Annotated in this window: 51 protein-coding genes and 2 pseudogenes; 29 read left to right on the top strand and 24 right to left on the bottom strand. The window is 72.6% G+C overall.

Features of this window, described 5'->3' with window-relative positions:
• The first annotated feature begins 231 nt into the window (after nucleotides 1–231).
• The gene (locus IT780_RS42165; protein WP_233413621.1) at nucleotides 232–759 is read left to right on the top strand and encodes a hypothetical protein; all 528 of its coding nucleotides are present in this window, start codon (nucleotides 232–234) and stop codon (nucleotides 757–759) included.
• Between the two features lie 25 nt (nucleotides 760–784).
• Here IT780_RS42165 and IT780_RS27570 read toward each other — a convergent pair whose 3' ends face one another.
• Together IT780_RS27570 and IT780_RS27565 are read right to left on the bottom strand one after the other, a co-directional pair.
• Complete coding sequence (locus IT780_RS27570) at nucleotides 785–1,561, bottom strand: SAM-dependent methyltransferase (protein WP_199514696.1); 777 nt, start codon at nucleotides 1,559–1,561, stop codon at nucleotides 785–787.
• A 90-nt stretch (nucleotides 1,562–1,651) separates the two neighbouring features.
• A complete protein-coding gene (locus tag IT780_RS27565; RefSeq protein ID WP_199514695.1) occupies nucleotides 1,652–2,341 on the bottom strand; it encodes a DUF4232 domain-containing protein in 690 nt (229 codons plus the stop codon).
• 112 nt (nucleotides 2,342–2,453) lie between these two features.
• Between IT780_RS27565 and IT780_RS27560 the strand changes: the two genes are divergently transcribed.
• The 3 genes and pseudogenes from IT780_RS27560 (at nucleotide 2,454) to IT780_RS43240 (ending at nucleotide 4,029) form a co-directional block, all read left to right on the top strand.
• Nucleotides 2,454–2,768 (top strand): hypothetical protein, encoded by a 315-nt coding sequence (locus tag IT780_RS27560; RefSeq protein ID WP_199514694.1) that lies wholly within the window; start codon nucleotides 2,454–2,456, stop codon nucleotides 2,766–2,768.
• Between the two features lie 142 nt (nucleotides 2,769–2,910).
• Nucleotides 2,911–3,252, top strand: a pseudogene (locus IT780_RS43245) (cellulose binding domain-containing protein); the annotation flags it as partial.
• A gap of 153 nt (nucleotides 3,253–3,405) precedes the next feature.
• The gene (locus IT780_RS43240) at nucleotides 3,406–4,029 is read left to right on the top strand and encodes a hypothetical protein (protein ID WP_307831433.1); all 624 of its coding nucleotides are present in this window, start codon (nucleotides 3,406–3,408) and stop codon (nucleotides 4,027–4,029) included.
• 16 nt (nucleotides 4,030–4,045) lie between these two features.
• Here IT780_RS43240 and IT780_RS27550 read toward each other — a convergent pair whose 3' ends face one another.
• The 5 genes from IT780_RS27550 to IT780_RS27530 are packed head-to-tail and all read right to left on the bottom strand — an operon-like array spanning nucleotide 4,046 to nucleotide 8,446.
• Nucleotides 4,046–5,161, bottom strand: a complete 1,116-nt coding sequence (locus IT780_RS27550) for a PQQ-binding-like beta-propeller repeat protein (RefSeq protein ID WP_307831413.1) — start codon at nucleotides 5,159–5,161, stop codon at nucleotides 4,046–4,048.
• A gap of 7 nt (nucleotides 5,162–5,168) precedes the next feature.
• A complete protein-coding gene (locus IT780_RS27545) occupies nucleotides 5,169–5,969 on the bottom strand; it encodes an ABC transporter ATP-binding protein (protein ID WP_199514692.1) in 801 nt (266 codons plus the stop codon).
• 13 nt (nucleotides 5,970–5,982) lie between these two features.
• A complete protein-coding gene (locus tag IT780_RS27540; RefSeq protein ID WP_199514691.1) occupies nucleotides 5,983–6,744 on the bottom strand; it encodes an ABC transporter permease in 762 nt (253 codons plus the stop codon).
• The gene (locus IT780_RS27535; protein WP_199514690.1) at nucleotides 6,741–7,493 is read right to left on the bottom strand and encodes an ABC transporter permease; all 753 of its coding nucleotides are present in this window, start codon (nucleotides 7,491–7,493) and stop codon (nucleotides 6,741–6,743) included. Before IT780_RS27535 ends, IT780_RS27540 begins: the two co-directional genes overlap by 4 nt.
• The gene (locus IT780_RS27530; RefSeq protein ID WP_199514689.1) at nucleotides 7,490–8,446 is read right to left on the bottom strand and encodes an ABC transporter substrate-binding protein; all 957 of its coding nucleotides are present in this window, start codon (nucleotides 8,444–8,446) and stop codon (nucleotides 7,490–7,492) included. Before IT780_RS27530 ends, IT780_RS27535 begins: the two co-directional genes overlap by 4 nt.
• Nucleotides 8,447–8,541: 95 nt before the next feature.
• Between IT780_RS27530 and IT780_RS27525 the strand changes: the two genes are divergently transcribed.
• The 9 genes from IT780_RS27525 to IT780_RS27485 are packed head-to-tail and all read left to right on the top strand — an operon-like array spanning nucleotide 8,542 to nucleotide 15,634.
• Nucleotides 8,542–9,684 carry a 4-hydroxybenzoate 3-monooxygenase gene (locus tag IT780_RS27525; RefSeq protein ID WP_199514688.1) on the top strand — a complete coding sequence of 381 codons (1,143 nt, stop codon included), beginning with the start codon at nucleotides 8,542–8,544 and terminating at the stop codon, nucleotides 9,682–9,684.
• Entirely contained in the window at nucleotides 9,681–10,475 is a 795-nt protein-coding gene (locus tag IT780_RS27520) for a CoA transferase subunit A (RefSeq protein WP_199514687.1), read from the top strand. Before IT780_RS27525 ends, IT780_RS27520 begins: the two co-directional genes overlap by 4 nt.
• On the top strand, nucleotides 10,472–11,239 hold the full coding sequence (locus tag IT780_RS27515) for a CoA-transferase subunit beta (protein ID WP_199514686.1): 768 nt from the start codon (nucleotides 10,472–10,474) through the stop codon (nucleotides 11,237–11,239). Before IT780_RS27520 ends, IT780_RS27515 begins: the two co-directional genes overlap by 4 nt.
• Nucleotides 11,236–11,913 (top strand): protocatechuate 3,4-dioxygenase subunit beta, encoded by a 678-nt coding sequence (gene pcaH / locus IT780_RS27510; RefSeq protein WP_199514685.1) that lies wholly within the window; start codon nucleotides 11,236–11,238, stop codon nucleotides 11,911–11,913. Before IT780_RS27515 ends, pcaH begins: the two co-directional genes overlap by 4 nt.
• Nucleotides 11,910–12,425, top strand: coding sequence for a protocatechuate 3,4-dioxygenase subunit alpha (gene pcaG / locus IT780_RS27505; protein ID WP_199514684.1), 516 nt, complete (start codon nucleotides 11,910–11,912; stop codon nucleotides 12,423–12,425). The genes pcaH and pcaG overlap by 4 nt, the downstream gene beginning before the upstream one ends.
• Nucleotides 12,397–13,707, top strand: coding sequence for a 3-carboxy-cis,cis-muconate cycloisomerase (gene pcaB / locus IT780_RS27500; protein ID WP_233413620.1), 1,311 nt, complete (start codon nucleotides 12,397–12,399; stop codon nucleotides 13,705–13,707). The genes pcaG and pcaB overlap by 29 nt, the downstream gene beginning before the upstream one ends.
• Nucleotides 13,704–14,462: a 3-oxoadipate enol-lactonase gene (pcaD, locus tag IT780_RS27495; protein WP_199514682.1), complete on the top strand. Its 759-nt coding sequence runs from the start codon at nucleotides 13,704–13,706 to the stop codon at nucleotides 14,460–14,462. Before pcaB ends, pcaD begins: the two co-directional genes overlap by 4 nt.
• On the top strand, nucleotides 14,455–14,838 hold the full coding sequence (gene pcaC, locus IT780_RS27490; RefSeq protein ID WP_199514681.1) for a 4-carboxymuconolactone decarboxylase: 384 nt from the start codon (nucleotides 14,455–14,457) through the stop codon (nucleotides 14,836–14,838). The genes pcaD and pcaC overlap by 8 nt, the downstream gene beginning before the upstream one ends.
• A 10-nt stretch (nucleotides 14,839–14,848) precedes the next feature.
• Complete coding sequence (locus IT780_RS27485) at nucleotides 14,849–15,634, top strand: IclR family transcriptional regulator domain-containing protein (RefSeq protein ID WP_199514680.1); 786 nt, start codon at nucleotides 14,849–14,851, stop codon at nucleotides 15,632–15,634.
• On the opposite strand, the gene IT780_RS27480 is transcribed toward IT780_RS27485, so the two are convergent.
• Entirely contained in the window at nucleotides 15,615–16,670 is a 1,056-nt protein-coding gene (locus IT780_RS27480; RefSeq protein ID WP_199514679.1) for a sensor domain-containing diguanylate cyclase, read from the bottom strand. The genes IT780_RS27485 and IT780_RS27480 overlap by 20 nt on opposite strands.
• A 192-nt stretch (nucleotides 16,671–16,862) precedes the next feature.
• Here IT780_RS27480 and IT780_RS27475 point away from each other — a divergent pair, with 192 nt between their 5' ends.
• Both IT780_RS27475 and IT780_RS27470 read left to right on the top strand, forming a co-directional pair.
• Nucleotides 16,863–17,531, top strand: coding sequence for a TetR/AcrR family transcriptional regulator (locus tag IT780_RS27475; protein WP_199514678.1), 669 nt, complete (start codon nucleotides 16,863–16,865; stop codon nucleotides 17,529–17,531).
• Nucleotides 17,531–17,914 carry a hypothetical protein gene (locus IT780_RS27470; RefSeq protein WP_199514677.1) on the top strand — a complete coding sequence of 128 codons (384 nt, stop codon included), beginning with the start codon at nucleotides 17,531–17,533 and terminating at the stop codon, nucleotides 17,912–17,914. The genes IT780_RS27475 and IT780_RS27470 overlap by 1 nt, the downstream gene beginning before the upstream one ends.
• On the opposite strand, the gene pdxR is transcribed toward IT780_RS27470, so the two are convergent.
• A complete protein-coding gene (gene pdxR / locus IT780_RS27465) occupies nucleotides 17,911–19,302 on the bottom strand; it encodes a MocR-like pyridoxine biosynthesis transcription factor PdxR (RefSeq protein WP_307831411.1) in 1,392 nt (463 codons plus the stop codon). The two genes, IT780_RS27470 and pdxR, sit on opposite strands and share 4 nt — an antisense overlap.
• 46 nt (nucleotides 19,303–19,348) lie before the next feature.
• Here pdxR and IT780_RS27460 point away from each other — a divergent pair, with 46 nt between their 5' ends.
• Nucleotides 19,349–20,245, top strand: a complete 897-nt coding sequence (locus IT780_RS27460) for a DMT family transporter (protein WP_199514676.1) — start codon at nucleotides 19,349–19,351, stop codon at nucleotides 20,243–20,245.
• Between the two features lie 53 nt (nucleotides 20,246–20,298).
• Complete coding sequence (locus IT780_RS27455) at nucleotides 20,299–21,585, top strand: PA0049 family protein (protein WP_199514675.1); 1,287 nt, start codon at nucleotides 20,299–20,301, stop codon at nucleotides 21,583–21,585.
• Here the strand turns inward: IT780_RS27455 and IT780_RS27450 are convergent.
• A complete protein-coding gene (locus tag IT780_RS27450) occupies nucleotides 21,576–21,920 on the bottom strand; it encodes a hypothetical protein (protein WP_199514674.1) in 345 nt (114 codons plus the stop codon). The genes IT780_RS27455 and IT780_RS27450 overlap by 10 nt on opposite strands.
• Nucleotides 21,921–22,009: 89 nt before the next feature.
• Complete coding sequence (gene fliQ, locus IT780_RS27445; RefSeq protein WP_199514552.1) at nucleotides 22,010–22,279, bottom strand: flagellar biosynthesis protein FliQ; 270 nt, start codon at nucleotides 22,277–22,279, stop codon at nucleotides 22,010–22,012.
• Nucleotides 22,280–22,559: 280 nt separating this feature from the next.
• Here fliQ and IT780_RS27440 point away from each other — a divergent pair, with 280 nt between their 5' ends.
• Nucleotides 22,560–23,480 carry a SemiSWEET transporter gene (locus IT780_RS27440; protein WP_199514673.1) on the top strand — a complete coding sequence of 307 codons (921 nt, stop codon included), beginning with the start codon at nucleotides 22,560–22,562 and terminating at the stop codon, nucleotides 23,478–23,480.
• A gap of 100 nt (nucleotides 23,481–23,580) precedes the next feature.
• Nucleotides 23,581–24,702, top strand: coding sequence for a substrate-binding domain-containing protein (locus IT780_RS27435; protein ID WP_199514672.1), 1,122 nt, complete (start codon nucleotides 23,581–23,583; stop codon nucleotides 24,700–24,702).
• A gap of 61 nt (nucleotides 24,703–24,763) precedes the next feature.
• Here the strand turns inward: IT780_RS27435 and IT780_RS27430 are convergent, their stop codons facing one another.
• Together IT780_RS27430 and IT780_RS27425 are read right to left on the bottom strand one after the other, a co-directional pair.
• Nucleotides 24,764–26,083 (bottom strand): extracellular catalytic domain type 1 short-chain-length polyhydroxyalkanoate depolymerase, encoded by a 1,320-nt coding sequence (locus IT780_RS27430; RefSeq protein ID WP_199514671.1) that lies wholly within the window; start codon nucleotides 26,081–26,083, stop codon nucleotides 24,764–24,766.
• Nucleotides 26,084–26,093: 10 nt separating this feature from the next.
• Nucleotides 26,094–27,460, bottom strand: a pseudogene (locus IT780_RS27425) (glycoside hydrolase family 10 protein).
• Between the two features lie 307 nt (nucleotides 27,461–27,767).
• Here IT780_RS27425 and IT780_RS27420 point away from each other — a divergent pair.
• Nucleotides 27,768–29,102, top strand: coding sequence for an SGNH/GDSL hydrolase family protein (locus tag IT780_RS27420; protein WP_199514670.1), 1,335 nt, complete (start codon nucleotides 27,768–27,770; stop codon nucleotides 29,100–29,102).
• A 9-nt stretch (nucleotides 29,103–29,111) separates the two neighbouring features.
• On the opposite strand, the gene IT780_RS27415 is transcribed toward IT780_RS27420, so the two are convergent.
• Together IT780_RS27415 and IT780_RS27410 are read right to left on the bottom strand one after the other, a co-directional pair.
• Entirely contained in the window at nucleotides 29,112–31,796 is a 2,685-nt protein-coding gene (locus IT780_RS27415; protein WP_199514669.1) for an ATP-binding protein, read from the bottom strand.
• Nucleotides 31,797–31,929: 133 nt separating this feature from the next.
• Nucleotides 31,930–34,713 (bottom strand): hypothetical protein, encoded by a 2,784-nt coding sequence (locus tag IT780_RS27410; RefSeq protein WP_199514668.1) that lies wholly within the window; start codon nucleotides 34,711–34,713, stop codon nucleotides 31,930–31,932.
• A gap of 102 nt (nucleotides 34,714–34,815) precedes the next feature.
• On the opposite strand from IT780_RS27410, the gene IT780_RS27405 reads away from it, so the two are divergent.
• The 3 genes from IT780_RS27405 to IT780_RS27395 all read left to right on the top strand — a co-directional run bounded on the left by IT780_RS27405 (nucleotide 34,816) and on the right by IT780_RS27395 (nucleotide 40,291).
• Nucleotides 34,816–35,985 (top strand): glycosyltransferase family 4 protein, encoded by a 1,170-nt coding sequence (locus IT780_RS27405; RefSeq protein WP_199514667.1) that lies wholly within the window; start codon nucleotides 34,816–34,818, stop codon nucleotides 35,983–35,985.
• Between the two features lie 95 nt (nucleotides 35,986–36,080).
• The gene (locus tag IT780_RS27400; protein WP_199514666.1) at nucleotides 36,081–38,492 is read left to right on the top strand and encodes a transglycosylase domain-containing protein; all 2,412 of its coding nucleotides are present in this window, start codon (nucleotides 36,081–36,083) and stop codon (nucleotides 38,490–38,492) included.
• An 83-nt stretch (nucleotides 38,493–38,575) separates the two neighbouring features.
• A complete protein-coding gene (locus tag IT780_RS27395) occupies nucleotides 38,576–40,291 on the top strand; it encodes a serine/threonine-protein kinase (RefSeq protein WP_199514665.1) in 1,716 nt (571 codons plus the stop codon).
• Nucleotides 40,292–40,297: 6 nt separating this feature from the next.
• Here IT780_RS27395 and manD read toward each other — a convergent pair whose 3' ends face one another.
• From manD to IT780_RS27365, 6 genes are all read right to left on the bottom strand, one after another.
• Nucleotides 40,298–41,506 carry a D-mannonate dehydratase ManD gene (gene manD / locus IT780_RS27390; protein WP_199514664.1) on the bottom strand — a complete coding sequence of 403 codons (1,209 nt, stop codon included), beginning with the start codon at nucleotides 41,504–41,506 and terminating at the stop codon, nucleotides 40,298–40,300.
• A complete protein-coding gene (locus tag IT780_RS27385; RefSeq protein WP_199514663.1) occupies nucleotides 41,503–42,348 on the bottom strand; it encodes an ABC transporter permease in 846 nt (281 codons plus the stop codon). Before IT780_RS27385 ends, manD begins: the two co-directional genes overlap by 4 nt.
• Nucleotides 42,345–43,220 (bottom strand): ABC transporter permease, encoded by an 876-nt coding sequence (locus IT780_RS27380; RefSeq protein ID WP_199514662.1) that lies wholly within the window; start codon nucleotides 43,218–43,220, stop codon nucleotides 42,345–42,347. The genes IT780_RS27385 and IT780_RS27380 overlap by 4 nt, the downstream gene beginning before the upstream one ends.
• On the bottom strand, nucleotides 43,217–44,278 hold the full coding sequence (locus IT780_RS27375) for an ABC transporter ATP-binding protein (protein WP_199514661.1): 1,062 nt from the start codon (nucleotides 44,276–44,278) through the stop codon (nucleotides 43,217–43,219). Before IT780_RS27375 ends, IT780_RS27380 begins: the two co-directional genes overlap by 4 nt.
• Nucleotides 44,275–45,486 carry an extracellular solute-binding protein gene (locus tag IT780_RS27370; protein ID WP_199514660.1) on the bottom strand — a complete coding sequence of 404 codons (1,212 nt, stop codon included), beginning with the start codon at nucleotides 45,484–45,486 and terminating at the stop codon, nucleotides 44,275–44,277. Before IT780_RS27370 ends, IT780_RS27375 begins: the two co-directional genes overlap by 4 nt.
• A gap of 103 nt (nucleotides 45,487–45,589) precedes the next feature.
• Complete coding sequence (locus IT780_RS27365) at nucleotides 45,590–46,438, bottom strand: SGNH/GDSL hydrolase family protein (protein WP_372443809.1); 849 nt, start codon at nucleotides 46,436–46,438, stop codon at nucleotides 45,590–45,592.
• A gap of 111 nt (nucleotides 46,439–46,549) precedes the next feature.
• On the opposite strand from IT780_RS27365, the gene IT780_RS27360 reads away from it, so the two are divergent.
• From IT780_RS27360 to IT780_RS27345, 4 genes are all read left to right on the top strand, one after another.
• Nucleotides 46,550–49,510, top strand: coding sequence for a discoidin domain-containing protein (locus IT780_RS27360; RefSeq protein WP_199514658.1), 2,961 nt, complete (start codon nucleotides 46,550–46,552; stop codon nucleotides 49,508–49,510).
• Nucleotides 49,511–49,558: 48 nt separating this feature from the next.
• Nucleotides 49,559–50,407 carry an NAD(+) synthase gene (gene nadE / locus IT780_RS27355; protein WP_199514657.1) on the top strand — a complete coding sequence of 283 codons (849 nt, stop codon included), beginning with the start codon at nucleotides 49,559–49,561 and terminating at the stop codon, nucleotides 50,405–50,407.
• A gap of 154 nt (nucleotides 50,408–50,561) precedes the next feature.
• A complete protein-coding gene (locus IT780_RS42160; RefSeq protein ID WP_233413619.1) occupies nucleotides 50,562–50,729 on the top strand; it encodes a DUF4259 domain-containing protein in 168 nt (55 codons plus the stop codon).
• An 84-nt stretch (nucleotides 50,730–50,813) separates the two neighbouring features.
• Nucleotides 50,814–51,218 carry a hypothetical protein gene (locus tag IT780_RS27345; RefSeq protein ID WP_199514656.1) on the top strand — a complete coding sequence of 135 codons (405 nt, stop codon included), beginning with the start codon at nucleotides 50,814–50,816 and terminating at the stop codon, nucleotides 51,216–51,218.
• A gap of 95 nt (nucleotides 51,219–51,313) precedes the next feature.
• On the opposite strand, the gene IT780_RS27340 is transcribed toward IT780_RS27345, so the two are convergent.
• Entirely contained in the window at nucleotides 51,314–51,694 is a 381-nt protein-coding gene (locus IT780_RS27340) for a DUF2750 domain-containing protein (protein WP_199514655.1), read from the bottom strand.
• Between the two features lie 217 nt (nucleotides 51,695–51,911).
• Here IT780_RS27340 and IT780_RS27335 point away from each other — a divergent pair, with 217 nt between their 5' ends.
• Entirely contained in the window at nucleotides 51,912–52,340 is a 429-nt protein-coding gene (locus tag IT780_RS27335; RefSeq protein ID WP_199514654.1) for a DUF3592 domain-containing protein, read from the top strand.
• Between the two features lie 113 nt (nucleotides 52,341–52,453).
• Nucleotides 52,454–52,975 (top strand): hypothetical protein, encoded by a 522-nt coding sequence (locus IT780_RS27330; RefSeq protein ID WP_199514653.1) that lies wholly within the window; start codon nucleotides 52,454–52,456, stop codon nucleotides 52,973–52,975.
• A gap of 115 nt (nucleotides 52,976–53,090) precedes the next feature.
• Here IT780_RS27330 and IT780_RS27325 read toward each other — a convergent pair whose 3' ends face one another.
• Nucleotides 53,091–53,597, bottom strand: coding sequence for a DUF2569 family protein (locus IT780_RS27325; protein ID WP_199514652.1), 507 nt, complete (start codon nucleotides 53,595–53,597; stop codon nucleotides 53,091–53,093).
• 372 nt (nucleotides 53,598–53,969) lie between these two features.
• Nucleotides 53,970–55,694: an endo-1,4-beta-xylanase gene (locus IT780_RS27320; RefSeq protein WP_199514651.1), complete on the bottom strand. Its 1,725-nt coding sequence runs from the start codon at nucleotides 55,692–55,694 to the stop codon at nucleotides 53,970–53,972.
• Nucleotides 55,695–56,022: the final 328 nt, after the last annotated feature.

Genomic DNA, 56,022 nt, shown 5'->3' with positions numbered 1-56,022 from the left:
CAACATCATCCTCCATTCCCCGGACGGGTCGGAAAGTCGTCACCTGTGATCCGGCGCCAGGCCACACACGTACCCGCAGCTCGGAAAGGCGACATCCATGACGCTGCGGCGTCGCGCGAGGGGACATCTTGGATGCGGGACCGAAACGGTGTGACACCGAGAATCAGTCGCGTTCGGCAGTGGGTCAGGTCGCTCGGGCCGCAGCACCAGGTGGCATTGTTGTCGGCTGCCGTGACGGCGGTCCTCGGCCTCGCCGGCGTCCTCGGCGCGGCCCTGATCAACCGCGCCACAGATCCCCGGCCGGAGGGGAAAGCGACGGGACCGGCAGCCTCGGCCATGCCGAGCGACTCACCGATCCGTGACAGCCGTCCGCCCTCCACCGGAGGGCAGACGGGGGCGACCCAAGCCGCCGGGACTGCCGCCTTGAATCTCGAGGACCGATTCGCCATGGGTGACTATTCCGCCGCTTGGGAGCTGTTCGTTCCCGAGGTTCAGCAAGCCATCAGCAGGGCGGACTACGTCCGCATCATGGTCGAGTGCGGGTCTCGGTCACCATCCCCGGCACCGTCCGTGAAGACCGTCCGGATGGAGAACGAGAACCGGGCCGTGGTGGAGCTGTCCACCTCGGCGAGGACAACCCTGGTGCGGATCGACGGCGAGTGGAGGTCCAAGCCGTCCGATGAGGTGATCGCGCTCTGGGCCACCGGCGCCGACAACGTGATCCGCGAGTACCGGAACACCGATCGGTGCAGGAAATGAGCCGGCCTAGAACCGCCGCGTCGGATCAGGGCTTGCGGCCCACCGCGCAGTACACGTCGAGCGGTTGCTCGTTCGTTCCCGGCTGCGGGCGCCACAGCGGGGTCGAGACGACGCCCGGCTCGAGGAGCTCCAGGCCCTCGAAGTAGCCGCCGATCTCCTCCGGCGTCCGCAGGTTGTACGGGTGGCCGCTCTGCTTGGCGACCCGCTGGCTCTCCACGCTCTGCGCGCTGGTGCTCGTGCCGTCGCTGACCGCCAGGTAGCTGCCGGAGGGCACCGCGGCGAGCAGGCGCTCGACGATCGACCGGGCCTCGGCGTAGTCGGCGACGTTGCCCAGGATGCCGATCATCGTCAGCGCCACGGGCCGGGTGAGGTCGAGGGTGCGGGCGGCCTCGGCCAGGATGCGCTCGGGGTCCTCGACGCGGGAGTCGATGTACGCGGTCCGCCCCGCGGGCGAGCTGGTCAGCAGCGCGCGGGCGTGTGCCAGGACCAGCGGGTCGTTGTCGACGTAGACGATCCGTGACTCCGGCGCCACCCGCTGGGCGACCTCGTGGGTGTTGTCGGCCGTCGGCAGGCCGGTGCCGATGTCGAGGAACTGCCGGATGCCCACCTCGCCGGCCAGGTGCGTGACCGCCTGGATGAGGAACCGGCGCTGGGACCGGGCGACCGCCACGATCCCCGGGTTCGCCGAGCGGAGCGCGTCGCCCAGCTCGCGGTCGACGGCGAAGTTGTCCTTGCCGTCCAGCAGGTAGTTCCACACCCGCGCGCTGCTCGGCCGAGTGACGTCGATGTCGGGGTCGGTCATCGGAACCCCTTCCTCAGGAGGCGGCGGTCAGGCAGCGATCCTAGCCAATGCCGCGCTCGCGCAGGGGTCACCGGGTCCATTAAGGACGGATCAGAGCAGCGGCCCGGCGGATTCCACAGGTTCCGGGGCGGAGACGCCGGGCACCGGACGGCCGGCGGGGGCCGACGGGACGGGGGTGTCCGGGAGCAGCCGCCACGCGGCGACCCCGAGGCGGCCGGTGCTGCCGAGGTCCAGGCCGCCGGACGGACGGAGGAGCTGCGCCGGGCCGCCGGGCCGTGGCGCGATCTCGAGCGACGCCACGGTCACCGGGGGCTGCCGGATGTCGTCGTACGTGTTGCGCCAGGCCACCGCCGTGCGGGCGCGCCGGCCCGGGTCCAGCAGCACCGGCTCGGGCGGGCCGTCCGACGGCAGCGCCGAGCCGACGATCTCCTCGAGCCCGTGCAGGACCCGCACCCGCAGCGCCGTCCGGTCCTCGGCGAGCGACCGTACGCCGGGGTAGCCGTCGAGCCGGTAGGCCCGCGTGCCGCAGTTGACCAGCGTGATGCCGAGCACCCGCAGCCCCATCGCGGCGTCCCCCGTACCCAGCTCGAGCCGTACGCCGTCGGGCGGGCAGGTGACAACGGTCGCGGACGGGGTGGGCCGCGCCGAGGCTGATCGCGCCGGCTCGGACCGGGAGACGGGCAGCCCGGAACCGGCCGTCGTGGCCGGCCGGGCACACCCGGTGAGCAGCGCCGCGAGGGCGACCAGCGCGGCGAGGCTGCGCATCCGGGATCCCGTCACGCGCCCATCCTGCCCGCTCGGCACAAACGCCGGCCGTTTGGCTCAACCGGGGCCACCGGCCGCCGATACTCACGACCTGAGAAGGGCAGCGTCGACACCGTGGGGGCCGGCCATGCGGGGCATCCGAACCGCTCGCGCGACGAACACGGACACCTTTGCGACCTGGATCGCCACCCTTCCCCGGGTCGGCACCGGCGCTGTGCTCGGCCGCGAGAGCATCGTGCAGTCCCCTTCGCATGTGCGTCCCGGCGACCTGATCATCTCCGGCGCGGAACGCTACCGAGTCGCGAGCGTCGACGCGGCCGTCCGTGACGTCGTCGAGGTGCACTTGGCCCGCGGCGAGAAACGCCGCAGCCTCTACCTGCACTCCTCCACCCCGGTCCGGGTCGTACGCGCCCGGCGGCGCAAGCAGAAGCCCGCGAGCTGACCGTATCGCCGAGAATCGCATTCTGCCCGCACTTAGCTTTGCGCGGTCGATGTGAAATCACGTCAGCGCTCCCACCTTCGACCCTGCACGTATATCGTGCTTGGACATAGGCGAACATCAATTTCGAAGAGGGTGCGTCGACATGGCGTTGTCCAGACGAATGGCTCTTGCGGCGCCCGGGCTGGCGGTGGCGATGACCGCAATAGCAGCATTCGCAGTGATATCCGGGGCGGTTGGTAGCGCCTCGGCGGACACCGGGGCAGGCGGATGCCAGGCGACGGCGCGTATCGACTCGCATTGGGGAAGTGGCTCGACGGCGGGTGAGGTTGTCACCGTCACGGTCGCCAACACCGCCGCGACGACCGCGACGACCTGGTCGGTGACGTGGGCGATGGCGGACGGCCAGCGGATCGTCAGCTCGTGGAACGCCGTCGTCAGCACGTCGGGCCACGCGGCGACCGCTGTCAACGCCGCGTGGAACGGCAGGCTTGCTCCGGGCGCCTCCACGACCTTCGGTCTGCAGCTGGCCGGCACTGACACGGCACCGGTGTTGAGTTGCGGCAACGACGCCACCCGACCGACCTCCTCGCCGGCGAGCAGCAGCAGCAGCACGCCGCCGGGGTCCGGGGATGTCAACGTGACCGAGGCCGATACCCAGACCACGGTCGACCTGGTGGTAGGGCAGACCCTCGGCGTCTCCCTGCCGGCCAACTACCGACCGTTCACGTCCACGAACGCGGCAATGACCCTCCTGTCCACCAGCGGCGGATATCCCACCGGACAACCGTTGAAGGAGTTGTTCAAGGCGGTCGGGAACGGTTCACTCGTTCTCTCCACCCAGACTGATGACCCATGTCAGCACGCGACGCCACCGTGCGGGATGCCGGTCCATCAGTGGACGATCCACGTCAATGTCGCCTACGCATCGCCGGGCGGAGATATCAACCTGACCGAGGCTGACAACCAGACCACTGTCACCATGGCCGCCGGACAGACCCTCCATGTTTCCCTGCCTGTGAACTACCGCCCCTTCACGCTCACGAACCCGGCGCTGATCCTCAAGTCGTCCACCGGCGGATACCCCACCGCGCAACCGCTCAGCGCACTGTTCCAGGCGGTCGGGGCCGGTTCGCTCGACCTGTCCACGCTGTACGACACGCCGTGCAACCACGACCCCACCCCGTGCCCCGGCCCGTACAGGCCGTGGACGGTCCACGTCTTCATTCTTTATCCGCCGCCGACCCCATCACCCGCACGATGACCGGGCCTGGTCGCCGTCAGGCGAAGAGGGCGAAGCGGTAGCGCCCCGCCCCGCCGATCGACGTGAACGCCCCGCCCGCCCCGATCCGCCGGTGCCCCGCGTCCGCCGTGACGACCTGGACGCCGTACGTGCCGTTGGCGCGGGGGTTCCAGGCGGTCAGCCGGCCCGCGCTGTCGAGCGCCGCCAGCTTGACGCGGGGCTGGTAGCCGGCCGGGCAGCCGAGCTGGCGGATGGTGCTGGTGGTGCGGCAGGCCCGGTCGAAGTGGCCGCCGACGTACGTGGTGCCGCCCAGGACCGCCAGGTTGTGCACGTCGCCGTCGAAGAGGTGGGTCCAGCGGACCGCGCCGGACGGGGTGTAGCCGACCGCGCGCCCGCCCGGCCCTCCGGTGCCGGTGGAGATGCCGGTGGGCGAGACCGCGAGGTCCATGACGAGGTGGGGCGCCGCGGGGCGGAAGACCGTGACCAGCTTGCCGGTCGTGGGCGTGACAGCGGCCAGCCTCGCGCGGGAGACGCCGTTGACGTGGGTGAACTCGCCTCCCGCGTAGAGCCGGGTACGGGTGACGGCGAGCGCTCGTACCCGCCCGTCGGTGCCGGGGTGGAACGACCGGTCCAGCGCGCCGGAAGCGTGCGAGAACGCGGCGAGGTTGCGTCGGACCGTACCGTCCACGCGGGAGAAGGCCCCGCCCACGTAGACGCGGCCGTTGCCGACGGTGAGGGTGGCGACCGTGCCCGACACCGTGTGGGAGAAGCGGTCGAGCCGGCCGGTGACCGCGTCGATGCGGGCCAGCGAGTCGCGCCGGGCACCGGCGACGGTGTCGAAGTCGCCGGCCGCGTACACGGCCGGGCGGCCGGTCACCGTGACCGCGAGGGAACGTACGGTGCCGTTCGCGGTGGGGTTCCAGGGCAGGAGCGCCCCGGTACGCGCACTGAAGGCCGCCAGCCGCTTGCGGGGGTACGTGTGGCCCCGGAACGTGACCTCGGTGAAGGATCCTCCGACGTAGACAGTGTCGCCACGGAACGCGAGCGCCCACACGGTCGAGTTGAACGCGGGTGTCGCCGCGACGGCCGCCCGGGCCGGGACGCCGAGGGCGAGGGTGCAGATCAGGGCCACGAAGGCGGTCAGCGTACGCACATGTTGATCAACTGCCCAGGGGCGCCGGAGGTTGCGCGGCGGTACGCCCCTTCGCGGCCTGGATCTGCTCGTACACGCGGGTGCGCTGGGCGGTGAACCGAGGGTCGGCGCGGGTGTGCAGCTGGTCGCGGGCGGCCGGCAGGTCCACGGTCAGCTGATCCTGCACGACGGTCGGCGAAGCCGAGAGCATGATGACGCGCTGGCCCAGGTACACCGCCTCGTCGATGTCGTGGGTGACGAACAGGATCGTCACGCCGAGCCGCTGCCACAGCTCGCGGACGAGGTCCTCGAGGTCGGCGCGGGTCTGCGCGTCCACGGCCGCGAACGGTTCGTCCATGAGCAGGATCGACGGCTCGTACGCCACCGCCCGGGCGATCGCCACGCGCTGCTGCATGCCACCGGACAGCTGCCACGGGTACGCGGTCTGCGTACCGTCGAGACCGACCGCGGCCAGGGAGTCCGCGACCAGCGTGGCGCGCCGGGCCTTGGGGATCTTCTTCTGCTTGAGGGGCAGTTCGACGTTGTCACGCACGGTCATCCACGGGAAGAGGCTGCGGCCGTACTCCTGGAAGACGACCGCCATGCCCGGCGGTGGCCCGGCGACCTCGCGCCCGTCGACGCGCACGGCGCCGCCGGTGGGGTCGAGCAGCCCGGCGATGCAGCGCAGCAGCGTGGTCTTCCCGCAGCCGGACGGGCCGACGAGGCACACGAGCTCGCCGGCGTCGACGGTGAACGTCAGGTCGCGCAGCGCCTCCACCTCACGCCGGTCCGACCGGTAGACCTTCCGCAGGTCCTGGACCTCCAGCATGGTCGTCGTCCTCTCAGGAGCGGCTGGCGTCGCGCAGGCCGTGGTACCAGGCGAGCAGGAAGCGTTCGGCGAGGCGGAACAGCTCGGACAGCACGAAGCCGAGCAGCCCGAGCAGGATGATGCCGCTCCACATCTCGGGGATCGCGAAGCTGCGCTGGAACTGCACGATGGTGAAGCCGAGGCCGTTGCTCGCCGCGACCATCTCGCTGATCACCATGAGGATGATCGCGATGGACAGCGCCTGGCGCAGCCCGGCGACGATCTGCGGGGACGCGGCCGGCAGGAGCAGGTGGCGCAGCCGGGCGACGCCGGTGACGCCGTACGCGCGGGAGGTGTCGCTGAGCACGCCGTCGACGGCGCGCACCCCCTCGACGGTGTTGAGCAGGACCGGCCACACGCAGCCCGAGACGATGACGATGATCTTCATGCCGTCCCCGATGCCGGCGAAGAGCATGATCACGGGTACGAGCACGGGCGGCGGGACGGCCCGGAAGAACTCGAGCACCGGCTCGGCGGCGGCGCGCAGCCGGCGGTTCGCCCCGACGGCCACGCCCAGGGCGACGCCGAGCACCGCCGCGAGCGCGTAGCCGGCGGTGAGCCTGCCGAGGCTGGGCAGGACGTCCGCGCGCAGGCGCTCCGGGGTCCACGTGTCGGCGAACGCGGCCAGGATCGTGCGCAGCGGCGGGGCGTAGAAGTTCTCGCTGCCGAGGCTGGCGGCGTACCAGACCGTGAAGAGCAGGGCCGGCAGTGCCAGCAGCCGCAGCGCCCGCCTCACAGCGCCATCTCCGCGCGGACGGACTGGTGCCAGGACAGGAACCGGCGTTCGGCGTAGCGGGCGCCGATGTTGATGGCGACGCCGAGCAGGCCGGTGACCACGATCAGGGCGTACATCGTGGGCAGGGCGCCGGAGCTCTGCGCGACGGCGATCACCGAGCCGAGGCCGGGGGCGCCGATCACCAGCTCCGCGGTCACGGCGAGGACCAGCGCGACGGCGGCGGCGAGGCGGATGCCGGTGAACACGTACGGCAGCGCGGTCGGCCAGAGCACGTGTCGCAGCCGGGCCCAGGGACTGAAGCGGAAGCTGCGGGCGGTCTCGTCGGCGACCGGGTCGACGTCGGCCACCCCGTACAGGACCTGTACGAGGACCTGCCAGAACGCCGCGTACACCACCAGGAGCAGAGTCGAGCCGAGGCTCGTGCCGTACAGCAGGACGGCGAGCGGGATGAGCGCGACCGACGGGATGGGCCGCAGAAACTCCACGGTGGAGGCGGTCCAGGCGCGCAGCGCCGGCACCGCGCCGATGACCAGGCCCCCGGTGACCCCGGCGGCGACGGCGATGACCAGGCCGAGCGCCCAGGCGGTGAGGGTGTCGCCGACCGCGGCCCAGAACGCGGTGGTGCCCGCCTCGTCGGCGAGCGCGGTCAGGATCCGGCTGGTCGGGGGCAGGTCGGCGACCAGGCCCAGCCGGGGCAGCGCCTCGACGAGCAGGAGCAGCCCGGCCAGGCCGGAGAGCCGCAGGATCACGGCAGGATCTTCGTCAGGTCGGGGGTCGCGCCGGCGAAGATGCCGTCCTGCGCGCCGAGCTTCGCGAGCGTCTCGACCGAGGACCGGTTGATCGTGGTGGGCCACTTCGGCAGGGTCAGCGCGGCACGGACCTTCGGATCGATCTTCGTGTACGAGCCCAGCACCGCGCGCACCTCGTCGGGGTGCGCGTCGGCGTAGGTCAGCGACTCGTTCATCGCGGCGGTGAAGCGTTCGACGAGGTCGGCGTCGTCCGCGATCAGCTTCGTGGAGGCGAAGTACGCGGCCACCGTGAGGGCGGGCGCCGCGTCGACGTAGTTCCACGCCACGACACGGCCACCGGCGGCGGTGACGGCCGACAGCGACGGCTCGACCACCCACGCGGCGTCGACCTGGCCGGCCTCCAGCGCGGCGGGCATGTTCGCGAACGGTATCTCCACGAACGTGATGCCGGCCGGGTCGCCGCCGGCCTTGCGGACCGATTCGCGCACGGTGGTGTCGCCGATGTTCTTGAGCGTGTTGACGGCGATCTTCTTGCCGGCCAGGTCGGCGGGCTTGGTGATGGGACTGCCCTTGCGCACGGCAACGCCGCCGAAGTCCTTGCCGGCCTGCCCGGTGGAGGCGACGCCGTTGGCCACCACCTTGATCGGCACGTTCCTGGTCTGCGCGATGAGCAGCGAGGTGAGGTTGCTGAAGCCGAACTGGAACTGGCCGCTGACCACGCCCGGCACGATCGCCGCGCCGCCCTGGCCGCTCTCCATGGTCAGCTCGATCCTGCGCGCGGAGAAGAAGCCCTTCTGCTGCCCGAGGTAGATGGGCGCCACGTCGACGATCGGGATGACGCCGACCTTGACCTTGTCCGCTCCCCCGCTGTCCTTCCCCGCATCGCCGGAGCCGCAACCGGCCCCGGCCGCGGCGAGGGCGAGCACCGCGAGCCCCGCGATCCACCGGCGCATGGGCGGCCTCCTCTTGTCCGTGTGCGCTCTCCGCACGTAAGTTCTCATGGAGAACGGCCGCCGTCAATGACGGGCGTCGATGGAAGGGGTGGCGCATGCGGACCCAGGTCGGCATCATCGGCGCCGGACCGGCGGGCCTGGTCCTGGCCCGGCTGCTGCAGCGCGAGGGCATCGACGCGGTGATCCTCGAGCGCCGCTCCCGGCCGTACGTGGAGGGCAGGGTCCGCGCGGGGGTGCTGGAGCACGGCACCGCGGACCTGCTGGAGGACCTCGGGGTGGGCGCACGGATGCGGCGGGAGGGCATGGTGCACCGCGGCATCGAGCTGCGCTTCGCCGGCGCGGGCCACCGCATCGACCTGGAGGGCCTGACCGGCCGGACCATCACCGTGTACGGCCAGCAGGAGGTGGTCAAGGACCTCATCGCCGCCCGGCTCGCCGACGGCCTCCCGCTGCATTTCGAGGCGGAGGTGACCGGCGTCGACGGCACCACGGTGACGTACAAGCACGACGGCGTGGAACAGCGGCTGGAATGTGACGTCGTGGCCGGCTGCGACGGCTCGCACGGGGTCACGGCCGGCGCGCTGCCCGCCGGCGCGGTACGCCGGCACGAGCGGGTGTACCCGTACGCGTGGCTCGGCATCCTGGCCCGCGCGCCGGCGGCCAACGAGGAGCTGGTGTACGCGTACCACGAGCGCGGCTTCGCCCTGCACAGCATGCGTACGCCCGAGATCGTGCGGCTCTACCTGCAGGTCCCGCCCGGCACCGACCTCGCCGAGTGGCCGGACGAGCGGATCTGGGACGAGCTGCGCCGGCGCCTCGGACTGCCGCTCGTGGCGGGCCCGGTGCTCGAACGCGGCGTCACGCCGATGCGCAGCGTGGTCGTCGAGCCGATGCGCCACGACCGGCTGTTCCTGGCCGGGGACGCGGCGCACATCGTCCCGCCGACCGGCGCCAAGGGGCTGAACCTGGCCGTCGCGGACGTCCGGGTGCTCGCCGAGGCGCTGACGGCGTACTTCCGCGACGGGGACGAGAAGCTCATGGACGCGTACTCGGACACCTGTCTGCGGCGCGTCTGGCAGGTGCAGCGGTTCTCGAACTGGATGACGTCGATGCTGCACCAGCATCCCGGCGACGATCCGTTCGACCATGGGCTGCAGGTGGCGGAGCTCGCGTACGTCACCGGCTCCACCGCGGCCGCGACCACGCTCGCCGAGAACTACGTGGGGTTGCCGCGGTGATCGTCACCCTCGCCGAGGCCGTCGCCGAGCTGGTGCACGACGGCGACACCGTGGCCCTCGAAGGCTTCACGCACCTCATCCCGGTCGCCGCCGGGCACGAGATCATCCGGCAGGGCCGGCGCGGCCTCACCCTGGTCCGGATGACCCCAGACATCGTGTACGACCAGCTCATCGGCGCCGGCTGCGCGCGCAAGCTGGTGTTCTCGTGGGCCGGCAACCCGGGCGTCGGCTCGCTGCACCGCTTCCGCGACGCCGTCCAGCACGCCTGGCCGGGTCCGCTGGAGATCGAGGAGCACAGCCACGCCGGCATGGCCAACCGGTACGTGGCGGGTGCCTCCGGGCTGCCGTTCGCCGTGCTGCGCGGGTACACGGGCACCGACCTGCCCCGGCACACGGCGACGATCGCGCCGATCACCTGCCCGTTCACCGGCGAGACGCTGACCGCCGTACCGGCCCTCAACCCGGACGTCGGGATCGTGCACGCCCAGCGCGCGGACCGGCGCGGCAACGTGCAGTTCTGGGGCATCACGGGCGTGCACAAGGAGGTCGTGCTGGCCTCGGCGCGCTCGCTGGTCACCGTCGAGGAGGTGGTCGACGAGCTCACCCCGGCACCCGGCGCGGTCGTGCTGCCGGCCTGGGCGGTCACGCGGGTCGCGCACGTGCCCGGCGGCTCGCATCCCTCGTACGCGATGGGCTTCAGCGAGCGCGACAACGACTACTACCAGCACTGGGACACGATCAGCCGGGACCGCGCGGCGTTCGGCCGCTGGCTGGAAGGGCTCACCTCATGAGCTGGACGGCGGACGAGATGATGACCGTCGCGGCCGCCCGGGCGCTGCGCGGCGGCACCCGCTGCTTCGTCGGGATCGGGCTGCCCAGCACCGCGGCGAACCTGGCCCGGCGGACCCACGCGCCGGACCTGGTGCTGGTCTACGAGTCCGGCACGATCGGCGCCAAGCCGGACCGGCTGCCGCTGTCCATCGGCGACGGCGTGCTGGCCGAGACCGCCGACGCGGTGGTCAGCGTGCCGGAGATGTTCAACTACTGGCTCCAGCCGGGCCGCATCGACGTCGGATTCCTCGGCGCCGCCCAGCTCGACCGCTTCGGCAACATCAACACCACGGTGATCGGCGACGACTACGCCGACCCGCGGGTACGCCTGCCCGGCGCCGGCGGCGCGCCGGAGATCGCCGCGTCCTGCCGGGAGGTGATCGTGGTGGTCCGGCAGTCCCGGCGCACCTTCGTCGACCGGGTCGACTTCGTCACCTCCGTGGGGCACGGCTCCGGGCCGGGTGACCGCGCCCGGCTCGGCCTGCGCGGCGGAGGCCCGGCGCTGGTGATCACCGATCTGGGCGTGCTCGAGCCGGACCCGTGCGACCGTGAGCTGGTCCTGACCCACCTGCACCCGGGGGTCAGCCCGGAACAGGCCGTCGCGGCGACCGGCTGGCCGTTGCGGCTGGCACCGACCGTGAGCACCACCGAAGCGCCCCGCCCCGCCGAGCTGGCGGCGCTGCGGGCCCTGACCGGCTCCGCCGAGCACGAGGAGAGGACATGACGACGTCACCCCATCCCCCGCTGCTGTCGCCCGGCTACAGGTCGACGGTCCTGCGCGCGCCCCGGCAGCAGCCGATCCTGCTGGCACCTTCGCTCAGCGAGCTGACCGGCCCGGTGCTGGGCGAGGGACCGGTCGTGGCCGGCGACGCCGATTTGTCGGTGGACGGCTCCGGGGAGGCGCAGGGCCAGCGCATCGTCGTGCACGGGCAGGTACGCGACGCCGGCGGCCGGCCGGTCGCCGACCAGCTCGTGGAGGTGTGGCAGGCCAACGCCGCCGGCCGCTACCTGCACAAGTGGGACCGGCACGATGCGCCGCTCGACCCGCACTTCACCGGGCTGGGCCGCACGGTGACCGACGGGCAGGGGCACTACCGCTTCGTGACGGTGAAGCCGGGCGCCTACCCGTGGGGCAACCACCCGAACGCGTGGCGGCCGGCGCACATCCACTTCTCGCTGTTCGGACGGGCGTTCACCCAGCGCCTCGTCACCCAGATGTACTTCCCGGACGATCCGCTGTTCGCGTACGACCCGATCTACAACTCGGTGCCGGAGTTCGCGCGCGACCGGCTCGTCTCCCAGTTCGACCTGTCCGCCACCGTGGAGTCGTGGGCGCTGGGTTACCGGTTCGACATCGTGCTCAGCGGAAACTCCGCCACCCCGATGGAGACGTCATGAGCGCGGGGCCGACTCCTTCGCAGACCGTCGGGCCGTACCTGTCGATCGGGCTGACCTGGGCCGAGGGGCCGTACGTGGTCGCTGAGGACGCGCCCGGGGCGGTATGGCTGCACGGCCGGATCCGCGACGGCGCCGGCGAGCCGCTCCCCGACGCGCTGGTGGAGACCTGGCAGGCGGACCCGCAGGGGCGCTTCCACACGCCCGGGTTCCGGGGGTTCGGCCGGTGCGGCACGGACGACGACGGGCGGTGGGCGATCCGTACGGTCAAACCGGGCCCGGTCGAGGGTCAGGCGCCGCACCTCGTGGTCTCGGTCTTCGCCCGCGGCCTGCTGCACCGCGTCGTCACCCGGCTCTACTTCGCCGACGAGGCGGAGGCGAACGGCGGCGACAAGGTGCTGGCCACGGTCCCGCCGGAGCGGCGGCACACGCTGCTCGCCGAGCGCGACGACGAGGGCTACCGCTTCGACATCAGGCTGCAGGGTGATGATGAGACCGTCTTCTTCGACCTCTGACGGTGGCCTGTTCGACGGGGTGCTGGCCGCCGGGGCCGTCCGCGCCGCGGTGAGCGACGCCGCCTGGGTCCGCGCGCTGCTCGACGCCGAGGCCGCCCTGGCCCGCGCCGCCGCCCGCACCGGGCGCGCGCCGGCCGCTGACGCGGAAGTGGTCGTCGCGGCGTGCGCCGGGCTGGAGGTCGACGTGGCGGCGCTCGGCGTCGAGGCCGCGGAGACCGGCAACCCGGTGGTGCCGCTGGTCCGGCGGCTGCGGGCCGCCGTGCCGGGTGACGCCGCCGCGCTGGTGCACCGCGGCGCCACCAGCCAGGACATCGTGGACACCGCCGCCATGCTGGTCGCCCACCGCGCCCTCGGGCCGCTGCTGGACGATCTCGGCGCGGCGGCTGACCACGCGGCGAACCTGGCCGAACGGCACCGCGGCACGCTCGTCGCGGGGCGCACGCTGCTGCAGCAGGCGCTGCCGACCACGTTCGGGCTGGTCGCCGCGGGCTGGCTCACCGGCCTGACCGCCGCCCGACGCCGGCTCGCGGAGGTCCGCGGGCACCGGCTCGCCGCCCAGCTCGGCGGGGCCGCCGGCACCCTCGCGGCGTACGGGGGCGACGCGCTCGGGCTCGTCGCGGCGTACAGCGAGGAGCTGGGCCTGGCCGAGCCGGAGCTGCCCTGGCACACCGAGCGCACCCGGGTCGGCGAGCTGGCCGGGGCGCTGGGCACCGCGGCGGGCGCCGCCGGCAAGGCTGCCCGGGACATCGTGCTGTACGCCCAGACCGAGGTCGGGGAGGTGTCCGAGGGCGGCGGCGGGGGCGGCTCGTCGACGCTGCCGCACAAGCACAACCCGATCCACGCGATCAGCGCCTGCGCGGCGGCCGCCACCACACCGGGGCTCGTGGCGACGCTGCTCGCGGTGATGCCTCAGGAACACCAGCGGGCGGCGGGGAACTGGCACGCGGAGTGGCGGCCGCTGCGGGCGCTGCTCGAGGGAGCCGGTGCCGCGGCGTACCACCTGCGGGCCTCGCTCGGCGGGCTGCGGGTGGACCGGGACCGCATGCGCCGCAACCTCGAGCTCACGCACGGCGCGCTCCTGGCCGAGCGGCTCGCGGCGGCGCTGGGCCCGAAGGGACACGACCTGGTCCGCGAGGCCGTCGCGCGGGGCGACCTCGCGTCGGACCCGGCGATCACCGCCCAGCTGCCGCCCGCCGAGGTGGAGCGGCTGCTCGACCCGGCCGGCTATCTCGGCAGCGCCGACGCGCTGATCGACCGCGCGCTGCGGGACGCCCGGCGATGATCGGTCATCACCGGGTGGACGGCCCGCCGGAGGCGCCGCCGCTGCTGCTGATCAACTCGCTGGGCGCCGACCTGTCCATGTGGGAGCCGCAGATGCCGGCGCTGTCCCGCCGGTTCCGGGTGATCCGCTACGACACGCGCGGGCACGGGCGTTCCGCCGTACCCCCGGGCCGGTACAGCCTGGCCGACCTCGGCGGGGACGCGCTCGACCTGCTGGACCACCTCGGCGCTGCGCGGGCGCACCTCTGCGGGCTGTCGCTGGGCGGGATGACGGCGATGTGGCTGGCCGCGTACGCCCCCGAGCGCGTCGGCCGGCTCGTGCTCTGCTGCACGTCGGCGCTGCTCGGACCGCCGTCGTCGTGGGCCGAGCGCGCCGCCACCGTCCGTGCCCGCGGGACCGGGGCTGTCGCCGACACGGTCGTCGCCCGCTGGGTCACTCCGGAGTTCGCGGCGCTGCGCCCGGACGAGACCCGGCGGTTGCGGGACATGATCGCGGCGACCCCGGCGGCCGGGTACGCGGGCTCCTGCGCCGCCATCGAGGAGATGGACCTCCGCGCCGACCTGCCCCGCATCGCCGCGCCCACGCTGGTGCTGGCCGGCGCGGACGACCCCGCGACCCCGCCCGCGCACGGCGAGGCCATCGCCACCGCCGTCCCCGGCGCCCGCCTGGCCGTGCTCGACCGGGCGGCGCACCTGGCCACGTACGAGCGGCCCGCCGAGGCCACCCGACTGATCCTGGAGGCCCTGGATGGCTGACGCGTACGACGACGGGATGGCCGTGCGCCGCGAGGTCCTGGGCGACACGCACGTGGACCGGGCGGTGGCCGCCACGACGGAGTTCACCGAGCCGTTCCAGGACTTCATCACCCGGTACGCCTGGGGCGGCGTGTGGACGCGCGACGGGCTGGACCGGCGTACCCGCAGCTGCGTGACGCTGGCCGTGCTGACGGCCCTGCGCTGCCACGACGAACTCCCGATGCACGTCCGGGCGGCCCGGCGCAACGGCCTGAGCCCCCAGGAGATCGCCGAGGTGCTCCTGCACACCGCCGTGTACGCGGGCGTCCCCGCCGCCAACTCCGCCTTCCGCCTGGCGCAGCAGGTCCTCGGCGAAGAAGACCCCACGGCCGGTTAAGGTGCCTGCGATGAGCGACCAGCCCCGTGAGCCCCACTACGTGCAGTCCCTGGAGCGCGGGCTGGCGGTCATCCGCGCCTTCGACGCGCACCACCCCGAGCTCACGCTCAGCGAGGTCGCCCGCATCTGCGACCTCACCCGGGCCGCCGCCCGCCGGTTCCTGCTCACCCTCACCGACCTCGGGTATGTGCGCACCGACGGCCGGCTGTTCTCGCTCACGCCGCGGGTGCTCGAGCTGGGCTACTCGTTCCTGTCCAGCCTGTCGCTGCCCGAGGTGGCCGAGCCGCACCTGGAGCGCCTGGTCGCCGACGTCCACGAGTCGTCGTCGATGTCGGTGCTCGACGGCGACGACGTCGTCTACGTGGCCCGGGTGCCGACCCGGCGGATCATGACGGTGGCGATCAACGTGGGCACCCGGTTCCCGGCGTACGCGACCAGCATGGGCCGGGTCCTGGTGGCGAACCTGCCGGACGCCCACCTCGAGGCGTTCCTGGCCCGGGTGGCGCTGGAGCCGCTGACGGGCCGGACGGTGACCTCGGCCGAGGCGCTGCGTACCGAGCTCAAGCGGGTCCGCGAGCAGGGCTACGCGATCGTGGACCAGGAGCTGGAGGAGGGGCTGCGGTCGATGGCCGCGCCGGTGCACGACCGTACGGGCGCCGTGGTCGCCGCCGTCAACGTCTCCGTGCACGCCAGCCGGACCTCGGTGGGCTTCCTGCGGAGCACCCTGCTGCCCCGCCTGCTGGCCGCCACCGCGGCGATCGACGCCGACCTCCGGGTCACGGCACCCCGGCGCTAGTACGCCGCTTCTGCCGGTACATCGCGTGGTCCGCCTCGGCGACCAGCCGCTCGAGGTCGTCGCCGGTCCTCCCGAGCGCCCACCCGACGCTGGCGCCCACCCGGTGCACCCCGGTGGGGCCGCTGATCGGCTCGGCGAGCGCGGCGCGCAGCCGCTCCGCGGTCTCCGCGATCGAGGCGTGCAGGCCGGTGCCGGTGACCAGGGCCACGAACTCGTCGCCGCCGGTCCGGGCGATGACGTCGCCGTCGCGCAGGTGGTGGCGCAGCCGCTCGGCGACCACGCACAGCACCTCGTCGCCGGCCTCGTGCCCGGCGTCGTCGTTGACCTTCTTGAACCCGTCCAGGTCGACGACGAGCGCGGCGATCTCCACGCCGGGGCGGGACCGGATGGCCTCGGCGCGGGTGCGCAGCAGGGTGCGGTTGGCCAGGCCGGTCAGGCAGTCGTGGGTGGCCGCGTGCTCGGCCTCGGCCTGGCTGCGTTCGAGGGCCGAGTGCAGCCGCGCGTGCTGGATCGCGATGGCGGCGTGCTCGGCGAACAGGGCCAGGATCTCCAGTTGCTCCGGACCGGGCTTGCGCAGCCCATCGGGCAGGTCCACGCTCAGCACGCCGACCCACTCCCCGCCGGGCGCCATCAGCGGCGCGAACAGGCAGTCCATCGGGTGCCACCGGTCCGGGTCGTCGGTCTCGGCGATGTCGGGAACCCAGGTGTAGAGGCTGTCCGGCACGCCGGTGCGGTGGTCGACGAAGTACAACGTGCCCCACCGCTCGGCACGGCGGAACAGCTCACGCCAGTTCTCCGCCGAGCCCCGGCTGCCGAGCAGCTCGTCGCGCAGGTCGTCGCTGCCCGCCACCGCCACGGTGGTGTAGTCGCCGTTGTCCTCGGCGAGGTTGACCGCGGCCAGGCCGAACCCGGCCACCTCCACGACGCCCCACGCCACGGCGTCGAGGGTCTGGGTGAGGTCGAGGCTGGCATGCACCCGCTTGGTCACCGCGTGCAGGGTCCGGAGAGCCTGCAAATGGGTGTCGGCGCCCGCCATCCCACCTCCCTCGGCCAGGGTTTCGATCAACTGACCGTAGTCCATACCGTCACCAGTTGTGGACCAGTGATCGGCATGCCCGGGGCGGTTGTGAACGATTTCGCCCCGGTGATGACCTTCGCGGGCATAATACGGCCGATTCGCCGCGCGGGCCGCGCCGGTCGCCGGCCGGCGATCTCCTACGGTAGGCGGATGGCACCCCCGCAGAGCCGCCGCGAGCGCCCGGCGAAACCCGCGCTCACCCGCGACGGCATCGTCGCCACCGCCGTCGCGGTGATGCGCGCCGAGGGCCTGGCCCGGGTGACGATGCGCCGCCTGGCCACCGAGCTCGACACCGGGCCGGCCTCGCTCTACGTGTACGTGCGCAACACCGCCGAGCTGCACGCCGCCGTCCTCGACGAGCTGCTCGGCGAGGTGGACCTGACCCCCGCCGGCGGCGCCGGGCCGTGGCAGGAGCGCCTGGTGAGCGTGCTGGAGTCGTACACCCGGATCCTGTTCGCCAACCCGGGCCTGGCGCAGTCCGCGCTGCTGTCCCGGCCGTCCGGCCCGCACTACCTCGCCCTCATCGAGACCATGCTGACGCTGCTCGCCGAGGGCGAGGTGCCCGGCGACCGGGCGGCCTGGGCGATCGACATCCTGCTGCAGTACGCCACCGCGTCGGCCGCCGAGCACGCGGCGAGCACACCGGTGGACGAGGACACGTGGAACACGCTGGTCGAGACAGTCCGCACCGCCCCACCCGAGATCTACCCGAACATCGCGGCGCTGGGCGAGGAGCTGCTCTCCGGCGGTGAGCGGCTGCGCTGGGCCTTCCTCGTGGTGCTCAACGGCATCCTGGTCACGCCCCGCCCGGGCCGCTGATGGCGTACCTGGTCGAGGTGGAACGGGTCTTCCGGGCCCGGCAGGGACTGCCGTCACCGGTCCTGGCGGCGCGAGGCGGCCACCGGCTCGGCGCCGGCGAGGACATCGAGGTGGTGCTGCGCGCCGGGGTCGCCTTCGACGACGACCAGCTGACCGCGCGCGGGTGGTACGTCGACACCGACGAGCTGGCCGTGCGGCTGGAGCGATGGGCGGAGGCCCTGGGCGACGGGCCGTGGACCGCGCGGTTCCCGTTCCGTCCGACGTTCGAGCTGGTCGCGCGTCATCTCTACGGGGAGCTGGCGTCCGTGGTGCCCCAGCTGGCCCATGTGGAGCTCGTGGACCGCACGTACGGCTCGCGCACCCGCTACTGCCCCACGGGTTAGCCGACGATCGAGCCGATGCGGCGGACGGCCTCGGCCAGGCGGTCCGGCGGCTGGGCCGCGTAGCCGATCACCAGGCCGGGCGGTCCCGGCAGCCGCCGGTGCCAGGACAGCGGCTGCACCCGGACGCCCGCCGCCGCGATCCGCTGCGCCAGCGCCACGTCGTCCGTGCCGTCCGGCAGGGTGACCAGGACGTGCAGGCCCGCCGCCACGCCCTCGACCCGGGCGGCCGGCACGTGCTCGCGCAGCGCCGCCACGAGCGCGTCGCGGTGCCTGCGCTGGCGGCGGCGGACCGTGCGCAGATGCCGGTCGTGGTCGCCGGTAGCGAGCAGCCGGGTCAGGATGAGCTGCGGCAGCGCCGGGTTGCCCAGGTCGCTGGCGTGCTTGGCGGTGACCAGGTCGGCGTGCAGGTGCCGCGGCGCGATGAGCCAGCCCAGGCGCATGCCGGGGGCGAGCGACTTGGACACGCTGCCGCAGTACGCGATCCGGTCCGGTGCGGAAGCCTGCAACGCCGCGACCGGGGCCCGGTCGTAGCGGTGCTCGGCGTCGTAGTCGTCCTCGATGATCAGCCCGGGCCACTCCAGCAGCGCCAGGCGGCGGCGCGGGCTGAGCACCACGCCGGTGGGGAACTGGTGGGCCGGGGTGAGCAGGACCGCGTCCACGCCGGCCGCGGCCAGGTCGCTCACGCGGATGCCGTACGCGTCGACGGGCACCGGCACCGGCTCGACGCCCCAGTGCCGCAGCTCGTCGCGGGAACCGCGGGAACCGGGGTCCTCCATGCCGCACGCCTCGACGCCGCGGGCCCGCAACGTCTGGCTGAGCAGCGCGAGGGCCTGCGCCACCCCGTTCACCACGATGACGTCGTCCGCGGTCGCCCGTACGCCCCGGTTGCGGGCGAGCCAGGACGCGAGCTCGGCGCGCAGGCCGGGGTTGCCGCGCGGGTCGCCGTACCCGAGGTCGGCGGTGGTCGCCTCGGCCAGCACGGTCCGTTCGGCGCGCAGCCAGGCGGCGCGCGGGAAGGCCGACAGGTCGGGAACCCCCGGCGACAGGTCCAGGTCGATGTCCGCGGACGGGCGTTGCGGCAGGCGCAGGCCACCGGGTTCCGGGCGTACGGGCTGAGCACGCGGCCGTGGCGCCCGGGCGGTGACCGTGGTGCCCGCGCCCGTCCGGCCGGTGAGCAGCCCTTCGTCGGTGAGCCGCTGGTACGCCTCGACGACCACCCCGCGCGACACCCCGAGGTCGCCGGCGAGCACCCGGGTCGCGGGCAGCCGGGAGCCGGGGGCGAGCCGCCCCTCGCCGATCGCGGCGCGCAGCCCGTCGGCGAGCCACGCGGTGCGGCCTCGCGCCGGCGGTGCGCCCAGCAGGTCGATTTGGTCCTCCCCGGGAGCCACGAAATGGTCCTTGGGACAGGACCATACGCCACGCAGCATGGACCTCATGTCCCGTCTCGTCTCCCTGATGTCCGGCTCCGCCGCGATGTGTTGCGTCGGCGGCAGCGTCGCGGTCTCCGGCGCGCTCTCCGACGCTCCCCTGTTCACCACCCAGGCCCTGCGCTACGCCGTGGCCTGCCTGCTGCTGCTCGCCTTCGCCCGGGCCCGCGGCGTACACCTGCTGCGCCCCCGCGGCGGCGAGTGGGCGTGGCTGGCCGGGATCGCCGGCACCGGCCTGGTGATCTTCAACGTGGCGCTCGTGCAGGGCGCCCGGCACGCCGAGCCCGCGGTGCTGGGCGTGGCGGTGGCCTGCGTACCGCCCCTGATGGCGGTCGCCGGGCCGCTGCTGGAGGGGCGCGGGCCGAGCCGTACGGTGCTCACCGCCGCGATCGTCGTGACCGCCGGGGCCGCGCTGGTGCAGGGCCTGGGGCGTACGGACGCCGCAGGTCTGGCCTGGGCCACCGTGGCGTTCGCGTGCGAGGCGGCGTTCACGCTGCTCGCCGTGCCGGTGCTGGGACGCCACGGCCCGGTCGGGGTGTCCGTGCACGCCGTCTGGCTGGCCGCCGCGATGCTCGCCGTCCTCGGCACCGTCCACGAGGGACCGGCGGCAGTCGGCCGGCTCACCTCGCGGGACCTGCTCGCGGGCGGCTACCTGGCCGTCATGGTGACCGCGGTCGCCTTCGTCCTCTGGTACGGCAGCGTGGCGCGGCTCGGGGCGGGCACCGCCGGCCTGCTCACCGGCATCGCCCCGGTCGCGGCGGCGCTCACCGGCGTGGCGCTGGGCGGCCCGGCGCCGCAACCGCTGGTGTGGGGCGGCATCGCGACGGTGGCGGTGGGCCTGGCGCTCGGCCTGCGCCCCTCCCCCGCACCGCGCGCCCCGCAGCCCGCGGCCAACCCGGCATGACGGATATAGAGTGAAGCGCGTCGATCCCTTCGCCGACGAAGGCAGGTACCCCGGTGCGCCTGTTCACCGTGATCGCCGTCTGCGCCACCGTCCTGGGTGTTCCCCAGGCGGCCACCGCGTCCGACGCCCGCCCCTGTTACGACCGCGGCGCCCCCGTCACGTACGAGGAGAGCCGCATCGAGACCCCCGCCCTGCCCGGTGGCGTGCGGGTGCCGTACGAGCTGGTCGAGTCCGGTGGCTTCACGCCGTACGTGGAGAAGCTGGAGCGAGACCTCTGCCGCGCGCCGTCCGTCTCCGCCGCGCGGCGGCTGCTGCAGCGTGAAGGCGCGCGGCTGTGGGAAACCGCTGTCGCGCGCGCCCAGGGCCGCGTCCACATGGGAACCATCGAGCGCTACGACGACCGCCCGCTCTACTGGTCGCGGCTGATGGGCACCCGCGACGTCCGGCAGTGGTCGCCCCGGTTCGCGCTCTCCGGCGCCGAGCGGTCCGCACTGCTCAGGACCTACGAGTACGCGTCCCGCGGGATCACCTCCACCACGTACGGGCGCGGGGTGAAGCGGGTGCTGGTGAGCGGGTTCGACCCGTATCAGCTCAACGGGGAGATCCGCCGCTCCAACCCGTCGGGCGCGTCGGCGCTGCAGCTCGACGGGCTGATGTACCGCGAGGGGCGTACCCGCATCCGGGTGCAGTCCGTCGTCCTGCCCGTCACCTGGAGCGGCTTCGACGCCGGCATCGTCGAGGACGCATTCGGCCCGCACCTGACCCCGGGCTCGCGGGAGCGCGCCGACCTGATCATGACAATCAGCCAGGGCCTGCGCGGCGTCATGAACATCGAGCAGTGGGCCGGGGCGTGGCGCGGCGGCTCCCCGGACAACAACAACGAGGGCGAGGCCGAGCTGATCCCGCCGGCGCCGCGCTGGCCGCAGCCCTCGCCGACGCCGGAGTTCATCGAGACGACCCTGCCGTACCGGGCGATGATCGACGCCGGGACCGGCCCGTGGCCGACCGCGCTGAACCCGCGGATCTGCGAGTGGCCGGCGGGCACGCGCCCGGCCGGGCCGGTCGAGTGCCGCGACGACGGCCCGTCCCCGGGCGGCCAGGCGCAGTCGGGCGGCGGCGGCAACTACCTGTCGAACGAGAGCATGTACCGCTCCAACCGCCTGCGCCTGGAGCTGGGCGCGACCGACGTACCGGGCGGCCACCTGCACATCTCCGCCCTGGTGTACCCGGCCGACCCGCTCGTCATCATCGACGACGCGTTCTCGGCCGACCGGGCGGCGACGATCGAGCAGACCGTCGCGCTGGTCGAGGCGGCCGGGACCGCGGCCGCTCAGCGGTAGCGCCGGGCATCCGTCCATCCCGCGGCGGCCAGGCCGGCGGCGACGACGGAGTCGGTCAGGGCCGAGCGGCGCCACCACGGGGACACCGCCGCGACGGCGAGATCCGTGGCCGCATGGACGGTGTCGACGGCCGCCCCGAAAGCCGTCATCCGCCCGGTGGGCGCCGCGGCCGCCGCGACGGCCTGCAGCACGTGCCGCGCGCCGAGCACGCGGGCCACGGCGACAGCGCCGCGCGCCGGGGCCCGGCCCGTCGCGCGGAGCACGGTGTCCGGCATCAGCAGCAGGGCGAAGCCGTAGACGGCCCGTCCGGCCAGGGCAAGGCGCAGCGCAACCATGGCGATGCCCTACCCGTGGCCGAGGACCGCAAACGACGACGGCCGCCCCTCGCGATCGCGAGGGGCGGCCGTTCGAGCTCTGACGGACGTCAGCTCAGCAGCGACGGAATCCTCTCGAACAACTGCGTCGTGAACGTCACCATCTCGTGCAACATCCAGTTCCCGCTGAACAGGATCGCCGCACCCACGGCCGCCGCCTTCGGCACGAAGCTCAGCGTCGCCTCCTGAATCTGCGTCACGGACTGGAACAACGAGATCGCGAACCCGATCAGCAACGCGGTCACCAGCACCGGCGCGCACATCTTCGCCGCGATGGTCATGGCCTGCAGCCCCAGCTCAACGATCTGCGTGTCCGTCATGCCCATCCATTCGCCCGCCCCGCGCCCCCAGGGAGCGCAGAACGGGCGCGCCACGGTTGCCATTCGGTTCGGCCCCTCCGAACCCTCAAGTAGGCGGCGCGGCTGCCTGCCCGACGCCGGGCAGCTTCGCCCGCTCCGCGGCGGACTTGGGTGCGAAACGGTGGCAACGGCCCGTGTCGCCTCTCACGAGTGGATCTTGTCAGGGCGCCCGGGGAACGGGCGATGGGTCAGATGGCCGCGACGACTCCGGCCTCCCTGACCATCAATCCCGGAACGGATCATGTTCTCCACTGCTCTGCTCGGCTGGCTCGGCGCCGCTCTGTCCATGTCCCTCCCCTGGCCGCAGGTGTACCGCTCCTGCATCCAGGGCCGTACGGGCGGGCTGTCCGCCACGGCGTGCTGGCTGGGCCTGGCGATGCCGGTCGGGTGGATCACGTACGGGCTGCTGGCCGGCGAGACGGTGCAGGTGGTCACCAACACCGTCAACGGCGCGGCCGGGCTGGGCGTACTGGCCGTCGTGCTGTGGCGCCGGGGCGAGCTGCGTACCGTCCGCAAGCTGCTGATCACGGCGAGCAGTGCCGCGGGGGTGCTCGCCGCGGTCGTGGTGAGCGTCGCGGTGGCCGCCCTCACCGACGCCACCGGTGACCACGTGGCGGGCGTGCTGGGGCTGATCCTCGCCGGCACCTCGTTCGTGTCGGCCATCCCCCAGCCGCTGTCGCTGCTGCGCGACCGTACCCAGGACCTGAGCGGCCTGTCCCCGCTGCGCTGGCGCCTGGCCGCGGGGGCGTGCGCCTCCTGGATGACGTACGGCCTCACGACCGGCCAGACCGCGGTGTGGCTGTCCGCCGTCGTGGGCCTGACCAGCGCCCTGATCGTGTGCTCCATCCTGTTCCTCGCCGGCCGCACCGCCCCGGTTCGTGAGGCTGCGCCCGTGGCGCGTGGCGTGGCCGCCGTGGCCCGTCCGGCCCGCGTCGTCCGCCCGGCCGCCGTCCACGCCGCTGTCACCGCTTCCGCCGCCACCGGCGTGACCGCGACGCTCGTGCGGCCCGGGCCGGCGCGGGTCGTCCGGGCCGCCGCGGCGGTCTCCCGTTCGGCACGCCCGGTCAGCGGGGCCGGCGTCGCGCCGGCGCGGGTGCCCCGTCCGGCCCGTCCCGCCGCCGCCCGGACCGCCCGGGGCATCGCCCGCGTCGCCACCGCCTGAGCCGCCGGCAACACTTCTGTCACGACTGCGGTCGCCGCCGGAAGGTTCCTCACGTCGCACTGGTACCCTTGCCGCGCTTTTCGCCCATGGAGGTAAACACGTGCGCCGGAATCTGGTGGCCCTTGCGGCGGTCGGACTGCTCAGCGTCGGCGGTCTCACCGCCTGCACCGACGATGACGACAGCGGCTCCGCCGCGGAGGCGCGCCGCGCCGACGGGACGGGCAAGGTCGGGGTGATCCTGCCCGATACGACGACCTCGCAGCGCTGGGGCAGCGATGACCCGAAACTGCTCAAGGCCGCGCTGGACGCGGCCGACGTCCCGGTAGAGATCGAGAACGCCCAGGGTGATCCGGGCAACTTCCAGCGCATCGGCGACAAGATGATCGCCGAGGGCGTCACGGTGCTGATCATCGCCAACCTCGACCCGGCCAGCGGCAAGTACGTGCTGGACAAGGCCAAGGCGGCCAAGGTCAAGACCATCGACTACGACCGGCTGACGCTCAACGGCGGCGCGGACTACTACGTCAGCTTCGACGGCGAGCAGGTCGGCAAGTACCAGGGCGAGGGTCTCATCCGCTGCCTGCAGGACAAGAAGGTCGACAAGCCGCGGGTCGTCTACCTCAACGGCGCGCCCTCCGACAACAACGCGCTGCTGTTCAAGAACGGCTACGACTCGGTGCTGCAGCCGAAGTTCGACGACGGCACCTTCCTCAAGGGCCCGGACCAGTCCGTGGACAAGTGGGAGAACAAGGAGGGCCGGTCGATCTTCGTCGAGATGATGAACCAGTACAACAACCAGATCGACGGCGTGCTGGCCGCCAACGACGGCCTGGGCAACGCGGCGATCACGGTGCTGCGCGAGCGCAAGCGCAACGGCAAGGCGATGAACGGCGTGGTCCCGGTGACCGGGCAGGACGCGGAGACGCAGGGCCTGCAGAACATCCTCGCCGGCGACCAGTGCATGACGGTGTACAAGCCGATCAAGAAGGAGGCGGACGCGGCCGCGAAGCTCGCGATCAGCCTCTTCAAGGGCGAGCAGGCCAAGGTGGTCGACCGGGTGAAGGACCCCGAGTCGGGCGCGTACGTGCCGGCCGTGCTGCTGGACCCGATCCCGATCTACAAGGAGAACGTCGCCGACGTCATCAAGGACGGCTTCGCGACGAAGAAGGCGGTCTGCGCCGGCCGGTTCGCGGCGCTGTGCCGGGAGAACGGCATCAAGTGACGCGGGAATGACGCGAGCACGACGCGGGGCGGCCGGTTGACCGGCCGCCCCGCTGCCGTTCTCAGGCGGTGGTGCAGGTGGCGCCGTTGAGCGTGAACCCGCTCGGCGCCCGGTTGTCGCCGGTGTGCGTGGCCTGGTATCCGATGCTGGTGGACGCCCCGGGTGCCAGCGCCGCGTTGTAGCTGACGTTACGTGCGCTCACCTGGCCCGAGGTGGGCGAGTAGGTGGCGTTCCAGCCGGACGTGATGGTCTGCCCGGCCGGCAGGGCGAAGCCCAGCGTCCAGCCGTTGATGGCCGTACTGCCCGTGTTGGTGATGGACAGCGACGCCGTCAGGCCGGTGTTCCACGGGTTGGTGGTGACGGCTACCCGGCAGGCTCCCGTGGACGGAGGCGTCGACGGGGGCGTGGAGGGAGGCGTCGAGGGCGGCGTGGACGGGGGCGTCGACGGGTCGCTGGTCTTGTCGAGGCCGAAGAACGCAATCGACATGGCGGCCATCCCGCTCATCGGCAGCGAGTGGCCGACCCCGGCCACGCTGATCCCCTCGACCGGCGCCTGCACCGACGAGTTGCCGTACCGGGTACGGGTCCAGTTCGTCTTCGGCGTGTCCGTCTGCACCGGCGTCTGGCTGACACCCAGCACGTTCGTCCACTGCTTGATCTCTTCCTGGAAGTTCTGGTACCGCAGCGTGTCGTCGGTGGTTCCGTGGAACACCTGCATGCGCGGGCGCGGCCCGGAATACCCGGGGTACGCGCCCCGGACCAGGTCACCCCACGCCTGCGGGGTCTTCGTGATCTGCCCGTTGGCGCAGGCGCTGTTCCAGCCGGAGCCGTCGGTGGTCGCGAAGCAGCCGAACGGCACCCCCGAGAACGCCGACCCGGCCGCGAAGACGTCCGGGTAGTCGCCGAGCAGGACGTTGGTCATCATCGCGCCGGACGACGCGCCGGTGACGAAGGTGCGGGCCGTGTCGGTGCCGTACCGCTGCTGCACGTAGCGCACCATCGACACGATGCCGACCGGGTCGCTGCCGCCGTCGTGGCGCAGGGCGGCCGGCGAGGACACGTCGAAGCAGTTGCCGGACCGGGTCGCCGACGGGTAGACGACGATGAAGCCGTACCGGTCGGCCAGCGAGGCGAATTCGGTGCCCGAGTAGAACGCCGGCCCCGAGCCGGTGCAGTAGTGCACCGCCACGAGCAGCGCGGGGCGGGCGGCCAGGCGGTCGGGCACGTACAGGTGCATCCGCAGGTTGCTGGGGTTGGTGCCGAAGTTCGTGACCTCTTGCAGGGAGGCCGCCTGGGCCGCGGTGGCCGGCATGAGGATCGCGGCGCCGAGCGCGGCGGCCGAGGCGGCCGCCGCGAGCAGCGCTTTCATGGTTCGTCGCATCGTGTTTCCCCTAACTCGCCGAGCAGGTTGCCGTGGCGGGACCGGTGCCGGTGCCCTGGAAGCCGAACTCAGTGGTGCCGCCGGCGGGCACGGAGCCGTTGTACGACACGTTGGCGAAGCGCACGGTGCCGGACGAGCCGCTGCTCTGGCTGCTCCAGGAGTTGGTGACGGCCGCGCCGGAGGGCAGCGTCGTGCTCACGGACCAGCCGCTGAGGGCCGAGCTGCCGGCGGTGACGCGGACGTTGGCCACGAAGCCGCCGTTCCATTGGTTGAGCGTGATCGTCGCGGTGCAGGCGCCCGTACCGGGGTCCGGCGGGGAGCTGGGCGGCGTGCTCGGCGAGGAGGGCGGGTCGCTCGGCGGGGTGCCGCCGTTGAGGGCGTTCAGCGTCGAGGTGTACGCGGCCTTCTTGTTGCCGCTGGAGTCGAAGAGCAGCGGGGTGCCACTGGCGCGCCAGGAGTCGCTGTCGCGGATGCCCCAGACGGTGATGCCGGCGCAGCGGCTCACGGCGAGGCAGGCCTTCACGACGCGGCCGAAGTTGTCGGCCTGGGTCTGGCCGGAGCCCTCGATATCCAGCTCGTGATCTGCACGTCCACGCCGAGGTTGGCGAAGCGCTGCAGGTTGGCCTGGTAGTCGCTGGGCACCGGGGACTGGGCGTTGAAGTGCGACTGGAAGCCGACGCAGTCGATCGGGACGCCGCGGGACTTGAAGTCCTGCACCATGGCATACACGGCGTTGCTCTTCGCGTTCTGCCCGTCGGTGTTGTAGTCGTTGTAGCAGAGCTTGGCTCCCGGGTCGGCGGCCCGGGCGGCGCGGAACGCGGCCTCGATCCAGTCGTTGCCGGTGCGCTGCAGGTTGGAGTCACGCCGGGCGCCGTTGCCACCGTCGTCGAAGGCCTCGTTCACCACGTCCCAGGCGTAGATCTGTCCCTTGTAGTGGGTGGCGACGCCCGTGATGTGGTTCAGCATGGCGTTGCGCAGCGCGGTGCCGCTCATGCTCTGCGCCCAGCCCGGCTGCTGCTGGTGCCAGGCCAGCGCGTGCCCGCGGATCCGCATGTTCTGCGCCTGGGCATGGCTGACGATGCGGTCGGCCGAGCTGTAGGAGAACTGGTTCTGGTTGGGCTCGGTGGCGTCCCACTTCATCTCGTTCTCGGCCGTGACCATATTGAACTCGCGGTCGAGGATGCCGACGTACGTGGAATCGGACAGCTTGTTCGCCGCCACCGCCGTCCCGAAGTAGCGACCGACGGCCGCGGCGGAGGCGCCGAGCGTGGTCGCGGCCTCGGCCGTGGAGGTGAGGGCGACCACGCTGCCGGCGGCTACGACGGCGGCCGCGGCGGCCACGCCGAGCGCCCGCAGCGGAGTCCGTGGCTTGTGCATCGGGGAACCTTTCTAGGGGGAGGGCGCCGATCGATTCACAGGAGTCGATCGGCGGTGGCCGGACGTTAACGAAACAATCCCGTAACTTCAACGGCGCGGATTACGCGGCCGAGGACCGCAGTCGGCCCGATTCGCGTCTTTGACGTCCTTATATCCGGCGATTCCGGTCGACCATGGACCCGCAACTTCCGGTCTCTTCGCACCATTCGCAGAATGCGGGAGCGCTCCCATTGAGCCCGGCGGATGCCTGTGGCACGTTTCGCCGAGGCCTCGGCGATCACCGACCGGCACCGACGAAGGAGTTCCCATGCCCGACCGACGCGCCCCCCGACCCACCCGGCGCGAGCTCCTGGCCGCCGCCGGCGGCTCGGCGATCGCCGCCGCCCTGCCCGCGGCCGCCGGAGCCGCACCCGCCGGAGCGGCCCCGCCCGGCGCGGTCCCGCCCGGCCGCCGGAATCGCTGGGTCGCCGGCTGGGGCGCGATGCCGCAGCTGACCGAGCCCGGCAACATGCCGCCCGCGGCGTTCATCCGCGACGGGGTGGTCCTGCCCGACACCACGCTGCGGCAGACGCTGCGCGTCACGGCCGGTGGCGGGCCCGTACGGCTGCGCTTCTCCAACGCCTTCGGCGGCGCCGACCTGCCGCTGAGCGCCGTCCGCATCGCGCTGCCGACCAGCGGGAAGGCGGGCGTGGCGGCGATCCAGGAGGGCACCTCACGCCCGGTGACGTTCCGCGGCAGGCCCGCCACGGTGGTCCCGATGGGCGCCCAGGTGGTCTCCGACCCGATCGCCATGGACGTGACGCCCGGTTCCATCGTCACCGTGACCCTCTATCTCGCCGAGGGGCAGGCCTCCACCTCCATCACGTCGCACCCCGGCTCCCGCACGACGTCGTACCTGCTGGCCGGGGCGCACGTGGACGACGCCGACCTGCCCGGCGCCACCCCGGTCGACCACTGGTACTTCCTCAGCGGCCTCGAGGTGCTGCCCCCCGCGCCGGTCCGCGCGCTCGTCCTGCTCGGCGACTCCCTGACCGACGGCCGGGGCTCCACCACCAACGGCAACAACCGCTGGCCCGACCAGCTGTTCGACCGCCTGCAGGCCCTGCCCCGGCTGCGCGACGTCGCGCTCGTCAACGAGGCGGCGGGCGGCAACCGGGTGCTGCGCGACGGGCTCGGTCCGAACGCCCTGGCCCGGCTGGACCGTGACGTGCTGGCCCAGAGCGGCGCGGCGTGGCTGATCGTGTTCGAGGGCGTGAACGACATCGGCACGGCCCCGGCCACCACGGCGGACCAGCAGCGGATCACCGACGAGCTGCTGTTCGCGTACGACCAGATCGTGCTGCGCTGCCACGCCCAGGACCTGGTGGTCTGCGGGGCGACGCTGCTGCCCTTCGGCGGCAACGAGGGCTACGACGACGCGGGCGGGCTGCGCGAGCAGAGCCGCCGTACGGTCAACGACTGGATCCGCGGCAGCGGCGTGTTCGACGTGGTGGCCGACTTCGACGCCGCCGTCCGCGACCCCCGCGACCCGCGCCGGCTGCTCGCCGAGTACGACACCGGCGACCACCTGCACCTCAACCCGGCCGGATACCGGGCCCTGGCCGACGCCGTGCCGCTGCGCCTGTTCGCGACGCTGCCGTGAGGCCCGGGGTCACCCCGGCGGCTCGGGCAGGCGGCGCTCGATCGTGACCAGCGTGCCGGTCGCGGACCGGGTCACCCGCACGTCGCCGTACGCGTTCATCAGCAGCGCGCCGCGCCCCCGGTCCCGCGGCGCCGGACGCCCGCGCCAGCTCCCGTAGTCCTGCACGCTGAGCCGCACCACGCCGCCGGCCACCGACAGCCGTACGTCCACCTCGGGCCGGGCCGGCTGCTGGGCGTGCTCCACCGCGTTGTTGACCGCCTCGGTGGCCGCGAGCTGCAGGTCGTCGAGCAGGTCGAGGTCGACGCTGCCGTCCAGGGCCTTGCGCAGGTCCCGGCGCATCTGCGAGGAGGCCGTCGGCTCCAGCGGGTACGTCCACCGCACGTCCAGGTCCGCGATCGGAGGCCCGGCCGCAGCGGTGCGGCGTACCGGCTCCGCCGTCATGGCGGGCGCCGCGACGGGCGCGGCCGGTTCCGGCGGCCGCTGCCGGGTCCCGGGACGGCGGCGGTCCTCGTGGCGCAGGTTGCTGCGGACGCGGGCGAGCAGCTCAGCGGCGGTGAACGGCTTGACGACGTAGTCGTCGGCACCGGCGTCCAGGCCCTCGACGCCGGACTCGCTGCCGGCGCGCGCGGAGAGCATGACGATCGGCAGGGTCCGCGTCGCCTCATCCCGCCGCAGCGCCCGGACCAGCGCGAACCCGTCGAGCCGCGGCATCATCACGTCGGTGAGCAGCAGGTCGGGCGGCTCCCGGCGGACCGCCTCGAGCGCGGCCTGGCCGTCGCTCACCGTCTCCACCCGCCAGCCCTCGCCGGCCAGCAGCCGGGCGAGGTACGCCCGCATGTCGCCGTTGTCGTCGGCGACGAGGATGTGGGCGCCGCCGGGATCCGCCGCGGCGGGCGGCACCGGGTCCGCGAGCCAGCCCAGCGCCTCCTCGCCCATGGCGCGGGCCGTGGCGCCCGGGTCGCCGCCGGCCGGGCCCGCGCCGGCGGGCTCCACCGCCGACCAGGGCAGCACCACGGTGAAGGTGGTGCCCTCACCCGGCGCGCTGGTCACGCCGACGTCGCCGCCGAGCAGCCGGGCCAGCTCCCGGACCAGCGCCAGGCCGATCCCGCTGCCCTCGTGGCTGCGCGCCTGCGCGCCCTGGACCCGGTGGAACCGGTCGAACAGGTACGGCAGCTCCGCCTCGGCGATGCCGATGCCGGTGTCCGCGACGCTGAGCCGGACGCCGTGGTCGTCGCTGTCGAGCGCGACGCGGATCTCGCCGACGAAGGTGAACTTGACCGCGTTGGAGATCAGGTTGGTGACGATGGTCTCCCAGTTGGCCGGGTCCACGGCGGTCGGCCGCGGCAGCGGCGGGCAGTCCACGACCAGCCGCAGAGCGGCCCGCTCCACGGCGGCGCGGAACACCCCGGCCAGGTCGGCGGTGAGCCGGGCCAGGTCCACCTCGCGGGGCTGGTTGCCGGCCCTGCCGGCCTCGAGCCCGGAGAACGTCATCAGATTGTTCACCAGCGTCAGCAGCCGGGTCGCATTGCGCCGGGCGGTGTCGACGCGCTCGCGCTGGTGCGGGCCGAGCGGCTCGCCGGCGTCGGCGAGGGCGTCGGTGAGCGGGCCCAGCATGAGCGTCAGCGGGGTGCGGAACTCGTGGCTGACGTTGGTGAAGAACGTGGTCTTCACCCGGTCCAGCTCAGCGAGCGCCTCGGCCCGGCGGCGCTCCTCCTCGTACGCCAGGCAGTTGCGTACGGCGAGCGCGACCTGCTGCGCCACCAGGTGGTAGAAGGACCGGTACGCGTCGTCGAGGCCCCGGCTCGGGCTGATCCCGGCCAGCAGGACGCCCAGCGGCTGGTCGCGGTCGGCCGAGGGCAGCGGCACGGCGACCGCCTCGCGGACAGGCAGCGCCCACGGGCCCCCGGCGACGTCCAGCCCTTCCGGGACGTCGAGGCGTACGGTGCCGCGCAGCCCGGCCGCCGGCTGCCGGCCCTCCGTGGCCGCATCGGCGCGCAGCTCGGCCGGCAGCGACGCCGCCACGTCCCGCCCGCCGGCGTCGGTCCCGGCGGCCGCCACCCGGCGCAGCACCGCCCCGTCACGCAGGTAGATGGCCGCGAACGGCACGTCGAGCGGGTGCTCGCCCATGGTGGCGGCGAGCTGCTCGCAGGTCTCGGCGACGCCGGCGGTCCGGTCGCAGCCGCGCAGCGACAGGTCCCGCAGGAGCCGCAGCCGCCGCTCCCCCACGACCTGCTCGGTCACCTCGCTGCAGACGGTGAGCACGCCGACCGTACGGCCGTCGTCGTCGCGGGCGGGCGCGTGCGAGACGCTGAAGTACGCCTCCTCCCGGTACCCGGCCCGTTCCAGCATGAGCCGCAGCGCCGGTACCCAGCTCGCGACGCCGGTCGCCATGGCGTCGGCGATGAGGGGTTCGAGGACGTCCCAGCCGGCGGCCAGCGTGACCCGGACGTCGCCGCCGAGCGCGGCCGGGTGCTGGTCGCCGATCAGCCCGGAGTACGCGTCGTTGTAGAGCTGGGTGTAGTCGGGGCCCCAGAGCAGCAGCATCGGGTAGCGCGACGACAGGACGATCCGCACAGCGGAGCGCAGGCTCTGCGGCCAGCCGGCCACGGGGCCGAGCGGCGTCCGCGACCAGTCCAGGCGGGCCATGATCCGGCCGGTGTCACCGCCCCCGGCGAAGATGTCATCCGGCGACATCGGCGCTTGTCATCTGAGCATCACGTCTCCCGTGGCGGCCGGGCGTCCCCGGCGGGGCCGTCGGAAGGGGCTTACCCGCCGTGGGCACCGGCCATGCCCGAAATTCTCGGACGACCGGGTGTGCTCGGCCACCCTACCGGGCGTGAGCAGGGAGATCGCGGCTCCGAGAGGCCGGGCGGGCGGACGAGCGGGCCCACAGCGCGGGCCATCCGGCGCCGAGCCAGGACGCCGGCAGCACCAGCCCGTGCCGGGCGATCCCGGTCCAGAACGCCTCCGGGTCGCCGCCCAGCTCGATCGCGTCCGGCCAGGCGCCCTGCCAGGACTCGTCGCGCAGCGACGACTCGGGGTAGCCGGGCAGCCGGACCCGGCGGCGGGCGGCGACCGCGGTGACCGCCGGGCCGGTACGGCCGCCCCAGGAGGTGACGGCGAGCGCGGCGGCACGCAGCAACGGTGCGTGCGGCCGGCGGGTCATCGCGGCGGCGAGCGCGGCGTCGTCGGCGCGCAGCAGGGCGCCGAACGCGGCCCGCACCCGCAGCGCGACCAGATCGGCGGTGCGCGCCGGGGCCACCCGGGGAAGACGGGCGAGTTTGCGCAGCGCCGCGGGCAACGGCTCGTCGCGGACCAGCGGGGTGAGCCGCCCGCGTACGTCCTCGGGCATCGCCGTGACCGCGGCCGCCATGGGGCGCGCGGCGGTGGCCGCCCACAGCTCGCCGGCGGCGGCCGGGTCGGCGAGGGCGTCCCGGACGGCCCGTTCCACTGTGGCCGGCGCCTGCCGTCGCAGGGCGACGAGCCCTTCCGGCGTCGCCGGCACGCCCAGCAGCCGGGCGAACGTGGGCTCCGGAGGCTCCTCCGTGAGCTCCTCGAGCCGCCCGCCGAGCTCGGCGGCCAGGCGCCGGGTGGGCGCCGGACGCCCCGGGGCCCGCCCGGTGCCGGGAGCGGGATCGGGCTCGGGGGCCGGCTCAGCGGGCAGCGGCAGCGACCGCACCCATTCCTGGAGGTGGCGCAGCAGCTGCGGGTCGGGGTCCTCGTTGAAGCGGGCCTTGACCTCTCCCGTCCGCCAGCCCTTGCCGGTCGGCCGGAGCTCGGCGTTGAGCAGGATCCGGCCGTCGGCATCGCGCAGGGCGAGCAGCACGATGCGCCCGGCGGCGGCCTCGTCCGAGTAGTACGGGCCGGCGATGCAGTTGCCCATGTACGCGGCCCAGTCGCCGAGCCGGCTGCCCGTACGGGCGACCTCGATGCGCGCGCCGGTCCCGGGCAGGAGGGTGCCGTCGGCGTCCCGGGCGACGGCCGGTACGGCGAACGCGGCCACCAGCGCCTCGGCTGCGGCGGCGCCCGCGACGAGCCCCGCCACCAGCTCGCCCCAGGAGCGCGGCTTGGCCGGGACAGCCCCGCCGAACTCGGCGAGCTGAGCGGCACGCGCGGCGGCCTGGGCCACCGACTCGGCCTCCGGGACGAAGGTGTCCACGGATGCCTCCGGCTCGAGGCTGACGGTGAGGGTGGTCCGCCAGTGGTCGATCTCGGCTTCGGGGTGGCCGTACAGCTGCGCGACCGCGTCGGCGAGCTCACCCACCCACAGCAGATCGCCGACCGTCTCGGCCGGTTCGGGGCGCTCGGCGAGCATGGGCCTGCCGTCCAGGGTGGGCTGACGCCACGTCCGCAGCCGCTGCGGGGAGAAGTAGGCGACCTCGTCCCGCCAGTCAGCCAGGCCGGCGGCCCGTACGGCGTCCATCGCCTCGACCGCGCTGGGATGGTCCAGGTACGGCGCCTGCCCGAACAGCCGGGTCGCCGCGTGGACGGCCGCCGTGCCGTAGTGCCGGGCGGTGGCGAGCCGCTGCCGGATGCCCGTCAGCTGCTTCGCCGTCGGGGCGGTGCCGCGGCCGAGGAAGGCGGCGATGTCGCGGACGTAGCAGCCGGGGCGGGCCGGGTGGCCGGTCAGCCCGGGCACGCGCCGGGCGGCTTCGGCGGCTTCCTTCCCGCTCAGCAGCGCGGCCGCCGCCCGCAGGTGGGCACCGTGCCGGTCCAGCGCCGCCTCCACGCCGAGATCCGCGGCCGTGGCGGCGACCCGGGCCAGCACCGTGGCGGCGAGCGCGTCGTGCAGGACACGCCGGAACCGCGCCTCCCAGAACTGGCGGGGCGGATACCACAGCGCCGCTTCGACCACCGTCGCCCGCGGCCCGAGGGCCCGTTCCACCAGCATCTCCTCGTACCGCTCCCGGCGCTCGGCCAGGGGCTGCTCCAGGTCGCGCCGCGTCTGCGACGAGCGGATCCGCTCCCGGCGACGGCGTTCGGTGACGGCGTCGCACACCTGCTCCCAGAGGCTGACCACCAGGGCGAGCCGGCGCGGGCGGGGCAAGGGCCGCAGGACGCGGGCGAGATGGTCGCCGGCCACCGACGGCAGGCCCTGCGGGAACGGGTCGATCCCTTCGGGGGCGCGCAGCCGTAGCACCTCGACCAGCTGTTCCGGGCCGAGCAGGTCACCGGCGGCCACCGCGTACCGCAGCGCCGCCCAGCGGCCGGCCGCGATCGCGGCCAGCGTCTCCGCGCCCAGCGGCCGGGTGGCGTCCGGGCCGAAGAGGGCGACGAGCAGGGCGGCCGGCGGGCCGAGACGCCCGGCGTACCGGGGTACGGCGAGCGCGGCCAGGACGGCGTCACGCCGGTCACCGGGCCGGCCGTCCACACGCGCGGAGCGGAAGCCGCCGCCGAGGTCGGCGCCCGCCGCGGCGGCCAGCGGACCGGCCTCACCCACCAGGATGTTCAGCTCGGCGAGCGCCGCCTCCCGCTTCCCGTCCGCCGCGTCGGCCGGGCCCAGCGCGACCGGGGTTCCGGCGGGCAGCACGGCGGCCCGCGACGCCGGACCGGATGCGAGGACGCACTGGTCCGTGCGCGGGACGATGCCGCCCGACACGGTGAATGCCACGCCACCATCCTCGTCGCGGCGTCCAGCGCATTTTCGGGGCACATTGTGCACATTCGCGATACGGGACGGCGGTGCATTGACGATTCCCTCTACGGTGTGCGCGTGAAGATCCGGTACGTCCTGAACAACGCGTACGGCACGGGCGGCACGATCCGTACCGTCGTCAATCAGGCCAACGCGTTGTGCGGCGCGCACGAGGTGGAGATCGCCAGCGTCTACCGCACCCGGGACAAGCCCGTCTTCCACCTCGACGACCGGGTCCGGCTGGTCTCGCTCACCGATCTGCGCGACGACGGTTCCCGCTTCACGGACGCCCCGGGCACCAACTCCCGGTTCATCCGCAAGACGCGGCGCTTCCGCAACCCGCTGCCGCACCGGCACGACTTCCGCTACAAGCGCTGGGACCCGGTGGTCGACACGGCCGTCGTGCGCTACTTCCGTGCCGAGCGCAAAGGTGTGCTCGTCACCACCCGGCCGGGGCTCAACCTCATGTCCGCCTGGTTCGCCCCGAGCCGGCTGATCCGGGTCGGGCAGGACCACATGAACCTGGGCACGTACAAGCCGGCGCTGCGCGAGGCGATGGTGCGGGCGTACCCGCGGCTCGACGCGGTGACCGTGCTGACCGAGGCGGACCTCACGGCGTACCGGGCGGCGATGGGCCACACCACCCTGCGCGTGGAGCGCATCCCGAACGGCATTCCGTCCCGGCCCGCCGCACCGGCCGGCGAGCGCACGCGGACCGTGCTGGCGGCCGGCCGGCTCGCCCCGCAGAAGGGTTTCGACCTGCTGATCGAGGCCTTCGACGCGGTCGCCGCGCGGCACCCGGACTGGGAGCTGTCGATCTTCGGCGAGGGCCGGCTACGGAAGGCGCTCACCGAGCAGATCAAGAATCTGGGCCTCGGCGGCCGGGTCCACCTGCGCGGCACGACCAAACACCTGCACCGCGAGCTGGCCCTGGCGTCGGTCTTCGCCCTGAGCTCCCGCTTCGAGGGGCTGCCGATGGTGCTGCTGGAGGCGATGGACTCGGCCCTGCCGGTGGTGGCGTTCGACTGCCCGACCGGACCCGCGGAGGTCCTCGAGGACGGTGTGAACGGGCTGCTGATCCCGCGCGAGGACGCGGCGGCGCTCGCCGAGGGCATCTGCCGGCTGATCGAGGACGGCGAGCTGCGCGAGTCGCTGGGCCGCGCGGCGAGGCAGACCAGCAGCCGGTACGCGATACCCGCCGTCGCCGAGTCCTGGGAGCGGCTGTTCGCCGAGCTCGGCACGCGCTGAGCCGCGCACTTGCGCGTGATCGTTACCCTCCGCCCGGACGAGTCCTCCCGGCCGTCCGCACGCTGACGACTATCGACGTTTGGACCTGGCACCCGATGCGCCGACGCGAGCACAAACCCCTCACGAACGCGGCTGCCCTGCTGATCTGCGGCCTCGCCTCCGGCGTGGTCGTCGCGGCGGCGGCGTTTCCCGCGGTGGCCATGTCCGGCCTGGCTGCCAAGGCCGGCGGCGAGTCGTTCGACAGCCTGCCGAGCCAGCTCAAGCACGTGACCGCCCCGCAGGTCACCACGCTGTACGCGGCCGACGGCAAGACGAAGGTGGCCGTGTTCTGGGAGGAGTTCCGCCGCGAGGTGCCGCTCAAGGACATCTCCAAGACGATGCAGGACGCCATCGTCGCCGCCGAGGACCACCAGTTCTTCCACCACAACGGCGTCGACGTGAAGGGCATCGCGCGGGCGTTCGTCAACAACAGCGGCAAGAACGACCGCCAGGGCGCGTCCACGCTGACCATGCAGTACGTCAAGATGTCGCTCTCGTACACGGCGTCCACCCCGCAGGAGGTCGTCGACGCCACCGAGGGCACGGCGCGGCGCAAGCTCACCGAGATGAAGTACGCGATGCAGGTCGAGAAGGAGCTGACCAAGCCGCAGATCCTCGAGCGCTACCTCAACACCGCGCCCTTCGGCAACGGCGCGTACGGCATCTCCGCCGCCAGCCAGGTCTACTTCCAGAAGCAGGCCAAGAACCTCACGGTGGCCGAGGCGGCGCTGCTGGCCGGCATGGTGAAGGCGCCGACCGGCTTCAACCCCACCACGACGATCGGCTACCCGAAGGCGCTCGACCGGCGCAACTGGGTCATCGGCAACATGCGCGACCTCGGCTACATCACCCCGCAGCAGGCCGCGGACGCCGTCAAGGTCCCGCTCAAGCGCACGGTCAAGCGCAGCGGCAACGGCTGCACCTCGGTCACGACCAACAGCTGGGGCTTCTTCTGCGACTACTTCTACCGCTGGTGGCTCAGCCGCCCGGAGTTCGGCGCCACCGTGTTCGAGCGGGAGCGGCGGCTCAAGAGCGGCGGCTACACGGTCCGCACCTCGCTGGACATCAAGGCGCAGACCGCGGCCCGCAAGAACATCTCCAAGCAGATCGGCGTGAAGGACCGCGACGCGCTGCTGCTCGCCGGGATCGAGCCGGGCACGGGCCGGGTCCGCGCGCTGGCCGCCAACCGGCGGTTCAAGATCGATGATCCGGCCCATCCGGAGAACAAGCTCTCCTCGAACCCCGCCCTGCGCAAGAAGGGCAAGCGCGGCACGTACCCGAACACCACCAACCCGCTGCTGACCGGCGGCGGCGACATCACCGGCTACCAGGCCGGCTCGGTGTTCAAGATGTTCACGATGGTGGCGGCGCTGGAGAACGGCTATCCGCTGGCGTACCCGATCAACACCACCTGGCGGTACAAGTCGCCCACCTACCTGGACTCCGGCGCGCCGGCTGAATGCGGTGGGCACTACTGCCCGACCAACGCGTCGCAGTCGGAGAAGGGCCCGTACAACATGTGGACGGGCTTCGGCAGCTCGGTCAACACGTACTTCGTGCCGCTGGAGGAGAGCGTCGGCGCCGAGAAGGTCGTCGACGTGGCGAAGCGGTTCGGCGTGAAGTTCCGCAACCCCCACGACAACGAGCTGGCGACCCGGTACGCCCACGACTGGGGCTCGTTCACCCTCGGCGTGGCCGACTCGACGCCGCTGGACATGGCCAACGCGTACGCCACCCTGGCCGGCGACGGCATGTACTGCCAGCCGACGCCGGTCCAGCAGATCACCGCCGCCTCCGGGGAGAAGCTGGACGTCGGCAAGCCGCAGTGCAAGCGGGCCACCCCGAAGGACGTGGCACGCGCGGCCATCGATGCGGCGCGCTGCCCGGTCGGCGACTCCGCGCAGCTGGGCGGCTGCCGGGGCTCCACCGCCGGCGACACCCACGGCATCGTCGGGCACCCCGTCTTCGGCAAGACCGGCACGACCGACAACGACAAGACCGCCTCGCTGATCGTCGGCACCACGAAGATCGTCGTCGCGGGCTACCTGGTGAACCCGGACTATCAGAATCACCCGTACCGGATGCTGCACGGCGTGGTGAACCCCGCGGTCCAGAAGACCGTGCGCGACATCATGAAGGGCGAGCCGGACGAGGAGTTCAGGAAGCCGTCGGGCACCAAGATCGCGAAGGGCGAGCAGCGGTCCGTGCCCGACGTCACGTGCCGCAGCATCTCGGAGGCCACGTCGCTGCTGCAGAACGCCGGCTTCATCGCGGCCACCGGCGCCGAGGTGACCTCGTCCTGCCCGAAGGGCACGGCGGCCGGCACCGACCCGTCCGGCACGACGGTCAAGGGCGGCTTCGTCAGCATCCAGGTCAGCGGCGGCCCGGCGCAGACGCCCGGCAACCAGCCCGGCAACCAGCCGGGCAACCCACCCGGACGCGGCCCGGGCCGCCCGGGACCGCGGTAGAAACGGACTCCGGACGCCTCCCCGGCCCCTTTCAGGGGGGTCGGGGATGCAGATCGTCGTCGATACCGGCAGACTGCCTCGGCATGGAGGTGCATCAGCGGCTCGGCGGCCGCTACGTTCTTCTCGCCCCGCTCGGCCGCGGCGGCATGTCCGTGGTCTGGCGGGCCCGCGACGAGATCCTCGATCGCACGGTCGCCGTCAAGGTCCTCGCCGCCCGGCACATGGGCGACCCGGAGTCCCGGCGGCGGATCCACCAGGAGGCGCGGGCGGCGGCGGGGCTGTCGCACCCCAACATCGCCCAGGTGTACGACTACGGCGAGTCCTCGGCGCCGGGCACCGCGGTGCCGTACATCGTGATGGAGCTGGTCCGCGGCGTACCGCTGCACGACCGGATGCACGCCCCGATGTCGCCCCGGTTCGCGATGCGGGTGTGCGCCGAGGTGGCCGCCGCGCTCGCCGCCGCGCACGCCGACGGCCTGGTGCATCGTGACATCAAGCCCGCGAACGTGCTGCTCGCCGAGACCGGCGCCAAGGTCGTCGACTTCGGCATCGCCGCGGCGATCAGCCGGTCCGGCACCGGCGACCTCGACGCCGAGGTGTACGGCACCCCGGCCTACCTGGCGCCGGAGCGGCTGACCGACGATGCGGTGGACCCGGCCTCCGACGTGTACGCCCTCGGCGTCCTGCTCTACCGCCTGCTCTCCGGCCACTCGCCCTGGTCGGCGGACACCACGACGCAGATGCTGTCCGCCCACATCTACGTGGCGCCGGAGCCGCTGCCGCAGTTGCCCGGTGTGCCCGGGTACGTGGTGGACCTGTGCAACCGCTGCCTGAACAAGGACGTGACGCTGCGCCCGAGCGCCCGGGAGGCGGCCGCGCTGCTGGCCCAGGGCGCCGGCCTGCGCGTGGTGGCGGACGAGCCGTTCCGCGCCGACGGTGCCACCGCCGTGGACCCCACCCCGTCCGTGCTGATCCGCCGCGACGCCACGACAGCGGCCACCAACGGCGCGGTGGCGGGCGGCGCCGCGGCGGGCGGCGCGGCGGCCGGCGACGCCGCGGCAGCGAGCGCGGTGGCCCACCCGGATGCCGTGCCGCTGCGTCCGGCCGCGGAGACGACAGCCGAGACGGCGGCGGGCACAGCAGCGACGCCGGCAGCGACCTCGGCAGCGGCGGCAGCGGCCCCGCCCGCCGGCGGGCAACGGACATCGCGCCGGAGGGTCCGGCTCGCCATGGTCGCCGCGGCCGTGGTCGCCCTCGCCGCCGTGCTGTGGCTGCTCTTGCCCGGCCACGGGGGCGAGGACGAACCCACGGAGGCCCAGCCGGTCGCCCCCGCGTCCTCCGGCGGCGCCGCGGTGCCGGAGCCGGGGGCCACCACGCCGCGCAAGCCGGTGTCCCAGACCACCCCGGCGACGGCACCCGCCACGGCCGGGACGACGGCGGGTGGGGGCCCGGACGGCGCCGGCGGCACCGCGGGCACCGAGCCGCCGCGGGCGACCGCCACCACCGGCGGCGCCACCGCCACGACGACGACCCCGCGGCCGACGGCCACCACCGAGCCCGAGGAGCCGGCCCGCGAGTACACGTTCTCCTCGGACGGCGGTTCGGTACGGGCGAGCTGCCCGGAGGCGGGCCGGGCGCAGCTGCTGTCGTGGTCGGCGACGCGGCCGTACAAGGTCGACGGGGTGGACGCCGGGCCGGCCGCCGCGGCGTCGGCGACCTTCCGGCACGGCAATGAGCGGATCAGGATGACCGTCACCTGCTCGTCCGGTACCGCGTCCGTCTCGACCGACGAGGTCTGAGCCGGGTCACCAGCTGTGCAGCGTGCCGTCCTCGAGGCGGTTCACCGGCAGCGAGGCCGGCCGGTACGGGTACCGCGCGGCGAGTTCCTCGTCGATGTCGACGCCCAGCCCCGGCGTCTCCGAGGGATGCAGATATCCGTCGGCGAACCGGTAGCCGTGCGGGAACACCGCGTCGGTCTCGGCGGTGTGCGGCATGTGCTCCTGCAGCCCGAAGTTGGGGATGCTGATGTCGAGGTGCAGCGCGGCCGCCATGCACACCGGGGACAGATCCGTGGCGCCGTGCGAGCCGCTGCGCACGTGGTAGAGGTTGGCGAGGTCGAAGATGCGGCGCAGGTGGCTGATGCCGCCGGCGTGCACGACGGTGGCGCGGATGTAGTCGATGAGCTGCTCGGTGATGAGCTGCCGGCAGTCCCAGATGCTGGTGAGGACCTCCCCGACCGCGATCGGCGTCGTGGTGTGCCGCCGGATCAGCCGGAAACCCTCCTGCAGCTCGGCCGGGACGGGATCCTCCATCCAGGTCAGGTCGTACGGCTCCAGCGCCGCACCGAGCCGGGCCGCCTCGATCGGGGTGAGCCGGTGGTGCACGTCGTGCAGCAGCATCAGCTGGGGTCCGAACTCGTCGCGGATCCGGCGGAACACCGACGGCACGTGGTTGAGGTAGCGGCGGGTGGACCAGACCGCCTCGGACGGCACGGCGGCGTCGGCGGGCTCGTACGGCGTCCCGCCCGCGCTGACGCCGTACGTGGTGGCCAGCCCGGGCACGCCGGTCTGCACGCGGACTGCCCGGTACCCGGCGTCGACGAGCCGGGCCACCTCGCCGAGCACCCCGTCGACCGTCTCCGCGTTGGCGTGGGCGTACACGGTGACGCCGTCGCGGGACCGCCCGCCCAGCAGCTGGTACACCGGGAGCCCGGCCACCTTGCCCTTGATGTCCCACAGCGCGGTGTCGACGGCGGCGATCGCGGTCATCGTGACCGGCCCCCGCCGCCAGTACGCGCCCTTGTAGAGGTACTGCCAGGTGTCCTCGATGCGCGCGGGATCGCGCCCGATGAGCGCCGGGATGACGTGTTCCCGCAGGTACGCCGCCACGGCCAGCTCACGCCCGTTGAGGGTGGCGTCGCCGACCCCGGTGACCCCGTCGTCGGTGACCACCTTCAGCGTCACGAAGTTGCGCCCGGGGCAGGTGACGACGACCCGGGCCTCGGTGATCCTCACTTCTCCTCGTCCCCGACGCGTGCCACCAGCTGCGTCGGGTTCACGAACCGCAGGGCCACGACGAGCAGCACCAGCATCATCGAGGTGTAGATGACCGCCATCGCGTCGACGGACTGCTGCGCGCGGATGCCGGCGGACGACATCGAGTAGTAGAGCGCGACGACGAGCGTCTGCGAGTCCGGGCCGGCGGTGAGGAAGGTCAGCTCGAACATCCCGACCGTGCGTACGAGCACGAGGATCGCCGCGGCGAGGATGCCCGGCACCGACAGCGGCGCCAGCACCCGCAGGAACACCTGCCACGTCCGCGCGCCGCACATCCGCGCGGCGCGCTCGATCGCCGGGTCGATCTGCTCGATGAACGGCGTCATGGTCAGGATGACGAACGGTACGGACGGCACGAGGTTGGCCAGCACCACGCCGGAGAGGTGGCCGGCGAAGCCGTACTTGTAGAGCACCGTGGCCAGCGGGATGCCGTACGTGATCGGCGGCATGAGGATCGGCAGGAGGAACAGCAGGAGCAGCAGGCGCCGGCCGGGGAACGAGGCGCGGGCCAGCGCGTACGCCGCGGGCACCCCGATGAGCAGCGAGATGCCGACGACGAGCACCGCCACCTCGAGGGTGACGACGAGGACCGGGCCGAGCGTGAAGTCCCGCCACGCCCGGCCGTACCAGTCCGCCGTCCAGCCCTGCGGCAGCCACGTGTCGAACCAGCGGCGGCCGAACGAGCTGACGACGACGGCCACGATGACGCCGGCCAGGTTGACGAAGAAGAAGATCACCACGCCCCAGATCAGCCAGCCGAGCGGGCTGCCGGTGAGGCGGCGCGGCCGCAGCTCCGTCATCCTTTGCCTCCCGCGGTCGAGCCGGTGTAGAGCAGCGCCCGCCAGCCGAGGACGAGGCCGAGGACGACGAGCTCGACCACGCCCATGATGACCGCGATGGCGGAGGCGAGGACGTAGTCGTACTGCACGTAGGCGGCCTCGTACGCGGCGATCGAGATGACCCGCGTCTCGCCGGCCGGGTCGCCCACCAGCACCGCGGACGGGAACACGCTGAACGCCAGCACGAAGGTGAGGCAGAACGTGGTGGCCAGCCCGGGTGCGAGCAGCGGCAGCGTGACCCGGCGGAACCGCTGGACCGCGCCGGCTCCCAGCGTCGCGGCGGCGCGTTCCAGCGCGGGATCGATGCCCGACAGGTACGAGCTGACGAGCAGGAACGCGAACGGGAAGCCGGTGATCACCAGCGAGAAGAACACACCCCAGTAGTTGTTCGTCAGGCGTACCGGCGCGTCGGTCAGGCCGGTGCTCTGCAGCACCCGGTTGAACCAGCCGGTGGGCCCCAGGAAGTTCAGCAGGCCCTGCGCGGTGAGCACGGTCCCGAGGGTGATCGGCAGGACGAGCAGGGTGGTCAGCACGCGCTTGCCGCGGTACCGGCCGCGCATCCGGTACGCGATCGGCACGGACGCCAGCACGTTCAGCAGCGCGGCCGGCAGCGCCAGCCCGAGCGTGGTGGTGATGGTGTCGCGCAGGTACGCGTCGGTGAAGAACCGCCGGTACGCCCCCAGCGGGCCGCCCTCGGCGGGTTGCAGCGACAGGCCGATGCCGTAGAAGAACGGGTAGATGAACAGCACCACCACGAACACGGCGGCCGGGAGCAGCAGGAGCAGGTGCCGGTCGATGCCGCGGTCGGCGAGCCGGTGCCGCAGCGCGGTCACGGGTCGTCCCGGGGGAACACGAGCAGCCGGGCCGGGTCGACCGCGACGTGGATGCGGTCGCCGGGCGCGGGCCGGGTGGGGCCGCGCAGGAACAGGGCGATGCCCGCCTCCGTCCGCGCCTCGACGGCGACCTCCCGGCCCTGGTATTCGACAACCTCCACCGTGGCCGGTACGCCCTCGGTGGCGATGCTCAGGTCCTCGGGACGGGCGGCGGCCACCACGAGGTCGCCCGCCGCGATCGCCCCGACCGGCGTACCGGTCATTGTGATGCCCTCCCCGCCCACGGTGACCCGGCCGGCGGCCGGCGGCTCGGCCTTGAGCGGCAGCAGGTTGCGGTAGCCCATGAAGTCGGCGACGTGCCGGCTGACCGGGCTGCCGTGCACCTCCTCCGGGGTGCCGATCTGCTCCACCCGGCCCTCGCGCAGCACGACGAGCCGGTCGGCCAGCGACAGCGCCTCCTCCTGGTCGTGCGTCACGTACACGGTGGTCAGGCCGAGCGTCTGGTGCAGGCGGCGGATCTCCGTGCGCATCTCGAGGCGCAGCTTGGCGTCCAGGTTGGACAGCGGCTCGTCCATGAGCACCAGCGACGGCTCGAGAACGACCGCCCGCGCGATGGCCACCCGCTGCTGCTGGCCGCCGGAGAGCTGCCCGGGCAGTTTCCCGGCGTGCTCCCCCAGGTGCACCAGCCGCAGCGCCTCGTCGACCCGCCGGCGGGTCTCCGCACGCGGCACGCGGCGCATCTGCAGCCCGAAAGCGACGTTGCGGCGCACGGTCAGGTGCGGGAAGAGCGCGTAGTTCTGGAAGACCATGCCGAAGCCGCGGCGTTCGGGCGGGACGGTGTCGAGCCGGGCGTCGTCGCGCCAGATGCTGCCGCGGGTGAGCGGGAGCAGCCCGGCGAGGCAGTTCAGCGCGGTGGACTTGCCGCAGCCCGACGGTCCCAGCAGCGCGATGAACTCGCCTTTGCGGATGGTCAGGGTCAGCCCTGCGAGGGCCTCACGGCCGCCGAAGCTGCGGCCCACCCCGTCCAGCCGCAGCTCGCGGAAGCCGGGCTCGCTCACTTGCGCACCTTGGCGCCGCCGATCTCCCGGTCCCAGCGGTCGAACGCGGCGACCAGTTCCTTGGCGCCGAGCGGCACCTCGAGCGGGTGGGAGGCGATGAGATCGGCGTACTCGGGGCGGCCGTACTCGCCGATGGCCTCGCGGCTGTCCTGCGGTGCGGCGGCGAGCTCGACGCCCTGCACCGCCGGACCCGGGTAGAAGTAGCCCTGGTCGTATGCCTTGGCCTGCTGTTCCTTGGTGAGCATGTGGGCGAGCAGCAGCAGGACGGCGGCCTGGTCGTCGGCGGGCACGCCGCGCGGGATGACGGCGTAGTGCGCGTCGGTCACCCAGTGGAAGTTCTGCAGCGCCGCGACCTTCGCCTCCTTGGGCACCGTGCCCAGCACGCGCGGGTTGATGTCCCAGCCGGTGGTGGTGGCGATGATCTTCGCCGACCCGTTGGCGAGGTTCTTCATCGTCTCGCTGGTGCCCGAGGGGTAGAGCGTGATGCTCTTGTCCAGCTCCTTCAGGTACGCCCAGGTCTTGTCCCAGCCGTTGACCGGGTCCTTCGGGTCGCGGTCGCCGAGCAGATAGGGCAACCCCATGAGCAGCGTACGGCCGGGGCCCGAGTTGGACGGTCGCGCGTACTGGACGGCGCCCGGGTTCGCCTTCGCGTACGCGAGCAGCTCCTGGGCGGTCTTCGGCGGGTTCGGCACCTTGGCGGGCAGGTATTCGAGCAGCGGCCCGGACGGGTAGTAGGTGACGGTCACTCCGGCGTCACCGGCGAGCTTCTGCATCGCGGCGGCGCCGGGCAGGTACTCGCGCATGCCGGGCAGCCGGTCGGCGTACTTGGGCAGCAGCGGCGTCCAGAGTCCCTGCTGCAGGCCGGCGGAGAGGCCGTCCACGCCGGTGAGGACAAGGTCGATGTCGACGCGGTTGGCGTCCTGCTGCGCCTTGATCTTGCCGACCAGCTCCGGGGCGGTCGCCTTGGCGTACGTGACGCGCGAGACCACGTCGGTGTTGCTGGCCACGAAGTCCTCGATCATGCCCTGGGTGAGCTGCAGGTTCCCGGCGACGTCGAGGATGTTGAGGGTGACCGCCCGGCTCGGTCTGGCCGGCGCGTCGCCCTGCGGCGCGGCGGAGCCGCCGGAGTCCGGGGCGCTGCAGGCGGCGAGGACGAGGAGGGTGGCCAGGGCGGCGGCGACGCGGCGGGCCGAGGGACGCGCAAGCATGCGGACTCCCCTGTCTCGAAGCGCGGGAGGGGCCCCCTCAAGCTACGGACACGGTTAACCACATTCAAGACCGTCCATATTTATCGATCAAAGTTCCGGAACCTCACCACGTGAAGCGCCCCGGGTACGTGACATCCGCCAGCCGGTTCTGCCCCTTCACGTTGGGGTGGAAGTAGTCACCCTTGTTCACCAGGTCGAGGGAGAACCGCACGCCGTGCACCGCGCCACCGTCCCAGCGGCAGTGCCCGCCGTACGCCTCGCAGGCCTCGGCCAGCTGGTCGTCGTACGCGTCGATGCGCTCGGCGACGCGGTCGCGGCGCTCGTCGTCCGCCGCGGCCGTGGAGGTCGGCTTCGCCAGCATCGACGGGCACACGCCGCGGTTCCAGGCACGCACCGCGGCGGGCTCGTCGTGACCGAGCCGCCAGAGGCGGTGCAGGTCCGGGACGCTGACCACCAGCACCCGCGCCTTCGGCAGACCCGTGCGCAGGATGGACAGCGCCTTGTCGACGTGGCCCCGGAAGGTGCGTACGGGCGTCATGGACGCCACGTCGTCGGCGCAGGCATCGTTGGCGCCGATCAGGACGGTCACGTACTGCGCCCCCGCATCGACCGCCGAGCGGGCCTGCGCGGGCAGGTCCGCGGCGCGCGCCCCCGGGAAGGCGAAGTTGCGGGCCCGGCCCTTGATCTTCGGGTTCGCCTCGCGCAGCCGCCGGTAGTGGCTGTCCACGTCGTCCGAGCCGCCGGTCGACCACGAGTTGCGGCTGCAGGCGACGAAGACGGCGCAGCTGCCGAAACCCGCCGTGACCGAGTCGCCGAGCGCGGCCATCGAGGACGGCAGGCCCGGGGAGGGCTTGGGCCGCCCGGTGGGGGCCGGGTCGGCGGCGGCGCCGTCGCACGCGAGGGCGAGGACGCCGAGCAGGGCCAGCGCGACGGTGTGCCGCCGACGGAACACGAGACCTCCAGCACTCATGGTTACGACACGGACACTGTAGGCCATCGGCCGGCGCTGTACTGCCCTGTGCGATTTGTTGACATCTCTGTGCAGGATTGTTGAGATGCGTTCATGCCGAAGTGGACTGTCGCGCTCCTCCTGCTGGCCGGCCTGGCGACTCCCGCAGCCCCCGCCCACGCGCACGCCGCTGCGGCCGTACCCGTCTATCCCGCTGTCGGGCCGACCACCCACCTCCTGGACCACGCCGCGCTGCTCGGTGACGTCGCCGAGCCCGCGTGGTACGAGGCGAACATCCCGTTCGTGGACCTGCCCGACCGCGACATCCAGCAGACGTACTACTACCGCTGGCGCACCTACAAGGAAGCGCTGAAGTACACCGGCCCCCAGGACGGCTGGATCGTCTCGGAGTTCCTCGGCCCGGTCGGCTACTCCGCCCCGTACGGCGGCATCGACGCCGCCGCCGGCCACCACGTCTACGAGGGACGCTGGCTGCGCGACCGCCGCTACGCCGACGACTACCTCGACTACTGGCTCACCGGCTCCGGGGCCGGTCCGAAGCCCGCCACCGACCAGCTCAACGACAATGCGACCGACTGGGCGCACCAGTATTCGTTCTGGGCGGTGGACGCGGCCGTGGCCAGGGCCCAGGTGACCGGGGACTGGCGCTTCGTGCTCGACCGGATGCCGCAGCTGGAACGGCAGTACGCCCGCTGGAAGGACACCAACTTCGACGCCGCCACCGGGCTCTACTGGCAGGCGCCGGTGTGGGACGCGATGGAGTTCACGGCGAGCTCGTACCAGAGCGACGACCCGTACCACGGCGGTGACGGCTACCGCCCGACGCTCAACGCCTACCAGTACGGCGACGCCCGCGCGCTGGCCGTGCTCGCCCGGATGGCCGGCGACACGGCGAAGGCGACGCGCTACGACCGCGAGGCCACGAACCTGCGCAACGCCACCGAGAAGTACCTGTGGGACCCGCGTACGTCGTTCTACAAGCACGTCATGCGCGAGGGCAACCCGCAGCGCACGCCGATCGCCGACCGGGAACAGATCGGGTACATCCCCTGGTACTTCCACATGGCGCCGGCCGCCAACGCCGCCGCCTGGGCCCAGCTCACCGACCCGCAGGGCTTCGCGGCGCCGTACGGGCCCACCACCACCGAGCGGCGCAGCCCCTGGTTCATGCACGACGCGCTCGCCGGCTGCTGCCGCTGGGACGGGCCGAGCTGGCCCTTCGCCACCAGCCAGACGCTCACCGCCCTCGCGAACCAGCTCATCGACTACCCGGCCCAGTCCTACGTGGACCGCGACGACTACTACGGGCTGCTGCGCGGGTACGCCCTCACCCAGCGCAAGGACGGCAAGCCGTACGTGGCCGAGGCGCACCACCCCGACGAGGACCGCTGGATCTACGACGGCCGCAACCACAGCGAGGACTACAACCACTCCACGTTCACCGACAACGTGCTGTCCGGGCTGCTCGGCGTCCGCCCCCAGGCCGGGGACTCGCTGCGCCTCGCCCCGCTCGTGCCGGCCGGGTGGGACCACTTCGCGCTGGAGAACCTGCCGTACCACGGCCGCAACGTGACCGTGGTGTGGGACCGCGACGGTGCCGCGTACGGCCAGGGCCGCGGGCTGCGCGTGTGGGTCGACGGCACATTGCGCCACACCCAGACCTCGCTGTCCCCGGTGACCGTGGCACTCACCGGGCCGCCGTCGGCGGTCAACCTGCCCGAGCTGGTCGACGACGCCGCCAACGTCACCGAGGCCGGCTATCCCACGGCGAGCGCGTCCTACACGTGGCGCGGGGACAAGGCGGTCGACGCGATCGACGGGCAGGACTTCCACCTCGACGTGCCGGCCACGCGCTGGACCTCGTACGGCTCCCCCAACGCCCGCGACTGGCTGCAGGTGGACCTCGGGGCGGCCACCGTGGTCTCCGACGTCCGCATCGTCTTCTACGACGACGGCGGCGGCGTCCGCACCCCCCAGTCGTACGCCCTGCAGTACCAGAACCCGGCGGGCGACTGGCTCGACGTCCCCGGCCAGACCCGCTCCCCCGCCGCGCCGGTCGGCCGGGCGGTGAACCGGGTGCTGATCGACCCGCCGCTGACCACCGACCGGCTGCGCGTCTCGCCGGCCCGCGACGACGGCGGTGCGGTCGGCATCACGGCGCTGCAGCTGTGGCGCCAGCCCGATCCGCGCGTGTCCGTACGGTTCGACGGCCTCGTCGACGGCGCGGTCCCGGTCGACGCCGGCAAGACGGTCACGGTGACGACCCGCCTCACCGGCCCGGCGAACCTGTCGCTGCAGGTGCCGCGCGGCTGGACGGCGCGCCGGACCGGCCCCGACACCTGGCAGGTCACCGTGCCCCCGGACGCCGACGTCGCGGCGGGCCTGCCGATCCGGGCGGTGGCCACCTCCCCCGCCGGCGTCAGCAGCGCGCTCGCGCCCACCCGGTACGTCTTCGACCCGGCGGACTTCCCGCGCACGCTGTGGGACGACGACTTCAGCACCGACCGCACCGCGGCGTACCGGCTCGACCGGCCCGTCCCGGCCGAGGCGGCGCCGACGTTCGCGGTCACCGGCGGCGCGCTGACGGCGAGTTCGGCCGGCCGTGCGTTCGGCGTGCTCGCCGCGCCCGTCGCGGCCGGCGACAAGGGCACCGCGATCGTGGTGGAACCGCGCTCGTTCTCGGGCGCCTCGCCGGAGGACAGCCTCTTCCTCGGCCTGGCCGCCGGCGCCGACGACTACGCGCTGGCCTGGTACAACAACCACTTCGGCACGTCCGGCGCGGACGTCGAGGTCGCGGGCGGCTCCCGCCCGGAGGCGACCGGGGGCTGCTGCACGGACGTACGCTGGCAGCCGGGCGACCGCTTCGCCGCCGTGGTGCGCTCCGGGCACCTGACAACCTGGCGGGAACACGACGACGCCTGGACGCTGCTGCACGACGCCCCGGTGGACGCGGCCGTCCCGCCGGCGACCACCGCGACCTGGGCGCCGGCAGTCGGCCTGCGGCTCGACCCCGGCACGATCAGCCTGGACCGGGTGACCATGCTCGGGCGCTAGGCGTCGTGCCGCGCACTGTTCGATCTTCGAGTCAGTACAGTGCGGGGCATGGCCCAGCTACAGCAGGAAATCGCCGCCGAACTCGGCGTCCGGCCGGCCGTCGAGCCGAAGACGGAGATCCGCCGGCGCGTCGACTTCCTCAAGGACTATCTGCGGTCAACCCCGGCCCAGGGGTACGTGCTGGGCATCAGCGGCGGCCAGGACAGCACCCTCACCGGCCGCCTCTGCCAGCTCGCCGCGGAGGAACTGCGGGCCGAAGGACAGGAAGCAACCTTCGTCGCCGTACGTCTGCCGTACGGGGTGCAGGCCGACGAACACGACGCCCAGATCGCCCTCGACTTCATCCGCCCCGACCGCTCGGTCGCCGTGAACGTCCGCCCCAGCGCGGACGCCGTCGGAGCCGAGGCGGCGCAGGGCCTGCGCGACCTGCTCGGCGAAGAACCCCGCCTGCGAGACTTCGTCCGCGGCAACATCAAGGCCCGCGAACGCATGGTGATCCAGTACGCGATCGCCGGCCAGCTCAACCTCCTCGTCGCAGGCACCGACCACGCCGCGGAAGCAGTGACCGGCTTCTTCACCAAACACGGAGACGGCGCGGTAGACGTCACCCCGCTCACCGGCCTCACCAAACGCCAGGGCGCGGCCCTGCTCCGCGAGCTGGGAGCCCCGGCGAGCACCTGGCAGAAGGTCCCGACCGCCGACCTCGAGGACGACCGCCCGGCCCTGCCGGACGAGGTCGCGCTGGGCGTCACCTACCAGCAGATCGACGACTACCTGGAGGGCATCGAGGTCACCCCGGAGGCGGCGGCGCGGATCGAATCGGCCTTCCTGGCGACGCGCCACAAGCGCGCCCTCCCGGTCACGCCCCACGACACCTGGTGGCGGCCGGGCGCCTGATCACGGTCACTGCAGCACCAGCACCGGCCCGCAATCACCATCACTCGCGCTGTGTTGATCGACCGGCACTCCGCCGGTGCTGCCTGCAAGATTGCTGCCGCCGGCGAATGGCTCTCGGCCAGTTCGGGATCAACCGGCGAGCTGGAGGGTCAGTATGGGCACCTGGGACGTCGGACCGTTCGACAACGACACCGCTGCCGACTGGCGCGGTGACTTGGACCAGGCCACCCCCGAGCAACGAGAATGGGACAGTGATCGACACTCCCTAGCGGCTCGCATCATCCGCCCCGGCCGGACCGCTATGGATGCACGCTGGTGTTGACGCATGTAAACCAAGCACAGCACCCTATGACTACCGCGGTGGTGGCTGCCCGGTGCGGCGTACCCGTCGTACACAATGTGGTCCATGACCTCACCTGTCCGCCGGTTGATCGCTATCCGCTACCACCGTGACCGGCCTTGGGATGCTGACTTCACGGCACCTCCTCGCTGGGACGACGTGGTGGCGGCAATCCGGCGGATGGACGACCATTTCTTTCCGATCGTTCAACTCAGCTGCACCCTGCAGGACGACGACGAGGCAATGTTCAACGTGGTCGGCGGGAACAGCAGGTTTGCGCTCTTCCACCAGATGGGTGACTGGCGGTACAGCGACCCCGCCGGCTCAGACGAGGACGTTCGCCTGTGGACCAGCGACCAGGGCTACTTCTGCGCAGAGCGCAACATCCTCACCAACATCGAGAAAGTACTAAGAATTACGAAGACCTACTACGAGACGGGCTCCTACGCCGACCTCGACGCTGTCCTCTGACAATCATCGAGTAAAGGGAGGTCGCCAGGTCAACGCACAAGAGCCTGCCGCCGAGAACCCGCGTGGTTCGAGAACGAAGGTGCCCGATTGACGTGTCAGTCCGGTGGCTCACGCCTGGCATGTGGTCGGGCGCCGAGGGCGCAGTCGAGCCGGTTCAGCGTCTCGGCGACCGTGAAGTCCCAGCCCACGAGGTTCGGGCCGGTCCAATTGAGCCCAACTCGAAGGCCCTCCTCGGCAAGCTGGGGAATGTCTTGTTCACGCCACGTCTGCAGCGTCATAGACGCCACGCGTAGATCGCCACCCCATACCCTGACAGCACGCTGAGCCCTCACTTCCGAGGACCAGTACGGCATCGCCCGATCTCCACTGTCCGTCATTGGCGCAGGACTGCCTTGGTCGTTCCTCACGTACCAGACGACCTGATGGCGAGCGATCTCCTGGAAGAACGCCGCGGCTTGGCTTCCGCTCTGACTCATCGGCTCGAAGACTAACTGCCTACGGCTTCTCGTGCGCCATGCCGGCTGACGCACTGTTCTGGCGCCGTAAACGCGCCGCGCATCCATTCAGTACGATCGGTTGCGCCGCTACTGACGACAGCATCAACGCCCCCGCTCGGCAGGAACGGCGGGATTTGCTCGCTTGCGCGGCCGGAGGACAGTGTGAGGACTGATCAACCGCGCGAAGGGCATGCCGATGACTCGGACCCGATGGACCGCGAGCTGCTTGGCGCTCGCCGCCGTCCTCGGCCTGCTCGCCGCCGGCGTCTTCCTGGCTGACGACCGGCAGCGCAGTCGGATCGTCGACCAGGGCGACCAGGTGCGGGCCGTTGTCACCGCCGACCACGACGACGAGTTCGATCACTGGTACGCCGTCAGGTACACAGTGCAAGGAACAGCCCGCAGCGCGGACCTGCGGTATCCGTGGGTGATCGACAAGCTGCCGGTCGGCTCGGAGCTCACCGTTTACGTCGACGCGGACCATCCGGAGATGATCGCCACCGCGGACGGCTACTCCACGCCGGTGTGGGCCTCCGCCCCGGGCTTCCTCGCCGTACTGGCCGTCGCTGCGGCGTTCGCCTCGACCGCCGGCCTGTTCCGGAACCGGCGGACCAGGCAGGTCTGACCTCCGCTCCGCGGCAGGGAATCAGCCCATGGCGACCAGCGTTTGTTGTGGGCAGCCCCAGGGTCGCATCGCCGACCACTTCTCCTGGTCGATGATCTTGTAGAGTCCGCCCGGTGGGATTCTTCGGCACTTCGATGCTGATTCGCGCTGATGTCGACGTAACCGCCCTCGACATCGTCCGCGACGCCGGTGGCACACCGGACGGCGGATGGGTCGGCAAGGACGGCTGGCGCTTCGCCCGGGTGCATCGCGGCGATCCACTGACCGCAGAGCACGTTCGCGCGGTGGCTGATCAGGTCAACGCCCCTTTCCTCGCCGCGTACGTAGTGGACAGCGACTTTGTGGAAGTACGGTGCGCTGCCCCAGGCATGTCGGTGCTCCGGTTCGTCCTGCAACCGCTCTACGCCGCAGACTACGACTGCCCAGTGGACTCGCATGCACAAGAAGCCGCCGTGCCCTACCTGCTGCGGTGGGCCGGTGAGGGTGCTGACGAGGCCCTGCTCCGCGCCGCCGTGCAAGGTTGCCTCAGGTTCGCTGAAGACTCGGTAGTTCGCTTGGCAGCAGCCATTGGGGCCATCACCGCTTCCGACTTGAGGGACTACACGTTCGGGCCGATCGAGGACATCCACACCTGACCCAGGGCACTGACTCGAAAGCGGTCGGCTACGGACCGTCCTCACCGGCGTCGACGGGCGCACCAGCTCCACGCAGCGTCATGCCCGGTGTCGCTGTCCTGTGCCGAGCACACGCTCATACCGAAGATAGTGCGTCAGGCCGCTTCTCTGGGCCGACACTACCTCGAAAGGTTCTCCTGACTCGCTTGGACCGCAAAATGTAAGCGGCCATCAGGAGGTTCGGAGCAGCGTCGATCGCGACACCCAGCGTTGATTTCATGTTGAACGCGTTCCATCCCACCAAGAAGAATAGCGACAGGACGTTGTAGAGCACGTTGTGCGCGATAGCCACTCGCCTTCTCCGCAACATCAGCCTGAACAACAGTGCGGCGTACAGGATCAAAAGGGTGTTCGAGACGACGTAGAAGGCCAGTGCGGGCGCCGGTACGAAGGAGGTGAGACCGGCCAGCGAAGGGTTGGCGCCGATGATGAGCGACGCGATGGTCAACTCCAAGCCGTGGGCCGCAAGCCCCGCCAGCACGACGAGGTAGACGATGAGCCAGCCACGGATCGGCTCCGCCCCGTCCTCGAGTACCTGCACTGCCGAGATGTGGGTGCTGGATTGCTTTTCAGGGCGGCGCATGAGTCTACTTCCATTCTTGTTGGCAGCGACGCGAGGTCCGCCGTTCAGGCGTGTAACAACCCATTCTTCGGCCGATCGGCTGAGCCGTCCATGGTGGTAGCACCCGTCTTCGTGGGGGTCCTGCGACAGCGCCAGAACGCCCCCGGCGACAACGAGGTGCTGCTGGCCAGTGGTCTCTTTTCATGGGCACGCCGGCACCATTCCCCGTCCAGACATGAGTCCGGAACTTCGGAGCCGTAGCAGATAGATCAACCTGGCGGTAGGAGCGTGCCTGGCCGAACTGGAGGGTCGGGAGGCGCACGGTCCGGGCCGGCGGCGTGCCGTCGAACGGCGTGACGCCAAGGCGACGCCAAAAGTCGACGAAGACCGACCTCAGCCGCGCAGGACCCGGGTCAGGGCGGTGAACGCGGCCTTGGGTGCCAGGTTCCGGTCGAAGATCAGGTCGTCACCGAGCTGCGGCGGGTAGGTGCCGGACTCGGTGGTGGACCCGTACCGGTCGGTGACGCCCCAGGTGGTGTACGAGGTGCAGTTCGGGGCAGCCAGGCAGGCGGTCAACGCGGTGGCGTACTGCTCGGCCTGTCCGCCAGCCGAATCGCCGTACACATCTATCTCGGACACCCGGGCCGACAGCCCGAGCCGGGCCAGGTCCGCGAAGTGATCCTGCAGGACGGCCGCGGTGACCCGGTCGCCGGCCTCGTGGATGTGCGCCTCGAAGCCGACCCCGTCGATCGGCACTCCCCGCCGCTTGAGCCGGCCGACCAGGCCGAGCAGCGCGTCCCAGCGCTCACCGTCGGCTTCCAGGCCGAAATCGTTGAGGTACAGCTTGGCGCCGGGGTCGGCGGCCCGGGCCGCCGCGAACGCCCTGTCGATGTACGTCTCCCCCATCGCCTGCTGCCACAGGTGCCGGCGTAGCCCCGTTCCCCCGTCCTCGTAGTCCTCGCTCTCGGTGGACAGCGGTTCGTTGACGACGTCCCATTCGGCGATCCGGCCGCGGTAGTGACCGACCACGGTGCTGATGTGATCGAGCATGATCTGCTCGAGCCGGCCGGCCGGGGCGTCCTGCATCCAGCGCGGGTTGGCCTCGCCGAAGACCAGGGTGTGCGCGTGCACCGCGATGCCGTTGGCCGCCGCGAAGTCGACCAGCAGGTCGCCCCCGGTGAAGTCGTAGCGGTCCGGCTGCGGGTGGACGAACTGCGGCTTCACCGCGTTCTCCGTGGTCAGCATCGAGAACTGGGCGGCGGTCAGGCGGCGGTATCCGTCGTCGGCCAGCAGCGGCTCGGCGGCCACGGCAGCGCCGATGGGCAGCGCCCGGCGGTCCGCTGCGAGCACCCGCAGCGACCCGGGCGCGGGCGCCGGCTGGCCGAGCGCCGGGGCGTCGACGACGGTGGCGCTGCCGCCGCCCAGCCCGGCGGCCCGCAACGAGGTCAACGTCCAGCCGGCCGGCCCGCCGGGTGAGGTCGCCGTTCCGCCGTCATCGGCGTCGGCGCCGAAGAACACCCGCCCGGAGCCGAATACCCCGGGGTCGGTGACGGACAGGCGGGCGTCACCGAGCCGGACCGTGAGCTGCCCACCGGCCCGGGTGACGGTCACCGTTGCCGCGGCCGGTACGGCCACCTTGGCCCGGCGGTGGACCGCCGGATCGTCGCCCCGCCCGTCCCAGACCGCCAGGCGCACCTCCCCGTCGGTGACGGTGACGGCCAGCCCGGGCGGATTGTGCCGCCACTCGTCGTACACCACCGGCACATCGCCGTACAGGATGAGCACGGCCGACTGGCCGGCCGGCCGATCCACCCCGGCGGTGATCTCCACCGGGCCGCGCACCGCAAGCCGCGGCCCGCGCAGGTTGACCGGCGGGTTCGGCTGGCCGCCGGAGCCGTCCTGCCGCACGATCCGCCCTCCCAGGCCGACGATCCGCACCCCGCCGGGGCCGACGGTGGCCCCGGCGAGATGCGTCCAGTCGTGGCCGGTGAGAACATCGACGGCGGTACCGTCAGCGGGCGATGCGTCGTCGCCGGCGCCGACCGCCGCCCACCCGCCGGCCGCCGCCACCACGACCGCGACCGCGACCGCCAGCCAGGCCCGGGGATGCATCCGCATGCCGTTTCCCACCGTTCAGAGTGTGCAGTCGCACCGCACGTGCGCAGGCATTACCCGTTGACATCCGAGCAGTAGTCGGAACTGGTGCCGCTGCTGCTCGAGATCCGCAAGGTACTACTTCGCTCACACTGGGCCGGCTGGCTGATCGACATGCTCGAGCTCACTCGTCGATGCCTTCAGGGTGGGACCCGGACTCGCGCACGGGACTGTAAAACGAACGGTGTAACTCCTGATCAAGGAGACGCACCTGATGACCGTCATGACGGATGCCGTGGATACTTCCGCGGTGGCGAAGAAGAAGACTCCGGCGAGCACGCCGGAGGGCGTG

The organism is Nucisporomicrobium flavum (assembly GCF_016464385.1).
GTDB lineage: Bacteria > Actinomycetota > Actinomycetes > Mycobacteriales > Micromonosporaceae > Actinoplanes > Actinoplanes flavus_A.
The sequence above is the reverse complement of the archived record's forward strand: the minus strand, read 5'-3'. Positions and strand labels throughout refer to the sequence as shown.

Bases quoted from the DNA above. Each gene is read 5' to 3' on its own strand.
- IT780_RS27570 (WP_199514696.1), bottom strand. From the start codon at position 1,561: ATGACCGACCCCGACATCGACGTCACTCGGCCGAGCAGCGCGCGGGTG.
- IT780_RS27560 (WP_199514694.1), top strand. From the start codon at position 2,454: ATGCGGGGCATCCGAACCGCTCGCGCGACGAACACGGACACCTTTGCG.
- IT780_RS27545 (WP_199514692.1), bottom strand. From the start codon at position 5,969: ATGCTGGAGGTCCAGGACCTGCGGAAGGTCTACCGGTCGGACCGGCGT.
- IT780_RS27530 (WP_199514689.1), bottom strand. From the start codon at position 8,446: ATGCGCCGGTGGATCGCGGGGCTCGCGGTGCTCGCCCTCGCCGCGGCC.
- IT780_RS27525 (WP_199514688.1), top strand. From the start codon at position 8,542: ATGCGGACCCAGGTCGGCATCATCGGCGCCGGACCGGCGGGCCTGGTC.
- IT780_RS27515 (WP_199514686.1), top strand. From the start codon at position 10,472: ATGAGCTGGACGGCGGACGAGATGATGACCGTCGCGGCCGCCCGGGCG.
- pcaH (WP_199514685.1), top strand. From the start codon at position 11,236: ATGACGACGTCACCCCATCCCCCGCTGCTGTCGCCCGGCTACAGGTCG.
- pcaG (WP_199514684.1), top strand. From the start codon at position 11,910: ATGAGCGCGGGGCCGACTCCTTCGCAGACCGTCGGGCCGTACCTGTCG.
- pcaB (WP_233413620.1), top strand. From the start codon at position 12,397: ATGATGAGACCGTCTTCTTCGACCTCTGACGGTGGCCTGTTCGACGGG.
- pcaD (WP_199514682.1), top strand. From the start codon at position 13,704: ATGATCGGTCATCACCGGGTGGACGGCCCGCCGGAGGCGCCGCCGCTG.
- pcaC (WP_199514681.1), top strand. From the start codon at position 14,455: ATGGCTGACGCGTACGACGACGGGATGGCCGTGCGCCGCGAGGTCCTG.
- IT780_RS27485 (WP_199514680.1), top strand. From the start codon at position 14,849: ATGAGCGACCAGCCCCGTGAGCCCCACTACGTGCAGTCCCTGGAGCGC.
- IT780_RS27480 (WP_199514679.1), bottom strand. From the start codon at position 16,670: ATGGCGGGCGCCGACACCCATTTGCAGGCTCTCCGGACCCTGCACGCG.
- IT780_RS27475 (WP_199514678.1), top strand. From the start codon at position 16,863: ATGGCACCCCCGCAGAGCCGCCGCGAGCGCCCGGCGAAACCCGCGCTC.
- IT780_RS27470 (WP_199514677.1), top strand. From the start codon at position 17,531: ATGGCGTACCTGGTCGAGGTGGAACGGGTCTTCCGGGCCCGGCAGGGA.
- IT780_RS27460 (WP_199514676.1), top strand. From the start codon at position 19,349: ATGTCCCGTCTCGTCTCCCTGATGTCCGGCTCCGCCGCGATGTGTTGC.
- IT780_RS27450 (WP_199514674.1), bottom strand. From the start codon at position 21,920: ATGGTTGCGCTGCGCCTTGCCCTGGCCGGACGGGCCGTCTACGGCTTC.
- fliQ (WP_199514552.1), bottom strand. From the start codon at position 22,279: ATGACGGACACGCAGATCGTTGAGCTGGGGCTGCAGGCCATGACCATC.
- IT780_RS27440 (WP_199514673.1), top strand. From the start codon at position 22,560: ATGTTCTCCACTGCTCTGCTCGGCTGGCTCGGCGCCGCTCTGTCCATG.
- IT780_RS27430 (WP_199514671.1), bottom strand. From the start codon at position 26,083: ATGCGACGAACCATGAAAGCGCTGCTCGCGGCGGCCGCCTCGGCCGCC.
- IT780_RS27420 (WP_199514670.1), top strand. From the start codon at position 27,768: ATGCCCGACCGACGCGCCCCCCGACCCACCCGGCGCGAGCTCCTGGCC.
- IT780_RS27415 (WP_199514669.1), bottom strand. From the start codon at position 31,796: ATGTCGCCGGATGACATCTTCGCCGGGGGCGGTGACACCGGCCGGATC.
- IT780_RS27400 (WP_199514666.1), top strand. From the start codon at position 36,081: ATGCGCCGACGCGAGCACAAACCCCTCACGAACGCGGCTGCCCTGCTG.
- IT780_RS27395 (WP_199514665.1), top strand. From the start codon at position 38,576: ATGGAGGTGCATCAGCGGCTCGGCGGCCGCTACGTTCTTCTCGCCCCG.
- IT780_RS27385 (WP_199514663.1), bottom strand. From the start codon at position 42,348: ATGACGGAGCTGCGGCCGCGCCGCCTCACCGGCAGCCCGCTCGGCTGG.
- IT780_RS27370 (WP_199514660.1), bottom strand. From the start codon at position 45,486: ATGCTTGCGCGTCCCTCGGCCCGCCGCGTCGCCGCCGCCCTGGCCACC.
- IT780_RS27360 (WP_199514658.1), top strand. From the start codon at position 46,550: ATGCCGAAGTGGACTGTCGCGCTCCTCCTGCTGGCCGGCCTGGCGACT.
- nadE (WP_199514657.1), top strand. From the start codon at position 49,559: ATGGCCCAGCTACAGCAGGAAATCGCCGCCGAACTCGGCGTCCGGCCG.
- IT780_RS42160 (WP_233413619.1), top strand. From the start codon at position 50,562: ATGGGCACCTGGGACGTCGGACCGTTCGACAACGACACCGCTGCCGAC.
- IT780_RS27345 (WP_199514656.1), top strand. From the start codon at position 50,814: ATGACCTCACCTGTCCGCCGGTTGATCGCTATCCGCTACCACCGTGAC.
- IT780_RS27340 (WP_199514655.1), bottom strand. From the start codon at position 51,694: ATGAGTCAGAGCGGAAGCCAAGCCGCGGCGTTCTTCCAGGAGATCGCT.
- IT780_RS27335 (WP_199514654.1), top strand. From the start codon at position 51,912: ATGACTCGGACCCGATGGACCGCGAGCTGCTTGGCGCTCGCCGCCGTC.
- IT780_RS27325 (WP_199514652.1), bottom strand. From the start codon at position 53,597: ATGCGCCGCCCTGAAAAGCAATCCAGCACCCACATCTCGGCAGTGCAG.
- IT780_RS27320 (WP_199514651.1), bottom strand. From the start codon at position 55,694: ATGCGGATGCATCCCCGGGCCTGGCTGGCGGTCGCGGTCGCGGTCGTG.